The organism is Actinomadura litoris (assembly GCF_009733595.1).
Taxonomy (GTDB): Bacteria; Actinomycetota; Actinomycetes; order Streptosporangiales; family Streptosporangiaceae; genus Spirillospora; species Spirillospora litoris.
On record NZ_WOFH01000012.1, the window covers coordinates 1 to 56701 of the forward strand.

Annotated in this window: 47 protein-coding genes and 1 rRNA gene (1 of these 48 cut by a window edge); 24 read left to right on the forward strand and 24 right to left on the reverse strand. The window is 74.2% G+C overall.

Annotation, left to right across the window (positions count from 1 at the left end; translation table 11 throughout):
* A 5S ribosomal RNA gene (gene rrf / locus GNZ18_RS29375) occupies window positions 1-101 on the forward strand; the annotation flags it as partial.
* Window positions 102-168: 67 nt separating this feature from the next.
* On the opposite strand, the gene GNZ18_RS29380 is transcribed toward rrf, so the two are convergent.
* From GNZ18_RS29380 to GNZ18_RS29395, 4 genes are all read right to left on the reverse strand, one after another.
* Window positions 169-1821 (reverse strand): DNA repair helicase XPB, encoded by a 1653-nt coding sequence (locus GNZ18_RS29380; RefSeq protein WP_214620266.1) that lies wholly within the window; start codon window positions 1819-1821, stop codon window positions 169-171.
* Between the two features lie 149 nt (window positions 1822-1970).
* The gene (locus GNZ18_RS29385; RefSeq protein ID WP_156219899.1) at window positions 1971-2414 is read right to left on the reverse strand and encodes a DUF4190 domain-containing protein; all 444 of its coding nucleotides are present in this window, start codon (window positions 2412-2414) and stop codon (window positions 1971-1973) included.
* 148 nt (window positions 2415-2562) lie between these two features.
* Window positions 2563-4953 (reverse strand): helicase-associated domain-containing protein, encoded by a 2391-nt coding sequence (locus GNZ18_RS29390; RefSeq protein WP_156219900.1) that lies wholly within the window; start codon window positions 4951-4953, stop codon window positions 2563-2565.
* A 148-nt stretch (window positions 4954-5101) separates the two neighbouring features.
* Window positions 5102-5719, reverse strand: coding sequence for a TetR/AcrR family transcriptional regulator (locus tag GNZ18_RS29395; protein ID WP_156219901.1), 618 nt, complete (start codon window positions 5717-5719; stop codon window positions 5102-5104).
* Window positions 5720-5886: 167 nt separating this feature from the next.
* Between GNZ18_RS29395 and GNZ18_RS29400 the strand changes: the two genes are divergently transcribed.
* Window positions 5887-6375, forward strand: coding sequence for a GNAT family N-acetyltransferase (locus GNZ18_RS29400; protein WP_156219902.1), 489 nt, complete (start codon window positions 5887-5889; stop codon window positions 6373-6375).
* Window positions 6376-6447: 72 nt separating this feature from the next.
* Here the strand turns inward: GNZ18_RS29400 and GNZ18_RS29405 are convergent, their stop codons facing one another.
* Entirely contained in the window at window positions 6448-7059 is a 612-nt protein-coding gene (locus GNZ18_RS29405; protein WP_156219903.1) for a hypothetical protein, read from the reverse strand.
* A gap of 337 nt (window positions 7060-7396) precedes the next feature.
* Here GNZ18_RS29405 and GNZ18_RS29410 point away from each other — a divergent pair, with 337 nt between their 5' ends.
* Together GNZ18_RS29410 and GNZ18_RS29415 are read left to right on the forward strand one after the other, a co-directional pair.
* A complete protein-coding gene (locus GNZ18_RS29410) occupies window positions 7397-8053 on the forward strand; it encodes an HAD family hydrolase (protein WP_308166406.1) in 657 nt (218 codons plus the stop codon).
* Between the two features lie 87 nt (window positions 8054-8140).
* Window positions 8141-8536 (forward strand): cold-shock protein, encoded by a 396-nt coding sequence (locus tag GNZ18_RS29415; RefSeq protein WP_214620263.1) that lies wholly within the window; start codon window positions 8141-8143, stop codon window positions 8534-8536.
* A 15-nt stretch (window positions 8537-8551) separates the two neighbouring features.
* On the opposite strand, the gene GNZ18_RS29420 is transcribed toward GNZ18_RS29415, so the two are convergent.
* Complete coding sequence (locus tag GNZ18_RS29420) at window positions 8552-10000, reverse strand: MFS transporter (protein ID WP_156219905.1); 1449 nt, start codon at window positions 9998-10000, stop codon at window positions 8552-8554.
* 238 nt (window positions 10001-10238) lie between these two features.
* On the opposite strand from GNZ18_RS29420, the gene GNZ18_RS29425 reads away from it, so the two are divergent.
* A complete protein-coding gene (locus tag GNZ18_RS29425) occupies window positions 10239-11096 on the forward strand; it encodes a DUF3027 domain-containing protein (RefSeq protein ID WP_156220132.1) in 858 nt (285 codons plus the stop codon).
* Window positions 11097-11130: 34 nt separating this feature from the next.
* Window positions 11131-14100 carry a sacsin N-terminal ATP-binding-like domain-containing protein gene (locus tag GNZ18_RS29430; protein WP_312874818.1) on the forward strand — a complete coding sequence of 990 codons (2970 nt, stop codon included), beginning with the start codon at window positions 11131-11133 and terminating at the stop codon, window positions 14098-14100.
* Here the strand turns inward: GNZ18_RS29430 and GNZ18_RS29435 are convergent.
* The gene (locus tag GNZ18_RS29435; RefSeq protein WP_156219906.1) at window positions 14097-14378 is read right to left on the reverse strand and encodes a DUF2530 domain-containing protein; all 282 of its coding nucleotides are present in this window, start codon (window positions 14376-14378) and stop codon (window positions 14097-14099) included. The genes GNZ18_RS29430 and GNZ18_RS29435 overlap by 4 nt on opposite strands.
* 5 nt (window positions 14379-14383) lie before the next feature.
* Window positions 14384-14956 carry a TetR/AcrR family transcriptional regulator gene (locus GNZ18_RS29440; RefSeq protein WP_156219907.1) on the reverse strand — a complete coding sequence of 191 codons (573 nt, stop codon included), beginning with the start codon at window positions 14954-14956 and terminating at the stop codon, window positions 14384-14386.
* A 99-nt stretch (window positions 14957-15055) separates the two neighbouring features.
* Between GNZ18_RS29440 and GNZ18_RS29445 the strand changes: the two genes are divergently transcribed.
* From GNZ18_RS29445 to thpR, 3 genes are all read left to right on the forward strand, one after another.
* Window positions 15056-15523 carry a MarR family winged helix-turn-helix transcriptional regulator gene (locus GNZ18_RS29445; RefSeq protein ID WP_156219908.1) on the forward strand — a complete coding sequence of 156 codons (468 nt, stop codon included), beginning with the start codon at window positions 15056-15058 and terminating at the stop codon, window positions 15521-15523.
* Between the two features lie 315 nt (window positions 15524-15838).
* Window positions 15839-17125: an MFS transporter gene (locus tag GNZ18_RS29450; protein ID WP_156220134.1), complete on the forward strand. Its 1287-nt coding sequence runs from the start codon at window positions 15839-15841 to the stop codon at window positions 17123-17125.
* A 115-nt stretch (window positions 17126-17240) separates the two neighbouring features.
* Window positions 17241-17807: an RNA 2',3'-cyclic phosphodiesterase gene (gene thpR / locus GNZ18_RS29455; RefSeq protein WP_156219909.1), complete on the forward strand. Its 567-nt coding sequence runs from the start codon at window positions 17241-17243 to the stop codon at window positions 17805-17807.
* Here the strand turns inward: thpR and GNZ18_RS29460 are convergent.
* The 3 genes from GNZ18_RS29460 to serC all read right to left on the reverse strand — a co-directional run bounded on the left by GNZ18_RS29460 (window position 17804) and on the right by serC (window position 22430).
* Complete coding sequence (locus GNZ18_RS29460; RefSeq protein WP_214620259.1) at window positions 17804-19918, reverse strand: hypothetical protein; 2115 nt, start codon at window positions 19916-19918, stop codon at window positions 17804-17806. The two genes, thpR and GNZ18_RS29460, sit on opposite strands and share 4 nt — an antisense overlap.
* A 71-nt stretch (window positions 19919-19989) precedes the next feature.
* On the reverse strand, window positions 19990-21057 hold the full coding sequence (locus GNZ18_RS29465) for a YjiK family protein (protein WP_246250646.1): 1068 nt from the start codon (window positions 21055-21057) through the stop codon (window positions 19990-19992).
* Between the two features lie 227 nt (window positions 21058-21284).
* Complete coding sequence (gene serC / locus GNZ18_RS29470; protein ID WP_374225495.1) at window positions 21285-22430, reverse strand: phosphoserine transaminase; 1146 nt, start codon at window positions 22428-22430, stop codon at window positions 21285-21287.
* A gap of 257 nt (window positions 22431-22687) precedes the next feature.
* Here serC and GNZ18_RS29475 point away from each other — a divergent pair, with 257 nt between their 5' ends.
* The gene (locus tag GNZ18_RS29475; protein WP_156219911.1) at window positions 22688-25576 is read left to right on the forward strand and encodes an ABC transporter substrate-binding protein; all 2889 of its coding nucleotides are present in this window, start codon (window positions 22688-22690) and stop codon (window positions 25574-25576) included.
* 163 nt (window positions 25577-25739) lie between these two features.
* Here GNZ18_RS29475 and GNZ18_RS29480 read toward each other — a convergent pair whose 3' ends face one another.
* On the reverse strand, window positions 25740-26849 hold the full coding sequence (locus GNZ18_RS29480; RefSeq protein WP_156219912.1) for a citrate synthase 2: 1110 nt from the start codon (window positions 26847-26849) through the stop codon (window positions 25740-25742).
* 136 nt (window positions 26850-26985) lie between these two features.
* Here GNZ18_RS29480 and pdxH point away from each other — a divergent pair, with 136 nt between their 5' ends.
* Window positions 26986-27711, forward strand: coding sequence for a pyridoxamine 5'-phosphate oxidase (gene pdxH, locus GNZ18_RS29485; RefSeq protein WP_156220137.1), 726 nt, complete (start codon window positions 26986-26988; stop codon window positions 27709-27711).
* Window positions 27708-29099 (forward strand): MFS transporter, encoded by a 1392-nt coding sequence (locus tag GNZ18_RS29490; protein ID WP_312874819.1) that lies wholly within the window; start codon window positions 27708-27710, stop codon window positions 29097-29099. Before pdxH ends, GNZ18_RS29490 begins: the two co-directional genes overlap by 4 nt.
* A 13-nt stretch (window positions 29100-29112) precedes the next feature.
* On the opposite strand, the gene GNZ18_RS29495 is transcribed toward GNZ18_RS29490, so the two are convergent.
* The gene (locus GNZ18_RS29495; RefSeq protein WP_156219914.1) at window positions 29113-29820 is read right to left on the reverse strand and encodes a UdgX family uracil-DNA binding protein; all 708 of its coding nucleotides are present in this window, start codon (window positions 29818-29820) and stop codon (window positions 29113-29115) included.
* Window positions 29821-29918: 98 nt separating this feature from the next.
* On the opposite strand from GNZ18_RS29495, the gene GNZ18_RS29500 reads away from it, so the two are divergent.
* The 3 genes from GNZ18_RS29500 to GNZ18_RS29510 all read left to right on the forward strand — a co-directional run bounded on the left by GNZ18_RS29500 (window position 29919) and on the right by GNZ18_RS29510 (window position 34285).
* A complete protein-coding gene (locus GNZ18_RS29500) occupies window positions 29919-30659 on the forward strand; it encodes an iron-dependent transcriptional repressor DtxR (protein WP_214620254.1) in 741 nt (246 codons plus the stop codon).
* 234 nt (window positions 30660-30893) lie between these two features.
* Window positions 30894-33287, forward strand: coding sequence for a SpoIIE family protein phosphatase (locus GNZ18_RS29505; protein ID WP_156219915.1), 2394 nt, complete (start codon window positions 30894-30896; stop codon window positions 33285-33287).
* Between the two features lie 2 nt (window positions 33288-33289).
* Window positions 33290-34285, forward strand: a complete 996-nt coding sequence (locus GNZ18_RS29510) for a zinc-dependent alcohol dehydrogenase family protein (RefSeq protein ID WP_156219916.1) — start codon at window positions 33290-33292, stop codon at window positions 34283-34285.
* Here the strand turns inward: GNZ18_RS29510 and GNZ18_RS29515 are convergent, their stop codons facing one another.
* Window positions 34286-35098, reverse strand: a complete 813-nt coding sequence (locus tag GNZ18_RS29515) for a class I SAM-dependent methyltransferase (RefSeq protein ID WP_312874820.1) — start codon at window positions 35096-35098, stop codon at window positions 34286-34288.
* Between the two features lie 218 nt (window positions 35099-35316).
* Window positions 35317-35478 (reverse strand): hypothetical protein, encoded by a 162-nt coding sequence (locus GNZ18_RS40930; RefSeq protein ID WP_173390917.1) that lies wholly within the window; start codon window positions 35476-35478, stop codon window positions 35317-35319.
* Window positions 35479-35584: 106 nt separating this feature from the next.
* Here GNZ18_RS40930 and GNZ18_RS29520 point away from each other — a divergent pair, with 106 nt between their 5' ends.
* The 3 genes from GNZ18_RS29520 (at window position 35585) to GNZ18_RS29530 (ending at window position 39317) form a co-directional block, all read left to right on the forward strand.
* Window positions 35585-35980, forward strand: coding sequence for a hypothetical protein (locus tag GNZ18_RS29520; protein WP_242891657.1), 396 nt, complete (start codon window positions 35585-35587; stop codon window positions 35978-35980).
* A 70-nt stretch (window positions 35981-36050) separates the two neighbouring features.
* A complete protein-coding gene (locus tag GNZ18_RS29525) occupies window positions 36051-38117 on the forward strand; it encodes an MFS transporter (RefSeq protein ID WP_156219917.1) in 2067 nt (688 codons plus the stop codon).
* Window positions 38118-38183: 66 nt separating this feature from the next.
* Complete coding sequence (locus tag GNZ18_RS29530) at window positions 38184-39317, forward strand: acetyl-CoA C-acetyltransferase (RefSeq protein WP_214620250.1); 1134 nt, start codon at window positions 38184-38186, stop codon at window positions 39315-39317.
* A gap of 390 nt (window positions 39318-39707) precedes the next feature.
* Here GNZ18_RS29530 and GNZ18_RS29535 read toward each other — a convergent pair whose 3' ends face one another.
* From GNZ18_RS29535 to GNZ18_RS29545, 3 genes are all read right to left on the reverse strand, one after another.
* On the reverse strand, window positions 39708-40523 hold the full coding sequence (locus tag GNZ18_RS29535) for a class I SAM-dependent methyltransferase (protein ID WP_156219918.1): 816 nt from the start codon (window positions 40521-40523) through the stop codon (window positions 39708-39710).
* Between the two features lie 106 nt (window positions 40524-40629).
* Complete coding sequence (locus GNZ18_RS29540) at window positions 40630-41496, reverse strand: lipoyl protein ligase domain-containing protein (RefSeq protein ID WP_156219919.1); 867 nt, start codon at window positions 41494-41496, stop codon at window positions 40630-40632.
* Window positions 41497-41664: 168 nt separating this feature from the next.
* Complete coding sequence (locus GNZ18_RS29545) at window positions 41665-43635, reverse strand: acyl-CoA dehydrogenase family protein (protein WP_156219920.1); 1971 nt, start codon at window positions 43633-43635, stop codon at window positions 41665-41667.
* A 216-nt stretch (window positions 43636-43851) separates the two neighbouring features.
* Between GNZ18_RS29545 and GNZ18_RS29550 the strand changes: the two genes are divergently transcribed.
* Complete coding sequence (locus GNZ18_RS29550) at window positions 43852-44571, forward strand: IclR family transcriptional regulator (RefSeq protein ID WP_308166402.1); 720 nt, start codon at window positions 43852-43854, stop codon at window positions 44569-44571.
* Between the two features lie 93 nt (window positions 44572-44664).
* Complete coding sequence (locus GNZ18_RS44100; protein WP_216651476.1) at window positions 44665-44814, forward strand: pentapeptide repeat-containing protein; 150 nt, start codon at window positions 44665-44667, stop codon at window positions 44812-44814.
* A gap of 144 nt (window positions 44815-44958) precedes the next feature.
* On the opposite strand, the gene GNZ18_RS43315 is transcribed toward GNZ18_RS44100, so the two are convergent.
* Window positions 44959-47916 (reverse strand): helix-turn-helix transcriptional regulator, encoded by a 2958-nt coding sequence (locus GNZ18_RS43315; protein ID WP_312874821.1) that lies wholly within the window; start codon window positions 47914-47916, stop codon window positions 44959-44961.
* A 42-nt stretch (window positions 47917-47958) separates the two neighbouring features.
* The gene (locus GNZ18_RS29565; RefSeq protein WP_216651477.1) at window positions 47959-49413 is read right to left on the reverse strand and encodes an MFS transporter; all 1455 of its coding nucleotides are present in this window, start codon (window positions 49411-49413) and stop codon (window positions 47959-47961) included.
* A gap of 114 nt (window positions 49414-49527) precedes the next feature.
* On the opposite strand from GNZ18_RS29565, the gene GNZ18_RS29570 reads away from it, so the two are divergent.
* Window positions 49528-50232, forward strand: coding sequence for a TetR/AcrR family transcriptional regulator C-terminal domain-containing protein (locus GNZ18_RS29570; RefSeq protein WP_156219923.1), 705 nt, complete (start codon window positions 49528-49530; stop codon window positions 50230-50232).
* Between the two features lie 149 nt (window positions 50233-50381).
* Here the strand turns inward: GNZ18_RS29570 and GNZ18_RS29575 are convergent, their stop codons facing one another.
* Genes GNZ18_RS29575 through GNZ18_RS29585 form a run of 3 tightly spaced genes read right to left on the reverse strand, consistent with a single transcriptional unit; the run spans window position 50382 to window position 52722 of the window.
* Window positions 50382-51440 (reverse strand): ABC-2 membrane transporter-related protein, encoded by a 1059-nt coding sequence (locus tag GNZ18_RS29575; RefSeq protein ID WP_156219924.1) that lies wholly within the window; start codon window positions 51438-51440, stop codon window positions 50382-50384.
* A complete protein-coding gene (locus GNZ18_RS29580; protein WP_156219925.1) occupies window positions 51437-52321 on the reverse strand; it encodes an ABC transporter ATP-binding protein in 885 nt (294 codons plus the stop codon). Before GNZ18_RS29580 ends, GNZ18_RS29575 begins: the two co-directional genes overlap by 4 nt.
* Window positions 52318-52722, reverse strand: a complete 405-nt coding sequence (locus tag GNZ18_RS29585) for a GntR family transcriptional regulator (protein ID WP_156219926.1) — start codon at window positions 52720-52722, stop codon at window positions 52318-52320. Before GNZ18_RS29585 ends, GNZ18_RS29580 begins: the two co-directional genes overlap by 4 nt.
* A 97-nt stretch (window positions 52723-52819) precedes the next feature.
* Between GNZ18_RS29585 and deoC the strand changes: the two genes are divergently transcribed.
* The 3 genes from deoC to GNZ18_RS29600 are packed head-to-tail and all read left to right on the forward strand — an operon-like array spanning window position 52820 to window position 56029.
* Window positions 52820-53749: a deoxyribose-phosphate aldolase gene (gene deoC, locus GNZ18_RS29590; RefSeq protein WP_312874822.1), complete on the forward strand. Its 930-nt coding sequence runs from the start codon at window positions 52820-52822 to the stop codon at window positions 53747-53749.
* A gap of 2 nt (window positions 53750-53751) precedes the next feature.
* Complete coding sequence (locus tag GNZ18_RS29595) at window positions 53752-55182, forward strand: aldehyde dehydrogenase family protein (RefSeq protein WP_156219927.1); 1431 nt, start codon at window positions 53752-53754, stop codon at window positions 55180-55182.
* The gene (locus tag GNZ18_RS29600; RefSeq protein WP_156219928.1) at window positions 55175-56029 is read left to right on the forward strand and encodes an aldehyde dehydrogenase family protein; all 855 of its coding nucleotides are present in this window, start codon (window positions 55175-55177) and stop codon (window positions 56027-56029) included. Before GNZ18_RS29595 ends, GNZ18_RS29600 begins: the two co-directional genes overlap by 8 nt.
* Here GNZ18_RS29600 and GNZ18_RS29605 read toward each other — a convergent pair.
* Window positions 55998-56701 carry the 3' portion of a hypothetical protein gene (locus GNZ18_RS29605; RefSeq protein ID WP_156219929.1) on the reverse strand. 337 nt of this gene lie beyond the right edge of the window, so only the last 704 of its 1041 coding nucleotides appear in the window; the start codon falls outside the window, past its right edge — the gene reads right to left on this strand; it ends in the stop codon at window positions 55998-56000. The genes GNZ18_RS29600 and GNZ18_RS29605 overlap by 32 nt on opposite strands.

Genomic DNA, 56701 nt, shown 5'->3' on the forward strand with positions numbered 1-56701 from the left:
AGAGGGAAACACCCGGTCCCATCCCGAACCCGGAAGTTAAGCCTCTCAGCGCCGATGGTACTGCATGGGGGACTGTGTGGGAGAGTAGGACGCCGCCGGACTCATTGTTGGAAAGGGCCCCGCCTCACGGCGGGGCCCTTTCTCATTTCTGCGGTATTCGCGTGCGGCTCAGATCTCGTCGCCCGACAGCACGGTGTTCGCGTCCACGATCCGGTACGCGTAGCCCTGTTCGGCGAGGAAGCGCTGCCGGTGGGCGGCGTAGTCCTGGTCCAGGGTGTCGCGGGCCACGACGGCGTAGAACCGCGCTCCCTGGCCGGACGCCTTGGGCCGCAGCAGCCGTCCGAGGCGCTGGGCCTCCTCCTGGCGGGAGCCGTAGGCCCCCGACACCTGGACGGCGACCGTCGCCTCGGGAAGGTCGATGGAGAAGTTCGCGACCTTCGAGACCACCAGGACGCTGAGCTCGCCGGAGCGGAAGGCGTCGAAGAGCCGTTCGCGTTCGCGGACGCGGGTCTCGCCCTTGATGACGGGGGCGTCCAGCAGCGCGCCGAGTTCGTCGAGCTGGTCGATGTACTGGCCGATGACGAGGGTCTGCTCGCCGCGGTGCCGGTCGACGAGGGCCTGGACGAGCTTGGTCTTGGTGTCGGTGGTCGCGCAGAAGCGGTAGCGCTCCTCGGGCTCGGCGGTCGCGTAGGCGAGGCGCTCGGAGTCGGTGAGGGTGACGCGGACCTCGACGCAGTCGGCCGGCGCGATCCAGCCCTGCGTCTCCATGTCCTTCCAGGGCGCGTCGTAGCGCTTGGGGCCGATGAGGGAGAAGACGTCGCCCTCGCGCCCGTCCTCGCGGACGAGGGTGGCGGTGAGGCCGAGGCGGCGGCGGGCCTGGAGGTCGGCGGTCATCCGGAAGATGGGGGCGGGCAGGAGGTGGACCTCGTCGTAGACGACCAGGCCCCAGTCGCGGGCGTCGAAGAGTTCGAGGTGGGCGTAGGCGCCCTTCCGGCGCGTGGTCATGATCTGGTAGGTGGCGATCGTGACCGGGCGGATCTCCTTCTTCGTGCCGGTGTACTCGCCGATCTCGTCCTCGGTGAGGGAGGTGCGGCGGAGGAGCTCCTGCTTCCACTGGTGGGCGGAGACGGTGTTGGTGACGAGGATCAGCGTGGTGGCCTGGGCGCGGGCCATGGCGGTGGCGCCGACGATGGTCTTGCCGGCGCCGCAGGGCAGGACGACGACGCCGGAGCCGCCGTGCCAGAACGCGTCGGCGGCGTCGCGCTGGTAGGAGCGCAGCTCCCAGCCGTCCTCGGCGAGGGAGATCGGGTGGGCCTCGCCGTCGACGTATCCGGCGAGGTCCTCGGCGGGCCAGCCGAGCTTGAGCAGGGCCTGCTTGAGGGCGCCGCGCTCGCTCGGGTGGACGGCGACGGCGTCCGCCCCGATCCGGTCGCCGATCATGCCCTTGATCTTCTTGGCGCGCAGCACCTCCTCCAGGACGGCGCGGTCGGAGGAGGACAGCACGAGCCCGGACGTCGGGTGCTTCTCCAGCCGCAGCCGCCCGTACCGGGCCATGGTGTCGGCGACGTCCACGAGGAGGGCGTGCGGGACGGGGTAGCGGGAGAAGCGCAGCAGGGTGTCGACGACCTGTTCGGCGTCGTGTCCTGCGGCTCGGGCGTTCCAGAGGGCGAGCGGCGTCACGCGGTAGGTGTGGACGTGTTCGGGCGCCCGTTCGAGTTCGGCGAACGGCGCGATTTCCTTGCGGCACGCGTCGGCCTGCTCGTGGTCGACCTCAAGCAGGAGGGTTTTGTCGGACTGGACGATGAGCGGACCGTCGGACACGTGGAAGCAGCCCCCCGTCAGGGATCGGTGGTGGATACCCGCCGCTGCACGCTACCCGAGGCGTGCCGGCGCGGCGGCCTCTTCGTCAACCGCCGCCGCCCGGCGAATCTTCCCGGGCGCCCCGCCCGACCTGCGTGTTCGGCCGGGTGTCAGACGCCGGTGGTGGAGCCGTAGTCGGGTTCGGCGCTGGCGATGAGGAGGATGTAGAGGATCACACCGATGATCCCCAGGACGATGGACGCGGCGAACAGGATCCAGCTCCACATCGTCAGTCTGCGGGCCGACTCGGGGTCGGTCTGGACGCGCCCCATCGCGACCGCGGCGAGGACGACGCCGGGGATCGCGAGGACGTTGCAGCAGGTCACGACCCCGATGATGTTGCAGATCAGCGCCGCGATGGTGGAGCCGCTGCTGCTCGGCGCGTGGGGGACGCCGGGTGGTCCGTAGCCGGGCTGTCCGTAACCGTAGCCGTATCCGGGCGGGGGCTGGCCGTAGGGGTTGCCGGACGCCCCGTATCCGCCGGCGTCCCAGCCGGCAGTCCCGCCGTAGGGGTCCTCCCAGCCAGGCGGCGGATTCCCTCCGTAGCCGCTCACAGGCGGCCTCCCCTCATTGCGCGATCGTCGGCCGATGCCGAGTCGAGGGTGGCACGTTACCGGTCCGGTACGTCACCCCGTTTGACACTCCGGGTGCTTCGCCGGTTCCATCCGGCCGAAGCCGGCCGTGCCCCGCATATCCGGGGCGTCAGGCGGCGGGGTCGTCGTCCAGTTCGGAGACGCCGGTGATGCGGTGCAGCGCGAACCGGTGCACGGCGGCGCGGGTGGCGTCGAAGCCGGTGAGGAAGCCGCCCTCGACGCGGACGGGTTCCACGATGCGGCTGGACGCCTGGCCCTGCTGGTCGAGGTAGCCGATCCAGACGCGGCCGCCGCGTTCGACGGCGGCGCGGAGCCGCTCGATGGTCGCGATCGCGGGGGAGCGCGGCGGGTCGCCGGCGGGCGTTTCCGCGCGGAGCCTGGCCTGTTCGGCGCCGTGCCGGGACGCCTCGTCGCCCGCGCGCAGCGCCCGCACGGCCGCGGAGATCATCGTGTCGTCCGCGGTCTCGCCCGGACGGACCCGGACGATCTCGGCGGTGGGCGGCGGCTCGGAGCGCTGCGCGTCCGGCCGGGTCACGATCACGCCGCCGCCGGGGGACTCGGCGACCGGCGCGAGACCCATCGCGCGGAAGCCGTCGAGCAGGTCGGCGCGGTGCAGGCTCGACGCGAGGACGGTGGGCGCGAGCCGGTGCAGGCGCAGCGGGTCGGAGCGGCGGTCGGCGAGGATCTCGTCGAGCGTGGCGGAGGAGTCGGTCCTGACGTAGGACGCGAGGGTCCCGACACGCAGGTGCCCGTGGCGGCGGGCGACGTCGTCGATCAGGTAGGTGAGCGGCTGCGGCAGCGGCGTCGCGGAGTGCCGGGCGAGCAGGTCGGTGACGTCCGCGGCGGTGCGGCCCGCGTCCAGCGCCCGCCGGAGCGACTCGGGCGTGAACCGGTAGACGGTCGCGCCGCCGGTGGACTCCACGTCGGCGGCGAGCGCCAGCTCCCGCGACAGCTCGGTGACCAGCGGGCCGGGCGCGATCGCGGTCAGGTCGGCCTGGATGACGATCTTGTCGATGGGCGCGGGGAGGTATTTCTCCAGGACGGGTTCGGGGTCGTCGCCGGCGAGCAGGTCGCGGGCGAAGGGGGCCAGCTCGCCGAACCCGGTGAGGCCGAGCACGGCGGCCTCGCGCAGCGTCCAGCCGAGCAGCCGGTCCCTGGCGGGGCCGCCCCGGCGGGGGCGCAGCCACGCCACCCGGGCGCGCAGCGTGTCGGCGTCGACGGCCACGCCCGGGCCCGCTCCGGCGAGCACCTCCAGGGTCGTCCGGCGGACGGCGGGAGCGCTGCCGCGCACCATCGCCTCGCTCAGCGCGTTGATCAGCCGGTCGCGGTCGTCGCGCTCCCCGGCGAGCCCGGCGGCGCGGTCGGACTTCAGCCAGCCGCGCGCCAGCTCGGTCCAGCGGCCGGGGGTGTCGCGCATCAGCCACAGGTCGTAGGCGGGGGTCGGCAGCCACTCGCCGTCCAGGTCGCCGCTGCGGGTGAGCAGGCCCGCCGCGTAGGCGACCTCGGCGAGCAGCGCGGCCTTCCACTCCGGGACGTCCAGCAGCGTCGCGGCGGCGCGCAGGTCGCGGACGGCGAGGCCGCCGCTGCGCAGCACGGGCGGCGGGTCGAGGCCCCACCGCTCCAGCAGCTCCTCGATGAGCCGGACGGCGTTGAACGCCTCCCCCGCGGCGGCCCGCACCACCATGTCCTCGCGGCGCGGCGCGGGCTGCGCTCCGCCCGCGCCCGAGGTCAGCGGCGGCGGGGTGGCGGACACGTCCTGGAAGAGGCGTCCGCCGCGCAGGTGGAGGGCGATCTCGCGGGGGAGGGTGACCGTGCGGTCGTCCTCGGCGGCGAGCAGGCCGCGCGCGAGCAGCGCCTCGATCGGGGTGGTGGCGGTGCCGATCCGGACGGGACGGCGCGCGTCGGCGACGCGTCCGACGGGCGGCCCCCACATGAGCTGTTCGAGGGCGGCGCGGGCGTCCGGGCCGGCGTCCTCGATCAGGGGGCCGGGGTCGTCCAGCAGTTCGGCGAGGCGGCGCAGCAGCCGGCCGGAGTCGGCGAAGCCGCGCGGCGCCTCGCCCTCCAGGTCGGTGACCAGCGCGCCGAGCCGCTCGGCCGAATAGCCCGCGAAGACCTCCTGGACGGGCGGCCCGAGCCCCGCCGGATGCGGCAGGCCCTGCCGGAGGCCCGGGGCGGTGGCCGGGCGGTCCTCGCCCCACACCAGCCCGAACCGGCGGAGCGTGCCGAGCGCCGCCTCGACCTCGCCGGAGGTGGCCTCCAGCGCGGCGGCGAGCGCGTCCGGCTCCACGGGCGGCGGCAGGACGAGCAGCGCCTCCAGCAGCGCGAGGTTGAAGCGGTCGAGCCGGTCGAGCGCCCGGGAGATCGCGGCGGGCGTGGCGGCGCGGGCGGCGAGCGCGGTCAGGTCGGCGGGGACGGGCGCGAGGAGTTCCGGGCGCGCGGACAGCAGCGCGCGAAGGTCGTCGTCCCCTCGCGCGCGCAGCCAGTCCGCGTAGGTCTCCATGCGTTCCCCAACCTTAGGTGCCGTGCGGCCCGTGCCGTGCGCCGCGCGTCACCGCGCATCCGACACCGGGCCCCATCAGCGTAGGAGCACGAACGTGCTGGGTGTTACGCGCGTCCGTCCGCCGGTCGGGGGAAACGCCGGGCGGGGGTCAGGACGCGGGCGTGCGCGCCGCGGTCACCAGCCCGAGCCCGAGCCGCGCCCAGCTCCGCACGAACCGCTGCTCGTCGACGCGCGCCGGCGGCTCGTACATCGACTCGGTCGCCAGCCAGTAGTTGACGACCGCGCCGCCGAGGACGGCCGCGACCGCGGGCCAGTCCTCGTCGGCGCCGAGAAGTTCCGGCTGGGCGGACAGCCAGGCCGCGATGCCGTCGTAGAGCGGGTTGACGATGCCCTCGCGCATCTCCGCGACGAGGTTCGGGAACTGGTCGAGGTCGCGGAACAGCACCCGGATCAGGTCCTGCTCCTCGCGCATCTTCGCCAGCCCGGCCTGGCACGTCATCCGCAGCCGGGTCTCCAGCGGGCGGTCGGCGAAGGCGGTCGCGTGCGCGAGCGCGTCGCCGACCTGCCGCCGCGTCCGCTCGATGTGCTCGCGGACGGCGGCGGTGAGCACCTCCTCCTTGGACCGGAAGTGCCGGTAGAGGCCGCCCGCGCCCGGGGAGAGCCCCGCGGCGGCCTCGATCTCGGCGACCGAGGTGGCCGCGTAGCCCCGGTCGGCGAACAGCCGCAGCGACTCGACCACGATCCGCTCGCGGGTAGACGTCGTCATGGTGATGAATTCCTCCGCGAGAACAGTAAGGCATCGCCGACCTGCGAGTCCCTGCCCGCCGCCCGGCGCGCCCGAATCGGTGATCTGTCTCGCTCCGGGCCTGGGGCGACTAGAGTTCTGTGCTCTGCGCCCCGTAGCCGAAGGGGCGTCGCCGGAAGGGTCGACGGATGTTCGTTTCTCCACGGAAGGCGGGCCCCGGGGTCTTCCTCCCCGAGGAGTTCGTGGTCCCCACGCTCGTCGCCGGGGCACGCTTCCAGATCCGCCCGATCACGGTGTCGGACGTGGTCAAGGACTACGGCGCGGTGATCGGCAGCCTCGGACGGCTGGCCGGGCGGTTCGGCCCCGAGTGGGGCTGGCCCGGCGATGAGTTCACCTTCGAGCAGGCGCTCATCGACGTCGCCTGGCTGCAGAAGGAAGGCCAGCTCAGGCGGTCCTTCAGCTACGTCGTGATCACACCGGACGGGGAGCGCCAGCTCGGCCGGATCCACGTCGCCCCCTCCGACACCCCCGACGCCGACGCGGTCGTCGTGTTCTGGGTCCGCGCCGACGAGGAGAACTCCGCGCTGGAGAAGGAGCTCGACGTGTTCGTCCGCGAATGGGTCACGACGGCATGGCCCTTCGAGACCGTCCGTTTCCCGGGACGCGAAGGCGACTGACCGGCGGCGGCCAGGTGAGGGTTTCCTGACCTTCCGGTAGGGGGTGTCCGTTTCGGCGCTCCCGGTGGCGGGTCAGCGGAGGCGGCGGAGGGCGCCGACGGCGGCCCGGCCGGCGAGCAGGTAGACCAGGCCGGCGAGCCCGTAGTTGACCGCGATCTCCGCCTTGGCGTTCGAGGGCTGGAAGACGTCCTTGAACTCCCAGGCCAGGCCGTGCGCGCGGGCCCCGGCCCAGCGGACGATCTCGTTGCCGGGGTTGGCCTCGAACGCCGTGAACACGATGTGGGCGGCGAGGATCGCCACGACGACCGTCGTGGCGATCGAGACGGCGGCCGCGACCAGGTCCACGGCGCGCCGCCGGACGGCGGCCCCCCGGATCCTGAACCGCGCGCGCCGCGCGGACGGCTCGCGCTTGGCCGAGGGTTCGCGCCCGGCGGAGGGTTCGCGTCCGGCGGAGGGTTCGCGTCCGGCGGAGGGTTCGCGTCCGGCGGAGGGTTCGCGTCCGGCCGGCGGCTCGCGCTCGGCGGACGGCGCGGTCTCGGCGGGCGAGGGGCGGCCGAGCGGCGGCCGGGGGCCGACGGAGGTCGCCCGCGCGGCGGGCGCCGTGCCCGGTTCGGGCGCCGGTTCGGGGCCGGGCACCGGATCGGTGGCGGGCGCCGGTTCGGGGGCGGGTCGGGGTTCGGTCATGGGGCTCTCCTGGACGGGGCCGGTCGGGCCGCCCTTGGGTCTCCGGTGGGGTGTTCCAGCCCTCTGTTTTCCCTGGTCAGGCGGTTTGTGCGGGGGAGGTCGGGTATATCGGCCATACGGGTGGCCGTCCTCGCCGATCGGGCAGGCCAGTTCCGGTCGGCGGGAAAAACGGCGGCGCCTGCGTGAGAAGGTCCCCGCGCTCTCCTACTCGGATCCCGTCGCATCGCCACTACCGGGAGGGCGCGGGTCCTCGCGTTCGGGCCCCTCCGGCCCGCCCCGGCGCCTTCGGCGCGGGTGCGCGGCTTTTCCATCATGACCGACCTTTACCCTGTGTGGCGTGCCGGAACTGTCCTCTTCGCGAATCCGCCCGTCCGTGCCGACCGGCGGCGTGCCCGCCGTCGGCTTCGACCTCGACCTGACGCTGGCCGACACCCGCGCGGGGATCAGCGCGGTGTACGCGGCGCTCGCCGCCGAGACCGGCGTCGCCATCGACACCGCGCAGGTCGTCCGGCGGATCGGGCCGCCGCTGGAGGTGGAGCTCGCGTACTGGTTCCCGCCCGGCGACGTCCCGGCGATGGCGGCACGGTACCGGGCGATGTACGCCGATGTGGCCGTTCCGGCGACCGTGGTCATGCCGGGCGCGGTCGCGGCGCTGGAGGCGGTCCGGGCGCGCGGCGGGCGGATCGTCGTGGTGTCCGGGAAGAACCAGGCCGACACCGAGCGGACCGTCCGCTACCTCGGGCTGGAGGTGGACGCCGTGGTCGGCGGCCTGTTCGGCGCCGACAAGGGGGTCGCGCTCCGCGAGCACGGCGCCCGCGCCTACATCGGCGACCACACGGGTGACGTGGACGCCGCGCGGGCGGCGTCGGCGGTGTCGGTCGCGGTCGCGACCGGCTCGTTCGACTCCGCCGCCCTGAGCGCCTACGGGGCCGACGTCGTCCTGCCGGACCTGCGCCCCTTCCCCGGCTGGCTGGACGGCTTCCGGCTCGGCTGATCCACCGGCGGATATTCGTGTTCACCGGGTCGTGGCGAGGCACTAATCTTGGGGCCAATTCATGACGATTACCAGACGAGGTCTCCGGTGCCGACTGGCAAGGTCAAGTGGTACGACCCCGACAAGGGTTTCGGCTTCCTCACCCGCGACGACGGCGGTGAGGTCTTCGTGCACTCCTCGGCCCTGCCGGGCGGGGTGACGACGCTCAAGCCCGGCCAGCGCATCGAGTTCGGGGTGGTCGAGGGGCGGCGCGGGCAGCAGGCGCTGTCGGTGCGGGTCCTGGACACCCTGCCGTCGGTCGAGAAGACCATCGCCAAGCAGCGCCGCAAGAAACCCGACGAGATGGTCCTGATCACCGAGGACCTGATCAAGCTGCTGGACGGGATCTCCACCACCTACCGGCGGGGCAAGCACCCGGCCCCGGCCGAGGCGAAGAAGATCGCGACGGTGCTCCGCGCGGTCGCCGACGACCTGCACCCCTGACCCCGGGGTCCGCGCTCAGGTGCGGACCTCCGGGGGATGCGCGCCGTCGAGCGGGGGGTGCCCCTGGTGGTGCTCCCGGCGGCGGCGGCCGTCGGCGCGGCGCGAGACCAGCAGCGCGAACGCCAGCGCGAGGGCGGCGGCGACGACGGCCATCGCGACCCGGCCGTCCGCGATGATCGACATGCCGAGGCCGAGCATGCCGCCGATCACCCAGGCGAGCTGGTGCAGGGTCTCGGAGACCGCGAACGTGGACGAGCGCATCTCCTCGCCGATCTCGCGCTGGACGACCGCGTCCATCGACAGCTTGCCGAGGACCTGGCCGAGACCGGCCGCCAGCGCCACCGCGAGCGCCGCCCACAGCCCGAAGAACGCGGCGGAGACGGCGGTGACCACGGTGACGGCGCCGAGCGTCGCCGAGACGATCAGCCGGGGCGCGCGGGCCTTCATGTAGGCGCCGAGCGCCGTCCCGGCGAGGCCGCCCGCGCCCGCGAACGCCGCCAGCATCCCCAGCGCGAGGTTGTGGGAGACGGGGTCGAACCGCTCCTGGCGCAGCAGGAACGCCAGGTAGAGGATCAGGAAGCCGGAGAACGCGCGCAGCACGGAGTTCGCCAGCATCGCCTCGACGACCGCCGGGCCGAGGCGCGGGAACACCCGCCACTGCGGTTTGTCCTCGTCGGCGGCGGGGCGCCCGCCCGGGGCCTCCCCGCCCGGACGGCCGGACGCCGACTCCGCCGCCAGCTCGCTCTCGGGGGTGTCGACGTGGCCCGGCAGCCGCATCGTGAACACGACGCCGAGCAGGAACACCAGCGTCGCGATGCGCAGCGTCCAGTCGGCCCCGGCGAACGCGGTGATCCCGGCGGCGATCGGCGCGGTGACGGTCGCGGCGATCAGCCCGGTGAACGAGGCGCGCGCGTTGGCGGTCACGAGCGTGATCTGGTCGGGCAGGACGCGGGGCGTCACCGCCGCCCGCAGCACCCCGAACGCCTTGGACAGCACCAGCACGCCGAACGCGGCGGGCAGGAACGTGACCTCGTCGCTGTGCAGGACGGCGCCCGCCATCGCCCAGCACAGCAGGCCCCGGATGACGAACGAGCTGGCGATCGCGTACCGGCGGACGTGCCGCGTCCGGTCGAGAGCCGGTCCGATCAGCGGCGCCACGAGGGCGAACGGCGCCATCGTCACCAGCAGGTAGAGGGCGACCTGGCCGCGCGCCTGGTGGACGTCCAGCCCGAAGAACAGGGACCCGGCGAGCGCGACCGCCACCAGCGCGTCGCCGGCGGAGTTCACCGCCGCCGCCTCGACCAGGCTGCCGAGGCCGCTGCGCCCGGCGCCGTGCGCGTGGGTGACGCGGCGGGTGAGGCCGCCCGTCCGCAGCGCGGCCGAGCGCACGCCGCGCAGTGCCCGCGCCGCGCCGCCGGCACCGGCGCGCGCCGACCGCCCGATCGGGTGGGACCGGTCTCCCATTGCGGCTTGATCTCCCCAGGTGCTCGTGCGCGGGCCCGCTGCCCGCGGTCTTCGTCGAGGTGGGCCGTCGGAGTGGCTCAACTGAGGGTACGTTCCCTTCTTCGCGCCCGGCTCACCTCCGCAGGATCGGGCGCTGCGAACCTTTCGGGTGGTGCTTACGGAGGCCGTTCGGGCCGGTCACGGACCGTGTCGTGCCCGGCCACGTCCCGGGATGCGCGAGAATTGACGTGTGAGCCCACTGCGCCAGACCAGCCCCGCGCGATCCGCCGCCGCGCGCACCGCCGCCGGGCCCGCCCGCCGTGCCCGGACCCCTGCCGTCGACGCCGCCTGCGCCGAGGCCGTGGACCTCGCCCGCGAGGCCGCCGAGGAGACCTCCCATCCGGCGCCGGTCGGGGAGCATCTCGGCCTGCGCCCCGAGGGCGACCGCGTGGTCACGCACTACTTCGAGGCGCTCGACCCGGCCTACGCGGGATGGCGCTGGGCGGTCACCGTGACCCGCGCGTCCCGCGCGAAGAACGTGACCGTGAGCGAGTGCGTGCTGCTGCCCGGCGACGACGCGCTGCTCGCGCCGCCGTGGGTGCCGTGGCTGGAGCGGCTGCGGCCGGGCGACCTCGGCCCCGGTGACCTGCTGCCGACCGCGCCGGACGATGTCCGGCTCGTCCCCGGGTACACCGAGGTCGACGACGCGGTCGAGCGGGAGGCGGCCTGGGAGCTGGGCCTCGGCCGCGTGCGGGTGCTCTCGCGCGAGGGCCGCGACGAGGCCGCCGCGCGCTGGTACGACGGCGTCGCCGGCCCCCGCGCCTCGATCGCCGCCTCCGCGCCCGCGCAGTGCTCCACCTGCGGGTTCTTCGTGGCGCTGGCCGGTGAGCTGCGGCAGGTCTTCGGCGTGTGCGCCAACGAGTACGCCCCCGACGACGGCCGCGTGGTTTCGGCCGACCACGGCTGCGGCGCCCACTCCGAGGCGGTGTCGATCCCGGCCGCCTCCGAGCACGGCCCCCCGATCATCGACGAGCTGGGCTACGACGTCGTCCCGGCGGGCGCCCCGGCGGCCGAGGAGGCCGAACTCCAGGACGAGGAGGCCCTCGGCCACAGCTGAGTCTGTGGCTTTCACGGGGGTGAGGGAGAGGCCGGTGGGCGAGGTTCCGGATCCGTTCGGCGCGCGGGGACTGCGGGAGCGGGTGCTGCGGGCCTGGGCGGAGTCGCCCGCGCGGTTCCGCGAGGACGCCAACACCGAGGAGGACCACGCCCTCGGCGGCTACCGCGACCGCGTCGTGGTGGAGCTGGCCCAGAACGCCGCCGACGCCGCCGCGCGCGCGTCGGTGCCCGGGCGGCTGCGGCTGACGCTGCGCGGCGGGGTGCTGGAGGCGGCGAACGCCGGGGCGCCGCTGGACGCGGCGGGCGTCGAGGCGCTGTCGACGCTCCGCGCGTCCGCCAAGCGGGGCGAGGCGGGCGCGGTCGGCCGGTTCGGCGTCGGGTTCGCGGCCGTCGTGGCGGTCACCGACAATCCCCTGATCACCTCCGCCGGGGGCGGGGTGGAGTGGTCGGCGGAGCGGGCGCGGGAGCTGGTGGCCGGGGTCCCGTCGCTGGCGGCGGAGCTCGGGCGGCGGTCCGGGCACGTGCCGCTGCTGCGGTTGCCGTTCGCGCTGACCGGGTCCCCGCAGATCCCCGAGGGATTCGACACCGTCGTCCGGCTGCTGTTGCGGGCGGAGGCCGTGGACGGGGTGCGGCGGCAGTTGGAGCAGGTCGGTCCCGCGCTGATGCTGGCCCTGCCCGCGCTGGAGCGCGTGGAGGTCGACGCCGACGGGGACGTCCGGACGGTCACCGCCGAGCACGGCCCCCGGGGCACCGTCACTATCGACGGCGCCGTCTGGCATACGGCCGAGGCGCACGGGGCCGTTTCGCCGGAGCTTCTCGCTGACCGTCCCACGGAGGAGCGGGCCCGGGGCGTATGGCAGGTGCGGTGGGCCCTCCCCGAGGGAGGTCTGCCCCAGGGGACGCCCGCGGTGGTGCATGCGCCGACGCCCAGTGACGAACGCCTCGACCTGCCCGCGCTCCTCATAGCGTCGTTCCCGCTCGCCCCCGACCGGCGCCATGTCGCGCCCGGTGGGCTGACCGACTTCCTCGTGGACCGTGCGGCGGAGACCTACGAGCGGCTCATGGAGGGGCGCGCGGCGACGCCGCGCCTGCTGGAGCTCGTCCCCACGCCGATCGGGGCGGGGGAGCTGGACGGGCGGATCAGGCGGGCCGTCCTCGGGCGGCTGCCCGACGCGCCGCTGCTGCCGCACCGCGCGCGGGGCCGCGACATGGTCGCGGTGGACGCGCCGTCCCCGTTCGTGGAGCTGCTGTCGGAGGACGGCGTGCTCGCCGGACTGCTGCCGCCGGAGTGGCCCGCGCGGAGCCCGGCGCTGGCGGCGCTCGGCGTCCGGCGGGTCGAGTTGGCGGACGTCGTCGACGAGCTGGCCGCTGTGGAGCGCGAACCGGCGTGGTGGCGCCGGGTGTACGAGGCGCTCGCCGGGGCCGCCACGGACGCTCTGGGGGCCCTCCCGGTGCCGCTGGCGACCGCGAAGGGCGACGCGGCGGCGGGGCGGACGGTCCGCGGCCCGCGCGGGCTGCTGATCGCCGACGGGGTCGACCCGGCGGGCCTGGGCGCGCTGGGCCTGCGGTTCGTCCACCCCGAGGCCGTCCATCCGCTGCTGCCGAGGCTCGGCGCGGTCGAGGCGGGGCCCCGCGCCGTGCTGGCCGATCCGGCGGTGCGGGCGGCCGTGGAGGACTCGCTCGACGCCGAGGATCCCGACGCGGTCGCCGAGGCGGTGCTGGGGCTCGTCGGCGCCGCGCGCCTGGACCCGGGTGAGGAGCCCTGGCTCTCCGCCCTCGCGCTCCCGGCCGAGGACGGCGAGCACGACCCCGCGGGGGAGCTGCTGCTCCCGGAGAGCCCGCTGCGCGCCCTCATGGCCGGCGACGCGCCGTTCGGCGTCGTGGACGGCGCGACCCTGGAGCGCTGGGGCACCGAGACGCTCGTCGCGGTGGGCGTCCTGGACGGGTTCGCCCTGGCGCGCGAGGAGGACGTGAACCTGCCGGGCCTGGCCGACGAGGCCGAGACCCTGCACCTCGACGACGAGGACCGGTGGGCCGAGGACGTGCTCGCCCGCATCGGCCCGCAGGACCTGCCGCCGGTCGTCCCGGAGTTCCAGGCCGTCCGCGACCTGGAGCTGGTCGAGGACTGGCCCGCCGCCCTGCGCCTCCTGGCGCGGCCGCCGTGGCGGGCGGCGATCGTCGAGCCCGCGCATGCGATGTCCTACGACGGGCGCCGCGTCTCCGTCCCGTCCTATACGGCGTGGTGGCTGAGCCGCCACCCCGTCCTGGACGGGCGCAGGCCGGGCCGGTACCGCCTCCCGGGGGACGACGACGCGCTCGCGGGGCTGTACGACGCCGCGCCGGAGGGACTGGACGAGCGGCTGCTCCTGGCGTTGGGCGTCCGCACGTCCCTGCTGGATCTGCTGGACGAACCCGGGGGCGCGCAGGAGCTTCTCGACAGGCTCTCCGATCCCGAGCGGCACGTCGGCCGCGCCCAGTTGGGCGGCCTCTGGACCGCCCTGGCCGACGCGCCAGAGGTCACCGTGGAACCGCCGGGCCGCGTCCGCGCCGTGGTCGGCGACGAGGTCGTGGTCGCGGACGCCCTGGACACGTTCGTGCTGGACCGGCCCGACGTCCTGCCGCTGCTGACCGGATCGCCCCTGGTCATCGCCGCGCACGGACGCGACGCCAGGCTCGCCGACCTCCTGGACCTGCCCCCGGCGAGCGCCGAGGTCGCGGGCGACGTCGGGTCGGCGGGGGAGGAGCGGGACGTGCCGCCGGAGGTCCTCGCCGTCCTGCCGGACGCGCCGCCGGTGTACGTGGCGCACGAACGCCTCGTCGTGGACGGTGTGGACGTCCCCTGGTGGACGGCGGACGGCGGCGTGCACGCGAGCGGCCTGGCCGGGCTCGCCCGCGCCCTCGCCTGGACGAGCGGCGCCTGGGAGGACCGCCTGCTGGCCGAGGCCGTCCTGCGCGACCCCGCGGCCCTGCCCGTCCTGCTGGCCGAGGCCGAGCTGGAGCCCTAGCCGGCCTTCGTCCCGCGTTCGGCGTCGGTCCCGCGTTCGGCGGCGGCCCGTTCCTCCTGCCGGGCGCGGCCCGCCTGGAGGCGGGGGGTGTACCACATGCCGAACAGGCCGATCGCGATCCCGGCGACGCACACCCACAGCCACCAGCGGTCGCCGGACGGCAGCCGGACGATCAGCAGCACGACCAGCGCCACCGCCCAGGCGGCGGTGCCCGCGGCGGCGATGCGGACGTCGTTGGTCCGCATCGGCGGCGGGTCCGGGAGGCGCGGTCGGGTCATGGGGATCAGGTTACGCGGGCGGTGCGGTGGGGGAGCCCTCCGGTGACCATGGTGATGAGCAGTTCGTAGCTCGCCTCCAGGTCCTCGGGCAGGCCGAATCCGCCCGCCGCCTCAAGGACGGCGAAACCGTGCACGGACGAGCGCAGGCACCGGGCCGCGTGGACGAGCGCGGACCCCTCCAGGTCGTAACCGCGCAGGACGGCGAGGATGACGCCCAGGAGCCGCTCCCCGGCGGCGTCCACCTTCCCCAGGGGCTCGGCGGACTGCTCCATGGAGGCGTAGCGGCCCGGGTGCTCCACGACGTAGGAGCGGTAGGCGCGCATCACGGCGCGTACGGCGTCGTCTCCGGAGCGTCCCAGGGCGGCCTCGCCGAGACGTTCCGTAAGCTCTTCCATCACCCGGACCGTCATCAGAAGTCGCAACTCGGCCAGGTTACGGACATGCTTATAGAGGGAGGGCGTCGCGACCCCGGCCCTCCCCGCCACCGCGGCCAGCGTGAGGGCACCGGGGCCCTCGGCGTCCACGATGGCGATGGCGGCGTCCACGACCGCGTCCGGTGACAGACCTGCGCGCGGCAATCCAACCTCCTTAATAGCGATAGCTATAAAGCTAATAAAGTTAGCCTGAACTGTCAAGGATGCTGGAGGGGCGAGCATGGACCTTGGAGAGCGATGACGATGACCACGCCGACGACCGGCGGACCCGCGGCGTCCGTCCCCGGGCTGGCCGAGCAGCTGCGCATCTCGATCGCGCGGCTGTCCCGGCGGCTGCGCACGCTGCGCTCCGCGCCGGGGGACCACGTCCCCGGCCCGCTGTCGCTCACCCAGTTCGCCGCGCTCGCCGCGATCGAGCGGCACGGCTCGATGACCCCGCGCGAGCTGGCCGACCACGAGAAGGTCCAGCCGCCCTCGATGACCCGCGTCATCGCGTTCCTGGAGGAGCGCGGGCTCGTGGTGCGCAGCCCGCACCCGACCGACGGCCGCCAGGCCGTGCTGAGCGCGACCGAGGCCGGCGCGACCCTGCTGCGCGAGGAGCGGCGCCGCAAGGAGGCGTGGCTGTCGCGGCGGCTCGGCGAGCTGACCGAGGTCGAGCGCGAGATCCTCCGCCAGGCCGCCCCGATCATCGACAAGCTCAGCAGGTCCTGACATGTCATACATGTCTCTCTTGCCGGAATAGCCGTGCCGTGATTATCGTTAGCCTTGATAATGACTTTGGCTAACGATGATCCAGGGAGCACGACCGGGGCCGCCGCGGGCGGCCCCGGAGGCGTCACGCTCCGAAGCCGGGCTCCCGGCGTGACGCCGGGAACGCTCCAACGGATCGACACCGGGCCCGTTCCCCCACAAGAACCCCCCGCCCCCGATCACGAGACCGAGCCTTCCACCGCCGAGCCTTCCGCCGCCGAGCTTCCCGCCACCGAGGCTTCCACCGCCGAGCCGTCGGCGGCCGAGACCGGAGGCATGTTCCGGTCCCTCAGCAACCGCAACTACCGGCTGTTCAGCGCCGGGCAGGTCGTCTCCAACACCGGCACCTGGATGCAGCGCGTCGCGCAGGACTGGCTCGTCCTCGACCTCGCGCACGGCAGCGGCACCGCGCTCGGCATCACCACCGGCCTCCAGTTCCTGCCGATGCTGCTGTTCGGCCTGTGGGGCGGGGTGATCGCCGACCGCTACTCCAAGCGCCGCGTGCTGATGCTCACGCAGGTGTCGATGGGCGCGCTCGCGCTCGTCCTCGGCGTCCTCGCGGTCACCGGCAGCGCGCAGGTCTGGCACGTCTACGTGCTGGCGTTCGGGCTCGGCGTCGCGACCGTCGTCGACAACCCGACCCGGCAGGCGTTCGTGGTCGAGATGGTCGGCCGCCGCGACCTGCCCAACGCGATCGCGCTCAACAGCGCCAGCTTCAACGGCGCGCGGCTGCTCGGCCCGGCGGTCGCCGGGGTGCTGATCGCGCTGCTCGGCACCGGGCCGGTGTTCCTGCTGAACGCGGCCTCGTTCGGCGCCGTCCTGTTCGGCCTCTACGCCATGCGGACCGACGAGCTGCGCGCCGCCGCCCCCGTGAAGCGCGCCAAGGGCCAGCTCCGCGAGGGCCTGCGCTACGTGCGCGGCCGCCGCGACCTGATGCTCGTGCTGGTCCTCGTCGGGTTCATCGCCACGTTCGGCATGAACTTCCCGACGACGACGGCGCTGGTCGCCAAGCAGACCTTCCACAGCGACGCGTCCTCGTTCGGGCTCGCCTCCAGCATGCTCGCCCTGGGCGCGCTGACCGGCGCGCTGCTGGCGGCGCGCCGCGCGTCCCAGCCCCGGATGCGGCTGCTGGTCGGCTCGGCGCTGGTCTTCAGCGTGCTGGAGGTCGTGACCGGGCTGATGCCGACGTTCTGGTCGTTCCTGCTGCTGCTCGTGCCGACCGGCATCGCGATGATGACGATCACCACGGCGGCCAACTCGACGATCCAGCTCAGCGTCGCGCCGGAGATGCGCGGCCGCGTCATGGGCCTGTACATGTTCGTGTTCCTCGGGACGAACCCGCTGGGCGCGCCGGCCGTCGGCTGGATGGCCGAGGAGTTCGGGGCGCGCGCGAGCATCGTCCTCGGCGGCATGGTGGGCGTCGCCACCGCGCTCGTCGTCGGGCTCTTCGCCGCGCCGCGCGGGTCGATCCGCCCGGCGCTCGCACGGGTGCGCCTGGCCCGCCCCCGGACGGAGCGAAGGACGGAGGCGGCGGCCGAGGCGGGCACGGTGTCCGAGGGGTGACCGCACCCGCCCCACCCGCCCCACCCGCCCCGCCCGCCCGCGTGGCGCCGCCCGTCCGCGTGACAACGGGGCCCGTCGGCTGAAAGGCTGTTCGGGTGGCTCACCGGACGCTCCCATGAGGCTTTTCGTGGCGCTCGTACCGCCACCGGACGTCCTCGACGAGCTTGAGGAGGCGGTCCGTCCCCACCTGGGCGACATCCCCGAGCTGAGGTGGATCCGCCGCGAGCTGGTCCACGTGACGCTGGCGTTCCTCGGCGACGTCGACGACCGCACATTGGACCGCCTGCTGCCCAGACTGGAACGTGCCGTAGGGCGCCACGAGCGGCTGTCGCTGTCGCTCGCGGGCGCGGGCGCGTTCCCGGGGAGCGGCACGCACGCCCGCGTCCTGTGGACGGGCCTCTACGGCGACCGGCGCGCCCTCGCCCGGCTCGCCGCCTCCACCGCCGCCGCCGGACGCCGCGCCGGGACGCCGCCCGACAAGCACCGCTCGTTCCGCCCGCACGTCACGCTGGCCCGCTCGCGCCGGCCCGTGGACGTGCGGCCGCTCATGGAGTCGCTGTCGGCCTTCGCGTCCGGGGCGTGGACGGCCGACGCCGTCCACCTCGTCCGCAGCCACCTGCCCGGCAAGCAGTACAGCCAGGTGACCTACGAGACCCTCAAGACCTGGTCGCTGCGGACCTAGAGCTCGGGAGGCGGCGGCGCGGGGCGGTCCTCGTCCGGCGGGCCCCAGGGGACGCCGTAGCGCTCGCAGGCGCGGCGCAGCTCGTCCAGGTCGGGCGGGAACGTCACCTGCCGCAGCACCCGCCCGGAGGGGTTCCACACCACCAGCCGGGGCATCCGCTCGGCCGCCTCGTCGATGCCGACGCCGCCGATGCGGTCGCGGCCGAGGTCCCACTCCACCCGGCCGCGCCGGGTGACGACGGCCAGCCCGGCCGACGACACCCGCAGCTGCGACCGGTTCCGGTCGTAGAGCCAGTAGCCCGCGAGGCCGACCAGCAGCCCCACCGGCACCGACCAGCTCGCGGTCGCGCTGAACCCGCCCAGCTCGGGACCGAGCCAGGCGGCGCCGATCAGCGCGACCGCCTCGCACAGCAGGACGCTCATCCCGTAGGTCCCGGCGCGGGACTTGCGGGTCGCGTCCAGTAGCGTGCCCGGCGCGGTCACCGGTCCGGGCGGCGCGGGGATCGCGATCGCGAACTCGTCGGTCGTCCGCGCGTCGGCGGGCAGCCCGCCGCCCTCGCCCCCGGACGGCAGCGCCGCCGTCGCCCCGGCGACCTCGCTCTCCGGCGCCGGGACGGCGAACGGCGACACCGCCGAGTGGAACGCGGCGCTCAGGTAGGCGTCGTACTCGGCGTCGTTGACCGGCAGGCCCGCCCGCCGCGCCGACTCCCGCAGGTCGGTCCGCGAGATCCGCAGCGCCGACAGCGGCGCCGCGAAGAACTCGTCGCCGTCGGAGTCGTAGAGCCGCACCCAGGCGTGCCCGCCGATCGTCAGCAGCTCGATGCCGCCGATGCGGTCCTCGGGCATCCGCAGGACGACGTCGCCCGCCGCGTCCGCCCAGCCGAGCCCGCCGCCCTCGACGACGAGCCGCCCGCCGGGCACCTGCGCGAAGATCTCCGGCAGCCCGTCGAGCCCGTACTCGGGACGGCGCGGAGGCCGCGCCCCCGGCGTGACCACCCGGTAGCCGTGGTCGTCGAGGGCGTGCGCGAGCTGAAAGCCGTCCAGGCCGTGGGCCGGCAGCCGCGCGAGCAGTTCGAGGCGGTGCCCGAACACCAGCGCGGCGAGGTCGGCGCGGCGCGGCTCGCCGGTCAGCGGGTCGAGCCGCAGCCCGGGGCCGACCACGACGGCCGCGACGGCGGCCGACGGCAGCTCCACGACCTCGCGGCGGCCCGGACGGCCCCGCACGACCAGCCGGTCGACGGTGATCCTCCAGCGGACCGGCGCGGCCCGCAGCAGCCGCCGCCGGGCGCCCAGGACCCCCGCGATCGCGGCCAGCGCCCAGCACGCCGCCGCGAGCCGCGCCCCGAACCCGGCCGCGCCCTCCACCGCGATCCGCGCGACCATGAACGCGCCCAGCAGCCCCGCCAGCGATCCGAGCACGGCGATCCGGCGCCTGCTCGGCGGCGCGGCCGCGGCGTCGAGCCGCAGCCCGGTCGCCCCTGGCGCGTCGGTGCCGGGGACCGCCGGACGCGGCGGCTCGTGCGCGGCGGCCAGCAGCGCGGCCTCCTGGTCCAGCAGGCGCTTCTCGGCGGCGTGGTCGCGCGGCAGCGGCCCGCCGGGCGGGATGTCGCCCGCGAGGCCGCCCGCGCGCAGCGCCTCGTCCAGCGCCGGGTCGAGCAGGTCGGACGCCTCCCCGTCCAGGACGTGCATCGGGATGCCGATCCGCCGGGCGGTCACGAACACCGTGAGCGGCTCCAGCCCCATCGTGGTCAGCCCGCCGACCGCCGTGCGCCCGAACCGGTGGAACACGGTCAGCACGCCGTCGCCGGTGGTGATCGCCAGCCCGTCGATCCGGGACCGCTCGTAGCCGATCATGCTCAGCCCGCCGGGGCCGATCCGCTCCAGCCCGTCCGCCGACAGCCGCCAGTACGGGCGGGGGCGGCGCCGCCGCGCCTCGGGCGCCGCGCCCAGCAGCCACGGGATCGCCGCGACGGCGCCGATCAGCGCCGCCCACAGCCACACCGGGCGGATCGGCAGCAGCGCGAGCGCCACCGCCAGCAGGGCGAACGGTCCGGCCGCGACGGGACGCCACCGCCCGCCGGGACCCGCGAGGCCCACCAGCTCATGCTCCACAGTCCGCATCCTCACATGTGTCCCGGCGGGACCGTCCCCTCCTCCGGTGATCCGTCGTCCCCGTCATCGGCTCATCGGCCTTCGCGGTGCTTGCGCAACAGGCCGTAGCAGACGGCCCCGGCGATGGCGAGCGCGAGGAACAGCCCGACCCGGACGTCGCGGGGGTCCTTGTGGCCCTCGTCGGCGTTGGAGTCCCCGGACCTGCCGTTGTTGCCGGGCTTGCCGCCCGGAGACGCCTGCGGATTCGCCTTGTCCGGCACCGCCACCTGGAACACCGGCTGGTTCCGCCCCTCGGACCCGGCGAGGAAGGACCGCCCGTCGGGCGTGTAGGTGATCGACTCGCCCTGCCCCTGGAACGGGATCGACACCGACCCGAGCGACTTCCCGGGCCTGCCGCCGGCGTCGACGGAGTACATCCGCGCGCCGAAGTAGGTGCGGATGACGCAGGTCCGGCCGTCGGGGGAGAACGCGCCGTCGGTCGCCATCGCGGGCGCGCCCCCGACCTTGCGCATGATGTTGTCGCCGCCGGTCCGCAACCGGGCCGGGCCCTCGTAGAGCTTGCCGGAGAACAGCTTGCTCGCGATGTAGACCCGGTTCGTCCTCGGGTTGATCATCATGGTCTCGGCGTTGCGGGGGCCGTCGGCGTACTTGATCCGGAACCGCGTCGCCCGGATGCTCTGCGTGCGCATCCGCTCGGGCTCGGGGATCCGGTAGAGCGTCACGTACGGCCACGCTCCGCCGAGGTTGTCGCCGATGTCGGCCACGTAGATCGCGGGACGGCCCCGGTCGTCCTTGCCGAGGGCCATGGCCTCCCAGTCGCGCGCCCCCGCCCCGGCCAGCGTCAGGACTGCGCGGACCCGCCCGTCCGGGCCGAGCGCGTAGACCCTCGGGACGCCGCCGGAGTCGTTGTGGGTGTAGACGATGCCCGGATGCCGGGCGCTGGCCGCCAGCCCGCTGGACTCGGTGATCCGCGGGTCGGCGATCGTGAAGGCGACCTTGGGCCGTGCCGCGGCCGAGGTTGCCGTCGAGGCCGCCGAGGCCGTTTGGGGGAGGGCCGCGGCGCCGCACAGAAGGGCGGTCGCGGCGGCGGCTCGGGCCGTGCGGACGGCCCCCGCCCGCCGGGTCGGACGCACTGCCATGTCCCGCCCTTCCCCCGGTTCCGCGCCCACCTTGATCATATGTGCCCCGCGCCGCCGGGGGACGCCCGGAACGGCCCGGGGGTCACCTCAGCAACGCGCCGACGACCACGGCCAGGACGAGCGCGGTCAGCACGGTGGGAAGCAGCCATTGGGGCGCGCGGTTCACGGCATCGAGCTTATTCGGCCCGCCGCGCGCCCCGAACCGCGCGCCCCCTCGCGGGTGCGCGCTAGAGGCGCTCGACCACGTAGTCGACGCAGGCCGTGAGCGCCTCGACGTCGGCCGGGTCGATCGCCGGGAACATGCCGATGCGCAGCTGGTTGCGGCCGAGCTTGCGGTAGGGCTCGGTGTCGACGATGCCGTTGGCGCGCAGCACCTTGGCGACGGCCGCCGCGTCCACCGCGTCGGCGAAGTCGATCGTGCCGACGACCCGCGAGCGCTGCGCCGGGTCGGCGACGAACGGCGAGGTGTAGGACGTCTTCTCGGCCCAGGTGTAGAGCCGCTGGGACGACTCGGCCGTGCGGGCCGTCGTCCAGTCGAGGCCGCCCTGCCCGTTCATCCACTCGATCTGGTCGGCGAGCAGCAGCAGCGTCGCCACGGCCGGGGTGTTGTAGGTCTGGTCCTTGGCGGAGTTGTCCACGACCGTCTTCAGGTTGAGGAACTCCGGGACGTACCGGTCGGACGAGGCGATCTCGTCGATCCGCTCCAGCGCGGCGGGCGAGGCGAGCGCCACCCACAGCCCGCCGTCGGCGGCGAAGCTCTTCTGCGGCGCGAAGTAGTAGACGTCGGTCTCGGTGACGTCCACCGGCAGGCCGCCCGCCCCGGACGTCGCGTCGACCAGCACCAGCCCGTCGCGGGCGGTGGTGCCCGCCGGCCGCCTGATCGGCATCGCGACGCCGGTCGAGGTCTCGTTGTGGGTGAGGGCGTAGACGTCCACGTCCTCCTCGGCGGACGCCTCCGGGTGCGTGCCGGGCTCGCTGGAGATGACGGTCGGCGACCCGAGCCACGGCGCGCCCGTGGTGACCTTCGCGAACTTGCTGGAGAACTCACCGAAGGTGAGGTGCTGCGACCGCTGCCGGACGAGCCCGAACGCGGCCGCGTCCCAGAACGCGGTGGTGCCGCCGTTGCTGAGCAGGACCTCGTACCCCTCGGGGAGGGAGAAGAGCTGGGCCAGGCCCTCGCGGACGCGGCCGACCACGGACTTCACCGGCTTCTGCCGGTGCGAGGTGCCCATGTAGGTCGAGCCGGACGCGGCGAGCGCGGCGAGCTGCTCGGGCCGGACCTTGGACGGTCCGCAGCCGAAGCGCCCGTCGGCGGGCTTGGTGTCGGCGGGAATGACAATGGCTGGATTCGCGCTGTCGGTCACTCGCAGCAGGCTACTTGACCTGCCCTGAAGATCGCGGGCCGGGTCACATGCCGAGACGCCCCGGCAGAGGGCCCGAAACGCGCGTCGTCCACGGTGCCGGTGATGGCGGAGTGGCCGATTTTCCGCGTCCGGAGCGGCGATCTCGGAAAGTTTCGATCCATTTCTCGCTGTGACGCATCCAACACCCAAGAGGGTCAGGAAGGTGCGACCCCGAAGTGACAGAGGAGAGCCCCGGGGGGACGGCGAGCGAAGGCGAGGCGTGACGCATGGCGGGCGACAGGATCCTGGGCGAGGATCGACTGCGCGGAGTGCTCGACCTGTTCGAACGGCTCAGGGAGCGGCCGCCCCGGCGGCACGGCGACCGGCTGAGACCCCTGCTCCTGCTCCTCGGGCCCAAGGCCGGCACCTCGCCCGTGGCGAAGATGTTCGGGACGCGGTGCAAGAACGAGAAGGCCCCCTACTCGCACATCGCCGAGGAGCATCCGCCCGCCGACGTGCCCGGCGTCCTGCGCCAGGCGAAGCGGGAGCTGTCGCAGCCGGGCGGCCACCGGCCGGGCGAGCCGGCGCTGCGGTTCCCGCTGCTGGACATGGCGCTGTGGCTGAACGACCTGCGCGACATCCGGCTCGCCGGGGACGAGCACCGGCCGCCGAGCGGCGCCACCGCCGCCGAACGCGAGAACCACCAGCTCGTCCGCAAGGTCACGCACCCGCCGATCGTCGACGACGAGAACGCGCGCCGCCGCGAGCTGAACCGGGTCATCCGCCGCCGGGGCAGGGACCTGCTGGGCGACCTGGAGACGGGGCCGCGCGGACGGCCCGCCACCTTCCTCGGGTTCCTGGAGCAGATCGCGCCGATCGGCGTCGCGATCGTGGCGCTGGTCAGCGCCGGGACCGCCGCGACCCTCGACCTGGCCTACGCCGTCCTCGCGGCCGTCGTCGGGCTCGTGTTCGTGACCCTGCAGATCGTCGCGCGGACGCGCGGCTGGTACGGGGTGCGCCGGTTCGGGTGGTTCCTGCGCCAGCCCTACCTCGCCGACGATCCGCCCGGCTTCCTCGGCTTCGCGCTCGGCGTCTTCGACCCGCGCCCGGTCGAGGACGCCGAGCACCGGGAGAAGCTCGACCTGCTGCTGATCGCCGCGTTCCTGGAGGACCTGCGCCGCAACTACCACCGGGACGTGCGGCGCGCCGCGTGGGCGCGGGTCCGCTACCCGGTGCTGATCTTCGAGCACCTCCCGCCGGGGCACGCCGGGGTGCGGTTCCTGGAACTGCTGGCACGGGTCCGCCGCGACGGCCGGGACCGGCGCGGCCGGCCCGCCGTCGACCCGCTGGTCGTCACCGCCGGGGCGGACCCGGCCGAGCCCGCCGACCCGTCCGACCCGTCCGGGGGCCGGCTCGTCGACCGGATCGCGGCGGCGTTCCGCCTCGACCTGGGCGGCGACGACCCCGCCGACGCCCCGGGCGCGCGGGAGCTGTGGGACCGCCACCGCGAGGAGGAGGCCCGTGTCAACGCGCTCGGCGCCCGCCGGGTGCTGCGCGTCGACGTCACCCGCGACTCGGGCGTGAACCTGCCCCCGGTGCGCCCGGCGCGGCGCCGCCCCCGGTTCGCCCATCCCGCGCTGCCGTGGATCGCGATGGTCGCGATCGCGGCGTCGTCGGTCACGGTCGTCAGTGTGGTCGCCGTCCGGTACTGCTCGGCGTTCCAGATCAGGCGCACCTCGTCCGGCGAGTGCATCGGGATCACCGACGGCGGGTTCAAGTTCGGCGAGGTCAGCGAGGGCGAGAACAACGACAACCGGCTCTCGCCCGTGCTCGCGCGGCTGGAGCGGCAGAACCGCGCGGTCGCGCGGTCGGGCAAGCCGCACGCGACGATCGTCTACCTCGGCCCGGTCACCGCCGACCCCGCGATCAAGAACCGGCAGCTCGACCTGCTCGCCGGGGCGCAGGGCGAACTGCTCGGCCTCACGATGGCGCAGGCCGAGTTCAACAACGCCAGCCCGTACCTGCGGCTGCGCGTGCTCGTCGCGAACGCGGGCGCGCGGTTCCAGCACGCCAGGCAGGTCGCCGAGCAGGTCCGCGACCTCGCGCTGAGGGACCGCTCGATCGTCGCCGTCGTCGGGTTCGAGCAGAGCAGGGTGGAGACGCAGGACGCGATCAAGGTGCTGTCGAAGGCGACGCTGCCCATGGTCGGCACCGCCAACAGCTACAACGAGACCGGCCGGCTCGACCGCGGCGCGGGCTTCTCCCCGTACTACTTCCGGCTGGCCCCGCCCAACACGCGGCTCGCCGAGCACGCCGCCTACTGGGCCCGCACCGGACGCGTCGGCGGCAGGCCCGCCAGGACCGTGGACGTCATCTCCAGCGCCGACCCCCACGACCTCTACAGCAGGGACCTCGCCGAGTCCTTCACCCGCGCCTTCACCCGCGCGCCCGGCGGCGGGAAGGTCCTCGCCCGCCGGTACGAGAACCCCGGCGACCTCGACCGGACCGTCCACGAGCTGTGCGAGCACCCGCCCGACCTGTTCTACTACGCGGGCCGCTCGGACGAGTTCCGCTCCTTCGCCAACGTCCTCCAGCACACCTGCCCGAGCGGGCAGGCCGTCCTCGCCGACGACGAGATCGCCAAGTACGTCGCCGACAACGCCCCCGAGCTCGGACGCGTCGCCACGTTCCGGCTCTACTACATGCCGCTCGCGGCCCACGAGGCGTGGACGGACACCTGGGTCGGCGACCGCCGGAACGTGTTCTTCAACAGCTACCCCGGCGCCGTCGCGTCGATGTTCGGCGCGGCCCCCTCCCGCGACCGGACGCCGTCGGAGGTGCGGGCCGCCGTCAGCTACGACGCCGCCTCGATGATCGCCTACCTGGCGAACCAGGTCTTCACCGAGCAGGCCGCCGCGCCCACGGCGGGCGGCGTCTTCGCGGCGCTGGACGACCCGGGGAAGGGCCCGCTGTGGCAGGGGGCGAGCGGCGTCCTCCAGTTCACCGGGCGCGCCCAGGGCCACCAGGTGACCGGCAAGCCCGTCCTGCTCGCGACCGTCCGCCCGGACGGGGCGGTCGAGGTCACGGAGGTGTGCGGGCGGCTCGTCGCCTCCGGCCAGAAGAGCGGCCACTGCCCGCCCGCCGCCACCGCGCCCCCGCCCGCGTCTCCGTCGTGACGCGGGGTGCCGCCGGACGGTCTGAACCGTCCGGCGGCACCTCTCGGCGATCGTGTGCGAAGCCGGGTTAGAGCGGAGCGAGAACCTGATCGCGGAGCGAGCCGTCAGGCGGGTGCGGAGCGATGCCGGCGTTCGTCGCGGCCTCCCGTTGGAGGAGGGCGTTCTACGCCCGATGCCGGGGGAGCTTCGATGAACCGGCCACCTCGTCGATGGAGCGGGAGCCGGGGCCGGTGTAGCGGGCGCTCGGGCGGACGAGGCGCCCGGTGCGCTTCTGCTCCAGGATGTGCGCGGCCCACCCGGCGGTGCGGCCGCAGGTGAACATGGCGGGCATCATCGCGGTCGGGACCTCGGCGAAGTCGAGGATCACCGCCGCCCAGAACTCGACGTTGGTCTCGATCGGACGGTCCGGACGGCGCTCGCGCAGCTCGGCGAGCGCGGCGTCCTCCAGCGCCTTGGCGGCCTCGAAGCGCGGCGCGTTCAGCTCCTTGGCGGTGCGCCGCAGCACGCGGGCGCGCGGGTCCTCGGCGCGGTAGACGCGGTGGCCGAAGCCCATCAGCCGGTCGCCGGAGTCGAGGATGTCGGTGACGACCTTGCGGGCGTCGCCGATCTGCTCGACCCGCTCGATCATCGGCAGCACGCGGGCGGGGGCGCCGCCGTGCAGGGGGCCCGACATGGCGCCGATCGCGCCGGAGACGCTGGCCGCGACGTCCGCGCCGGTGGAGGCGATGACCCGGGCGGTGAAGGTGGAGGCGTTCAGGCCGTGCTCGGCGGCCGAGACCCAGTACGCGTCGATGGCCTGGACGTGCTTGGGGTCAGGCTCACCGCGCCAGCGGACCATGAACCGCTCGGTGATCGTCGATGCCGCGTCGATCCGCTCCTGCGGGACCATCGGGACGCCGATGCCGCGCGCCGACTGCGCGACGAACGACAGCGCGGTCGCCGAGACGCGGGCGAGGTCGGCGCGGGCCTGCTCGTCGGAGATGTCGAGGAGGGGGCGCATCCCGTAGGCGGGAGCGAGGGTCGGGAGCGCGCTCTGCACGTCCACGCGGACGTCGCCGGAGGTGACCGGGAGGACGTGGGGGTCGGCCGGGGCCAGGCCCGGGTCGAAGCTGTCGTCCACGAGGAGGCCCCACGCGTCACCGAAGGAGGCCCGGCCGACGAGCTCCTCGATGTCGACGCCCCGGTACCGGAGGGCGCCGCCCTCCTTGTCCGGTTCGGCGATCTCGGTCTCGAAGGCCACGACCCCCTCAAGGCCGGGTTTGAAGTCGGACATGTCGTCCTGCCTTTCGTCCCCATAGTGATAAGGCGGTGCCGTGCCATTGAACCGCGTCCGGCTTACCGTGCAGTACCCAGGTCCGTGTGAGATGCACAATGCCGAGGTGAGAGGCTCAGACGCTGTGAGTTCCCCGATGCCCGACCCCGCGCGGCTCCGCAGGTCCTACGAGGGCGGTGAGCTGGCGGAGGACGCGCTGCCCCCCGATCCGCTGGCGCTGTTCGCCGCGTGGTTCGCCGACGTGCACGCCTCCGGCCTGGCCGAACCCAACGCGATGGTGCTCGCGACGGCCTCGGCCGACGGGGTGCCGAGCGCCCGGACCGTCCTGCTGAAGGGGTACGGGCCGCGGGGTTTCCGGTTCTTCACCAACCTCACCTCCGACAAGGGCCGCGAACTCGCGGAGAACCCCCGCGCGGCGCTCGTGTTCCCGTGGCATCCGATGTACCGGCAGGTGCGCGTCTCCGGGGTCGTCCTGGAATTGTCGCGGGACGAATCGGCCGCCTATTTCCGGACGCGCCCTTATGGCTCGCGGATCGGGGCGTGGGCCAGCGAGCACCAGTCGGCGGTGATCGCGGACCGGGACGTCCTGGAGCGCCGCTACGCGGAACTGGCCGAGCGCTGGCCCGAGACGGCGGACGGCGAGGACGACGTCCCGCTGCCCGGCTTCTGGGGCGGCTACCGCGTCGTCCCCGAGACGGTCGAGTTCTGGCAGGGGCGCCGCGACCGGCTCCACGACCGCATCCGCTACCGGCGCACCGCGACCGGCGCGACCGGCGGGACCGAGGAGACCGGGGAGACCGGGGAGACCGGGACGGCCCCGGACGCCTCCGGCGAATGGGAGATTGCCAGACTGTCTCCGTGACATCGGAACAGCAGCCACCCCCCACCGACACTCCTGACGGCGAAGGTCCCGAGGACGACATCCCCACGGACGGCGTCCCCACGGACGACGTGCCCCAGGACGACGTGCCGGAGGACTACGTGCCCGAGGACGGGGAGCGTTCCATCGGGCGGCGCGGCGGGATGCTCCGCCGCGTGGCCATCGACACGCGCCCGCTGAAGCACGACGCCTACCGGCGGCTCTGGCTCGGGCAGGGCGTGTCGTTCATCGGGTTCCAGGTCACCGCGGTCGCCGTGCCCGTCCAGGTGTACGACATGACCGGCTCCTCGTTCTGGGTCGGCATGATCGGGCTGGTCAACCTCGTCCCGCTGATCGTGTTCGGGCTGTGGGGCGGCGCCGTCGCCGACCACATGGACCGGCGGAAGCTGCTGCTCGTCTCCTCCTGCGTCACGTGGTCCTCGACGCTGGTGCTGCTCGTCCAGGCGCTGATCGGCGCGGAGAGCCTCGCGCTGATCATGGCGGTGGTGGCGCTGCAGGCGGTCGGGTTCGCGGTGTCCTCGCCGACCCGCAGCGCGATCATCCCCCGGCTGGTGGACGAGCCGCTCGTCCCGGCCGCCAACACGCTGAACTTCACCGCCGCCACCGTCGGCGGGCTGACCGGGCCGCTGTTCGCCGGGGTGGTGCTCGCCCACGGCGGCTACGCCGTCGCCTACGGGCTCGACGCCGCCCTGTTCAGCGTCGGCCTGTACGCGGCGGTGCGGCTGCCCGCGATCCCGCCGCTCGGCGACATCGCCGGGTCGCCCGGCCTGCGCTCGGTGCTGGACGGGCTGCGCTACCTGGCCACCCAGCCGGTGCTGATGATGTCGTTCGTCGTGGACATCATCGCGATGGGCGTCGCGATGCCGCGCGCGCTGTTCCCCGAGCTGGCCGAGACCCGGTTCGGTGGCGGCGACGCGGTCGGGTGGCTGTTCGCCTCGATCGCGATCGGCGCGGTGGTCGGCGGGCTGATCTCCGGCTGGATCGGGCGGGTGCACCGGCAGGGCATCGCGCTCGTGGTCTCGATCGTCGTCTGGGGGCTCGCGGTCGCCGCCGCCGGGCTCGCCCACCAGCTGTGGCTGGCCGTCGCGCTGCTGGCCGTCGGCGGCGGCGCCGACCTCGTCTCGGCCGTGTTCCGGCAGACGATGCTCCTCACCTACGCGCCGGACGAGATGCGCGGCCGCCTCCAGGGCGTGTTCACCGTCGTCGTCGCGGGCGGGCCGAGGCTCGGCGACATGCGGGCGGGCGCGACCGCCAGCGTCGCGGGGGCCACCGCGTCCTGGGTGGGGGGCGGGCTCGCCTGCGCCGTCCTCGTGGTCGTGGCCGGGTTCGCCGTCCCCGCCCTCCTTCGCTACGACACCCGGACCACCTGACCCGGCAGCACGATCACCGGAGGGCGCGGGCGGCGATCCCGAGGTCCTCGACCAGGCCCCGGTAGGCCCCGCCGCGGTCCTCGGCGCGCAGCACGGCGGACGGGTGGATCGTGGCCAGCAGCCGGGCGCCCGGCCCCTCCGGCGGCGCGTCCGACAGCTCCTTTCCGGCGGCGGGCGTGCCGAGCTCCTCCAGGTCGGGGCAGGCGAGCAGGCGGCCGCGCAGCCGGGTGACGCGGAAGGACGAGCCGAGCAGCGCCCGGCCCGCCGTCGCGCCGAGGACGACCACCACGTCCGGCTCCAGGATCCGCAGCTCCGCCAGCAGCCACGGGCGGCACGCGCGCATCTCGCCCGCGTTCGGCGGCTCGTGGATCCGCCGCCTGCCGCCGCCCTCCTGGTGCTTGAACTTGAAGTGCTTCACGGCGTTGGTGACGTACACGTCGCCGCGCTCGATCCCCGCCTCCGCCAGCGCCCGGTCCAGGAGGCGGCCCGCGGGGCCGACGAACGGCGCGCCCTCGCGGTCCTCCCGGTCGCCGGGCTGCTCGCCGACGAGCACGGCCCGCGCGCCCGGGGAGCCTTCCCCGAACACCGTTCGGGTGGCGTCGCGGTAGAGATCGCAGCCCCGGCACCCGTCCGCCGCGCTCCGCAGGGCGCCGAGGTCGAGGCGGCTCTCCGGGTCGTCCGGCAGGAAGGGCTCGGCGGTCCGGGAAGATTCGGCGTTCATCTCGCGTTTCCCTGTACCCGTCGTGCGGAGGTTATCCATCGAACCCGCGGGCGAGGGGGCCGAGCAAGTAGACTTCTGCCATAAGACTGGAGGGAGCTGTGACCTCACACGGCCTGATCGATACCACGGAGATGTACCTCCGGACGGTTTTCGAGCTCGAAGAGGAGGGAATCATCCCCCTTCGCGCGCGTATCGCCGAGCGGCTCTCGCAGAGCGGCCCGACGGTGAGCCAGACGGTCGCGCGCATGGAGCGCGACGGGCTCCTGCGGGTCGAGGGGGACCGGCACCTTGAGCTGACCGACAACGGCCGGGGGCTCGCGACCCGCGTGATGCGCAAGCACCGCCTCGCCGAATGCCTGCTGGTGAACGTGATCGGGCTGCCCTGGGAGGACGTCCACATCGAGGCGTGCCGCTGGGAGCACGTCATGTCGGAGGAGGTCGAGCGCAGGCTGGTCGCGCTGCTGGACCACCCGACCACCTGCCCGCACGGCAACCCGATCCCCGGCATGGACGAGCTGGGCGGGCCCGGTGAAGGGACCTCGGACGGGCACGGCCACGTGAACGGCGACGGAGCGTCCGGGGGCGCCCCGCTCGCGGTGATGACGGCGGTGGCGAGCCCGGCCGGCACGAGCGCGGTGATCAGGCGGATCAGCGAGCAGGTGCAGAGCGACAGCGACCTGATGCTTAAACTCAAGCAGATAGGGATACAACCGGGACGAGAGGTGACTCTTCGGGCGACGGATGACGGGGTGCGGGTGACCTGTGACGACGAGGCCGACAGTCCGGACACCGAACTGCCGCGCGACATCGCCGAGCACGTGTTCGTCAGCAGGCGCTGACGCTCGGCGCGTGCGTCCCCCCGTCCCCGCTCAGCCGGTCTATACCGAAGATCTCCTTGCGATCGCGCCTTTCGGGCGTATCCCGGCGGCGGGTTCGTCGTTCAATACGACGGAAGAGGTACGCGCGGTATCGGCGCCGCGACGTCCGGCCCTGCGGGCGCCGGACGCCGGCGGGCGGCCGCGGGAACGTGAGGCGCGCACCGGCGGGGCCGTGACTGGGACCGGGATGGGGAGATGAACCGTTGGGGGGAAGCCTCGTTCGAGGCGCATCTGCCACCCGAGACCGTCCTCAACCAGATGGAGATGGCGGTCATCGTCTGCGACCGCTTCAGCAACGTCATCTACGGCAACGCGTTCGCGCGGCAGCTGTTCGGCTTCGGCGGGGACGAGGTCATCGGCCACTCCATCCTGTCGCTCGGCATCGCCGAGGAGGACCACGAGCAGGCCACCGAGCTGGCCAGGCACGTCCTCAAGGGCGGCGTCTGGGAGGGCACGTTCTGCAACCTGCGCGGTGACGGCACGACCGTGTACACGCGGGCGCACGCCGTCCCGCTGCGGCACCCCTCCGGCGCGGTCGACGGGGTCGTGATCTTCGCGCGCGAGGCGCTCCGCTCCAACCAGCGCGACCAGGAGCGCTACGGCCTGATGGAGCGCATCGGCGAGCGGCTCGCCGGGTCGCTGGAGCTGGAGAGCACGCTGCGCAGCGTCGCCGACACGCTCGTCCCGCAGTTCGCCGACCACTGCTTCATCGACCTGTTCAGCGGCGACCGGCTGATGCGGCGGGTGTCGCGGCACGCGGGCGGCTGGGAGCCGCCGCCGGGCACCTGGGCCGAGGTCGGCGAGCCCGTCTCCTACCCGTCCGGCCACTTCAGCGCCAAGGCGATGACGCGCCGCGACGCCGTCCTGGTCGAGGACATGGTCCAGTACCGCTACACCGCGCCGAGTGAGCCGTCCCGGCGGCTGGCCGAGGCGATGGGCATCACCTCGGCGATCTCCGCGCCACTGCTGGTGCGCGGCGAGCTGCTCGGCGTGATGAGCCTGGCGCTGTCGAACCTGTCCAAGCGCCCCGACCCGCACTACGACGCCTTCGACCGCGACCTGCTCGGCGCGATCGCCAGCCGGGTCGCGCTCGCCGTCGACAACGCGCTGCTGTTCGAGGAGGAGCGCGAGACCGCGCTCGCCTTCCAGAAGCACCTGCTGCCCGGCGACCGGCCGCCCCGGCTGGACGGCCTCCAGATCGCCTGGCGGTACGAGCCCGCCCGGCCGCTGGAGGCGCACGGGCACGGCATCCAGACCCAGGTCGGCGGCGACTGGTACGACGTCATCCCGCTGTCGGCCGGGCGCGTCGGCCTCGTCATCGGCGACGTGGAGGGCCGCGGCGCCCGCGCCGCGGCCGTGATGGGCCAGCTCCGCGCCGCGCTGCGCGCCTTCGCCCAGGACGACAAGCCGCCCGCCGACATCCTGCGCAAGCTGGACGAGTGGGTCCGCACGATGACCCGGCCCGAGCGGATGCGCTCCGGCTGGAACAGCGACGACCTCGTCCGCCCGCCGCTGGTGTCGTGCACCTACTTCGTCTACGACGCGTGGTCGCGGGTGCTGGAGTTCGCCAACGCCGGGCACGACCCGCCGCTGCTGATCGTCGACGGCCAGGTCGGCGAGCTGTCGTTCGAGAGCGAGGGCGCCATGCTCGGCGTCCGCGCGCCGGGCATGGGCGGCGAGATCCTCTACAACGAGGAGACCTCGGAGCTGAAGCCGGGCTCGACGCTCGTGCTGTACACCGACGGGCTCATCGACCGGCGCCCGAAGGGCGACGGCGACGACGGCGAGTACTACACCCGCGAGGAGTCCCGCGAGCTGGTCCGCTCGGCCGTGGCCGAGGTGGCGCGCGGCGGGGTCGAGGCCATCGCCAACGCCGCCTACGAGGCCGTGCCGGGCGACATCGACGACGACGTCGCGATCGTGGTGATCCGCACCGCGGGCGACGAGCTGGCCGTGCAGGAGCGCACGTTCTCCGCCGAGCCGATCATGGTGTCGGAGGCGCGCCGGATGGCCGCCGACGCGTTCGCGTCCTGGGGCATGCTGGACGAGCAGGCCGAGCTGGCCTGCCTGCTGGTGTCGGAGGTCGTCACCAACGTCGTCCTGCACGCCACCGCGACGCCGCAGCCGCGCCGGGAGATGGTCGTCCCGGTGCCCGCGGGCCAGCCCGGACGCGGCGGCGAGCCGCTGGGAGCGCCGCCGCCCGTGCAGTTCAACGCCGAGCAGTTCAATACGGAGCAGTTCAACACGGAGCAGTTCAACGCCGACCAGTTCGACGAGCGGTTCGGCCGGTTCGGGGGCGACCAGTTCGGGCCCGGCGCGTTCGACGAGGACGACTGGGACCTCGGCGCCGACCTCGGCCGCCGCGAGCCGCCCACCAAGGAGTTCCGGCTGCGGCTGCGGCGCGGCGCCGACGCGATCTGGGTCGAGGTGTTCGACTCCGACATGCGGCTGCCGCGCATCCGCAGCGCGGGCGAGACCGACGAGGGCGGCCGCGGCCTCTACCTGGTCGACCAGCTCGCGACCCGCTGGGGCGCCCGGCCGACCGCGAGCGGCAAGGCCGTCTGGTTCGAGCTGCCGCTCACCCCGTAGCGATGCGCGCCTGGGCGGTGGCGTCCCCGGCCCCGATCGCGTCGGGGCCGCTGCGCCGCGCCGACCGCGACGTGCCCGCGCCCGGTCCGGGCGAGCTGCTGGTGCGCGTGCTCGCGTGCGGCGTGTGCCGGACCGACCTGCACGTCGCGGAGGGCGACCTGCCCGTCCACCTGCCGGGCGTGACCCCGGGCCACGAGATCGTCGGGGCCGTGGTCGCCGCCGGTCCCGGCGCCGCGCACGCGGTGGGGGAGCGTGTGGGGGTGGCCTGGCTCCGAGGGACATGCGGCGCCTGCCGCTTCTGCCGCCGCGGCGCCGAGAACCTCTGCCCCGGCTCGGTCTACACCGGCTGGGACGCGCACGGCGGCTACGCGGAGTTCGCGCTCGCGGTCGACGCCTACGCCTACCGGCTGCCGGAGGGGCTGGACGACGTCCGCGCCGCGCCGCTGCTGTGCGCGGGCATCATCGGCTACCGCGCGCTGCGCCGGGCCGCGCCGCCGCCCGGCGGCCGCCTCGGCATCTGGGGCTTCGGCGGGTCCGCGCACCTCGCCGCGCAGATCGCCCTCGCCGAGGGCGCCGAGGTGCACGTGTTCACGCGCGGCGCCGCCGCGCGCGAGCTGGCCCGCGACCTCGGCGCCTCGTTCGCGGGCGACTCCTTCGACACCGGCCCGGCCCCGCTGGACGCGGCGATCATCTTCGCGCCCGCGGGCGCCCTTGTTCCCGCCGCCCTGGAGCGGCTGGAGCGCGGCGGCACGCTCGCGATCGCCGGGATCCACCTGAGCGACGTCCCGTCCCTGGACTACCAGCGGCACCTGTTCCAGGAGCGGCAGGTGCGGTCGGTGACGTCCAACACCCGCGCGGACGGCGAGGAGTTCCTCGCGCTCGCCTCCCGCCTCGACGTGGCGGTCACCACCCGCCCCTACCCGCTGGACGAGGCGGACCGCGCCCTCGCCGACCTCGCCGCCGACCGGTTCACCGGGGCGGCCGTGCTCGTCCCCTGATCAGGGGATCGGCTCGGCGGCGACGTGCGCCCAGGACTGGGTGAACCACAGCTCGCCGCCGATGATCCGCGGCTTGGCGCCGGTGCGGGGGCCGCCGTCGACCTCGGCGGTGAGCGCCTCGCGGATGCGGTCGGCGGCCGCGCCGTCGCGCGCGCCGTCCAGCCACGGCTCGACGGGACGCTCGACGGTGAACACGTCCAGCCTTCGGATGCTGCCGCCAGCCGAGGTGACCATCTCGGTCAGCCGGGCGATGGACGGGGTGCCCGGGTGGTCGGGGTCGCGCAGCCGCTCGATGCGGTCCCGGTCGGGCCCGGCCAGGTTCCCCCGGACGAGGTCGGCGATCACCAGCCGCCCGGCCGGGGCGCACACCCGCAGCAGCTCGCGCAGCACGTCCTGCGGGTCGCCCAGGTTGTAGAGCGAGAACCGGGCCGTCACGAGGGAGAAGGCGTTGTCCCGGTAGGGGAGTGCGGCGGCGTCGGCGCGGACCCGCGTGCCGTCGGGGCCCCCGGCGATTGTGGGACGTTCCACCGGCGCGGGCGTGGGCGGCGGGTCGCCGTCGGCGATGCGGACCGGTCCAGTCCCGAACGTCACCGTGGCCATCCGGTTCCCGCGCCCCTCCGAGGAGGCGGGGAGCGCCTCCACGGCGGTCACGTGCCGGACGCGGGGGCGCAGCGCCGCCGGCATCGGCCCGTGCCCGCGCGCGACGTCCAGGCAGACGTCGCCGGGCCTCGGCTCGACGAACTCCAGCAGCCGGCGCAGATGCGGGGCGATCGCGCCGCCGGACTCCTGGATCGCGGTGGCCGGATGCGGCACGGGTGCTCTCCCTCGGCTCGGGCCGGCTGCGCCGGACGGGGTGTGGCGGGACCGCCCGGCGGCACGTCCGCTGGTCCGCGGGGGCGCGGACGCCGGGAGTGGGGCGGACGGGCGTACAGCCGGTTTCGCCAGTTATGACTCCCGATGGAGGCCGGAAGTTCGCCGCGTACCGTCGCCGAATGCGCACTCCACCCGTGCCGCGGCGCGGAACGCGCCGCTCAGCCGCCCATGTCGTGCCCGTACCAGGCTCCGACGGACAGCAGGAACACCGTGATCACCGCGACGCGGGTCGGCATGGGAACGCGGATCTTCACCGCGACCCAGCGCACGCAGAACGTGGCGAGCAGGGCTATGACGCCGAGGCTCAGGATGCCTTCCATGGCCACCTTCGTTCCGGAGGGACAGCCGCCTCCTAGAACCATAGACGTGTAAGCCGGGGGTTACCCGGGCCCCGGGAGACGCGCCCCTGCCGATAATCTCGGCGGTGTGGCAGAGACGAAGGAAACAGAGGGCCGTGACCGCATCGAGGGCCTCATGGTCAACCTGGCGACCGCGCGCGTCACCCTCGGGGTCGCGGCGCTGGCGGCGCCGGGGCTGACCGCCAAGGTCCTGGGGCTGGGCGCGAGCGACCCGGGCCGCGACTACCTGGCCCGCATGTTCGGCGCCCGGGAGATCGCGCTCGGCGCGGGCTACCTGCTCAGCGACCGCTCCGGGCGCCGGATGTGGACGCGGGTCGGCTGCGCGGTCGACACCGTCGACATCATGAGCGGGCTGCGCACCCGTCCCGGCCTGCCGCTGTGGTCGACCGCCGCCGGCACCGGGATCGCCGCCGTCGCCGCCACGCTCGGCGCCGCCAAGATCGCGAAGGACCTCTTCGGCTGACCCTCCCGGTGCGGCGGTGATCTCCGGTCGAGGGCGGGTAGGGGTGTCCTTGCGTCGGAGGGGGTCGCTCATGACGGCGGGGACGGTGCCACGGGACGGGCGCGCCATGCCGCGCGGGCGGGACCTGTACGTCATCCTCGGCGCGCTCATGCTGGCCATGCTGCTCGCCGCGCTGGACCAGACGATCGTCTCGACCGCGCTGCCCACGATCGTCAGCGACCTCGGCGGCCTCAACCACCTGTCGTGGGTCGTCACCGCCTACCTGCTGGCCTCGACGGCCTCCACGCCGCTGTGGGGCAAGCTCGGCGACCAGTACGGGCGCAAGCGGCTGTTCCAGACGTCCATCGTCATCTTCCTGGCCGGGTCGGCGCTGTGCGGGCTCGCGCAGGACATGACGGAGCTGATCGGGTTCCGGGCGCTGCAGGGCCTCGGCGGCGGCGGGCTGATGGTGCTCGTCGTCGCGATCGTCGGGGACGTGGTGCCGCCCCGCGAGCGGGGCCGCTACCAGGGCATGTTCGGGGCCGTGTTCGGCGTCGCGAGCGTGTGCGGGCCGCTGCTCGGCGGCTGGTTCGTCGACAACCTGTCGTGGCGCTGGGTGTTCTACATCAACCTGCCGATCGGCGTCGTCGCGCTGCTGGTGATCGCGGCCGTGCTGCACGCGGGCGGGGAGCGGCGGCGGCACCGCATCGACTACCTCGGCACGCTGCTGATCGTCGGCTGGTCGGTCGGGCTGGTGCTGATGACGACCTGGGGCGGCACCCGCTACGGCTGGACGTCGGCGCCGATCATCGCGCTGGGCGCCGGGTCGGTCGCGCTGATCGGGGTGTGGCTGCTGGTCGAGCGGCGCGCGGCCGAGCCGGTGATGCCGCCGCGGCTGCTCACCGAACCGGTGTTCGCGCTGGGGTCGGCGATCAGCTTCGCGGTGGGGTTCGCGATGTTCGGCGCGCTGACGTTCCTGCCGATCTTCCTCCAGGTCGTGCACGGGGTGTCGCCGACGCTGTCGGGCGTCCACCTGCTGCCGATGATGCTCGGCATGCTGTGCAGCTCGATCGGGTCCGGGCAGCTGATCAGCAAGTTCGGCCGGTACAAGGCGTTCCCGGTCGCGGGGACGCCGATCATCGCGGTGGCGCTCTACCTGTGCTCCCGGCTGGACGAGGACTCCTCGACGCTGTCGATGAGCCTGCGGTTCGCGCTGCTCGGGTTCGGGCTCGGGCTGGTGCTCCAGGTACTGGTCATCGCCGTGCAGAACGCGGTGTCGTACGAGGACCTCGGGGCCGCGACGTCGGGGGTGACGTTCTTCCGGCAGATCGGCGGCTCGTTCGGTGTCGCGGTGTTCGGGTCGGTGTTCAGCAGCCGGCTCGCGGGCCATGTCGAGGACCTCGCCAGGGACCGGATGCTCCCGCCGGGCTTCGACCCCGCCGCCGTCCAGGGGAACCCCAAGCTGCTGGACCGCTACCCCGCCCCGGTGAAGGACGGCGTGCTGCACGCCTACGCGCAGTCGATCGACTCGGTGTTCCTGTGGGCGGTCCCGGTCGCGGCGGCCGCGTTCGTGCTGACCCTGTTCCTTCGCGAGGTGCCGCTGCGGGCGACCTCGCAGACGCGCGACTACGGCGAGGGGTTCGGGGCGGCGCCGACCGTCCGCTCGTCCCGGCACGAGATCGAGCGCGCGCTGAGCGAGTTGATGCGCGGCGACGCGCGGGCGCTGGAGGTCTACAACCGGCTGGGGCGGCTCGCGGGCGTCGACCTGCCCGCCGGGAGCATGTGGGCGCTGTGCCGCATCGCCAAGGACGGCACGGTCGCCGGGCCCGACCTCGCCGAGCGCGCCGGGGTCCCGGTCGAGCACGGCCGCCCCTACGTCGACCGGACCGTCGAGGCGGGCTACGTCGAGCGGCGCGACGGCGTCCTCGCGATCACCCCGACCGGGCTGGCCGCCGCCGAGCGCCTGTTCGCCGCGCGCCGCGACGGGCTGGCCCGGCTGCTGGACGGCTGGTCGCCCGAGGAGCACCCCGAGCTGTCGGAGGTGCTGTCCGACCTCGCGCAGGCGAGCCTCGGCGACGACGCCGACGGGCGCGAGATCCACGCCGTGCCTCCCGGCGGCCCGCCGCGCCGCCCTCCCGGGGCGACCGGCGCGAGGTAACCTCGTAGCGACTCACCGAATCTCACTCGGTTTCGGGGCGAACCCCGATCCCGCTTTGGAGGCGTAGTGGCCGAGGCGTACATCGTCGGCGCGGTCCGGACTCCCGTCGGCACGAGGAAGGGCGCGCTGAAGGACGTCCACCCCGCCGACCTCGGGGCCCATGTGCTCAAAGAGCTCGTCGACCGCACCGGCGCCGACCCGTCCGCGGTCGAGGACGTGATCATGGGCTGCGTCATGCAGGTCGGCCCGCAGACCCTCGACATCGCGCGGACGGCGTGGCTGTCGGCGGGCCTGCCCGAGAGCGTGCCCGGCGTCACCATCGACCGGCAGTGCGGGTCCTCGCAGCAGGCGATCCACTTCGCCGCGCAGGGCGTCCTGTCGGGCACGCAGGACCTCGTGGTCGCGGCGGGCGTCGAGCAGATGGCCAAGGTGCCGATGGGCGCGAGCATCGTCCAGGGGCTCGACTTCCCCTACGGCGAGGGCTGGGCCGAGCGGTACGGCATGCAGGAGATCTCCCAGTTCCGCGGCGCCGAGATGATGGCCGACAAGTGGGGCCTCACCCGCGAGGACCTGGAGGAGTTCGCGCTGGAGAGCCACCGGCGCGCCGGCCGGGCCATCGAGGCGGGGTACTTCGACCGGGAGATCGCGCCCGTCGCCGGGCTGACCAAGGACGAGGGCGCCCGCCCCGACACCAGCCTGGAGAAGATGGCGGCGCTCAAGCCGCTGCGCGAGGGCGGCGCGATCACCGCGGCGGCGGCCTCGCAGATCTCCATCGGCGCGTCCGCGCTGATGATCGCCTCCGAGGACGCCGTCCGGCGGCACAACCTCACGCCGCGGGCGCGCGTCCACACGCTGGCGGTGTGCGGGTCCGACCCGGTCTACATGCTGACCGGCCCGATCCCGGCGACCGAGCGGGCCCTCGACCGCGCCGGGCTGAAGATCGGCGACATCGACGTGTTCGAGGTCAACGAGGCGTTCGCGCCCGTCCCGCTCGCCTGGGCCGCCGACACCGGGGCCCCGCTCGCGCGGACCAACCCCAACGGCGGTGCCATCGCGCTCGGCCACCCGCTCGGCGCGACCGGCGGCGTGCTGATGACCAAGCTGCTCCACGAGCTGGAGCGCACCGGCGGCCGCTACGGCCTCCAGACGATGTGCGAGGGCGGCGGCCAGGCGAACGCGACGATCATCGAGAGGCTCTGACCGCCGGCACCCTCCGGGTGGGGGCCCGACGGCGAGGGCCTCCCCTCCCGGGCCCTCGCCACCGGACCGTCGGACCACACGGGAACTTCAGTGGCTGGCCCTCGGGGTCACGGTCCGCGGAAGCAGACGGTGCTTCTCCGCCGGGAGAGGCGGCTCGTGACCCGTCCGACCACTGACCAGTCTCCTGGTCGGACGGCCCGCACGCAGCACGGGACGTCATGAATCGGTATACCTAGAACGTCCATCGGACGGATTCCGTCCTGGAACCTGCGTATTGGTCCCGGAACCCTCGCCCCGGCAAGGCAAAAGGGCGGACCACCCGAGGTGGTCCGCCCCTGTGCGGAGTCACGGCCACGCCGATCGCGGGGTGCGGCGTGCCGAGCGGAACGGCTAGCGCGGGACGCGCGCCACGCAGAACACCGTCTGCCCGAACGGCGGGCGGACGAGCCGCTCGATGCCGCGCGTCAGCGGCACGACGGTCCGGTCGTAGATCTTGACGAGCTTCGGGTCGGGGTAGCCCGCGCCGCCGCGGCGGACCGCGAACCACCAGGCGATGCCGCCGAGGAAGTTGATCGGCTTGAGCACCTCGGGGACGAGGCCGGCGGCGCGGACCGTGGCCTCCAGCGTCTGCGGGGTGTAGCGGGTCACGTGCCCGACCTTGCGGTCGAAGTCGCCGTAGAGCTGCATGTAGCCGGGGACCCAGATGACGATCCGGCCGCCGGGAAGCGTCACGGCCGCGAGGTCGCGCAGGGCCTGGGCGTCGTCCTTGATGTGCTCCAGGACGTTCATCATCACGACGGTGTCGACCTTCTGGCGGATCTTCACATCCGCCGGGAGCTCCAGGTCGATGACCTCGACGTCGTCGTCGCCGTCGTAGCGCTTGCGCAGCTCGCCGACGCAGTAGGGGTCGTTGTCGCTGACGACCAGGTAGTCGAGCCGTCCCGCGAACTGCTCGGAGAAGTGGCCGAGACCCGACCCGATCTCCAGCAGGGAGCGTCCGACGTGCGGCGCGACCGTCTCGTACTCGTACTTGCGGTAGTTGCGGGCCTCGTCCCCGCCGAGGTGGTTCTCCAGGGCGCCATCCCCCGCGGCGGGCTGGACGACGTCGCCGCCGCCCGCGCTCTTGGCCGGTCGGGTCTTAGGCTTACTGCCGAGGAGGTTGAGGAGGGTAGCTGCGATGGACTTGTTCTGAGCTGGTGGCTGCATTACTTCCCGCTCGCTTGGCTGCGTTGGGTGTTTCGCTTCTTGTATCGCCGGATCGAGGGACCAGATCCCCGCGAATGGTCCGATCTCGGGCGCAAGGTCGGACAGTCTACCCATCCGTACGGGCAGCCGACGCCGAGTGTTCGCCCTCGCCCGCGGCCCGCGAACCGGACATGCTCGCGCCGTCCCCCGGTGCGCCGGTGAGATGCCAGGCGAGGTCACCGTAGCGCACCGCATGGAGATGGTCACGGACCGAACTCTCCAGCGCGTCCGGACGGCGGGTCCGCGCGGCCCCGAACGCGTCCACGACGGCGCCGAGGACCGCCGCGCGGACCGCGTCCATCGTCATCGCCGGGCCGAAATCGGCCAGTGTCGGCCGCCCGGCCGCGTCCCCGGCCGCGTCTCCGGCCGGGCAGGCGCCGCCGGGCCCGACCTGGACGGCGACATGCACCAGGCAGGCGGTCCTGGTGAGCAGCCGCGCCGCCTGGACGGCGCGCCCCGCCCGCAGCGGGCCGCGCGGGACGCCGAGGCCCTCGACCGCCGCGAACACCAGCTCCTCCAGCGGGACGCGCCGCCCCGGCCGCTGGACGAGCGTGAACGCGAGCGTGCCGGGGCCGAAGCACACCGCCCCGCCGCCGGTGGCGCGCCGCACGACCTCGACGCCGTCGCGCGCGCAGGCCGCCAGGTCGGCGGCCCGCGCGACGTCCTGGAACCGGCCGACCATGACGCTGGGGGAGCACTGCCACACCCGCAGGACGGGCAGCCCCGCGACGGCGCCGCCGAGGGCCGAGTGCGCGGGACGGGGCCGGGCGGAGGCGAAGCGCCCGGCGACCGGGCGGCCGGAGGGGGACCGGCGGACGAGCGTCCGCGGCCCGTGCCCGACGGCGGAGCGGTACGCGGCGGCACGGGCGAGGGCCTCGTCGAGGGCGAGGTTGCGTGCGGGATCGCGTGTGTCGTCGAGAATGACGCTGAGCATCGCCCCGCCGCTCCTTCCGCCTGACATCCGGGTACCGCCGGACATCCGGAAAGCGCAGCGCACCGCCCGATCCGGGAACGGGCGGTGCGCTGTGCTCGGCCACCGGAGGAAAGCTATCCCCTTTGCGCGCCGATTGCATGCGGATAGTTTCCGATTGGCGACGAGGAGTTACTCAATGGTGCGGTGAACGGTCTCTACGTCGCTCGGACCGGGGTCGGACGGCGCGATCCAGGGCCCGGGAATGGACGGGTCGAGAACGCCCTCCTCCACCCAGGCGAAGTCCCCGGCGAGGACGGCGCGCGCCAGCTTCACGTCCATCGTGTCGGTGTTGCGCCACAGCCCGTCGAACAGTTCCTCGACGCGGATACGCGACTGCCGGCAGAACGCGTCCGCGAGCAGGGTCGCGGACGGGCCCGGCGTGAGCCCGGACATGGCGCCGGTGAGCGGCCCGTCGGCGGAGGTGTCGGCCCGCGCGCGGACGCACACGGCGCTCATCGCATACAGCTCGGCGCCGATGTCGACCATCCGGCCGAGGAAGCCCTGCCGGTATTCGAGGCCGCCCTGCCAGCGTCCGGCCGCATAGAAGATCGACCTCGCCAGCTTGCGGGACGCGCGCTCGACGTAGCGCAGGTGCCGCGCCAGCGGCCCGAACTCGCCGTAGGCGTTCGGGCGCTGCCCGGCGCCGGTGACCAGCGTCGGCAGCCAGCGCGCGTAGAAGCCGCCCGCGCGGGCCGCCGCCCGCGCCTTCCGCCCGGCGGACGCGCCGGGGTCGATGATGTCGCCGGCCACCGACAGGTGCGCGTCCACCGCCTCGCGGGCGATCAGCAGGTGCATGATCTCGGTGGAGCCCTCGAAGATCCGGTTGATCCGCAGGTCGCGCAGCACCTGCTCGGCGGGCACGCCGCGCTCGCCCCGCGCCGCGAGCGACTCGGCGGTCTCATAGCCGCGCCCGCCGCGCAGCTGCACCAGCTCGTCGGCGACCCGGCAGGCCATCTCCGAGGACCACAGCTTCGCCAGCGCCGCCTCGATCCGGATGTCGGCGCGCTCGTCGTCGGCGAGCAGGGCGGACAGGTCGAGCACGGCCTCCAGCGCGTACGCGGTCGCGGCGATGAACGCGACCTTCCGCGACACCGCCTCGTGCTCGCCGACCGGCCGTCCCCACTGGACGCGCTCGCGCGACCACTCCCGCGCGATCCGCGCGGCCCACTTGGCCGCCGCCGCGCAGCCCGCGGGCAGCGACAGCCGCCCGGTGTTGAGCGTGGTGAGCGCGATCCTCAGCCCGGCGCCCTCCGCGCCGATCAGGTTCTCCGCCGGGACGCGGACGTCGTGGAACCGCGTGACCCCGTTCTCGATCCCGCGCAGCCCCATGAACGCGTTGCGGTGCTCGACCGTGACGCCCTCGGCGGCCATGTCGACGATGAACGCGGAGATGCCGCCGGGGTGCCCGGCCGACCTCGGGACCCGCGCCATCACGACGACGAGGTCGGCGACGACGCCGTTGGTCGTCCACAGCTTCACGCCGTTGAGCACGTAGGAGCCGTCGCCGTCCGGGACGGCGGTGGCGCGCAGCCGCGCCGGGTCCGAGCCGACGTCGGGCTCGGTCAGCAGGAACGCGCTGATCTCGTGCACGCAGCGCGGCAGCCAGGCGTCCTGCTGCGCCTGCGTGCCGAACAGCCGCACCGGCTGCGGGACGCCGATGGACTGGTGCGCCGACAGCAGCGCGCCGAGCGCCGGGCTGACCGAGCCGACGACCATCAGCGCGCGGCCGTAGTGGTACTGCCCGAGCCCGAGCCCGCCGTAGCGTTCCGGGATCTTCATGCCGAGCGCGCCGAGCGAGCGCAGGCCGCGGACCACCTCGTCGGGGATCCGCGACTCCCGCTCGATCAGCGCCGGGTCGATCTTCGTCGCGCAGAACGCGGTCAGCCGCGCGAGGAACTCCTCGCCGCGCCGCCGCGCCTCGTCCGTCGGGCGCGGATGCGGATGAACGAGATCGAGACGGAAATCGCCCAGGAAAAGCTGTTTTCCGAAACTGGGCAGTCGCCACCGCGTTTCGCGGGCCTCTTCGGCGACCTTCCGCGCGGTCCGCTCGTCCACGTGGTCGGGGGCGTGTTTGTCGGGGGCGTGGCTCGGCTTGCTCATGCCGGCTCCTTCGCGAAAGCGTCGTCCCGCCGTCTTCCCTCCCCGCCGAAGTTACTCTCCGGTCGAGCGAGGTCACGGTCCCGCGGCCGGACCGGCGTGTCTGTGAGATTCTCCGCGTCCACCGGGCCGGTGTCGGCAAATCCCTTGACCGGCCCGCGCGGGAGGGGTTCGCTGTGCGTAATGGAAGAGACACGCAGACCCACTCTTATCGCCTCTGTGCAGCGTGCTCTGCGTCTCATGGAGGCGGTCGCCTCGCACCCGAGCGGCGCTCCCGCCAAGCAGCTCGCCCGCGAGACCGACCTCCCCCTCGCCACGACCTACCACCTGCTGCGCACCCTCGCCCACGAGGGCTACGCGACCCGCCTGTCGGACGGCGTGTGGGTGCTCGGCCACCGCGTCCAGACGCTGCACGGCCGGACCCGGATGCAGCAGCTGCTCACCGCCGTCCGCCCGTCCCTCGCGGGCCTGCGCGACGAGCTGGGCGCCGCCGCCTACTTCGGCCTGCACGTGGACGGCGAGATCCGGCTGGTCGACGTCGCCGACGGCCCGCGCGCCCCGCGCGTGGACCTGTGGGTCGGCTTCGAGGACGCCGCGCACGCCACCGCGATCGGCAAGTGCGTGCTGGCCCAGCTCGACGACGGGCAGCGCCGCGACTACCTGTCCCGGCACCCGCTCGTCGACCTCACCCCGCACACGGTCACCGAGCCGCGCCGGCTGCTGCGCGGGCTCAGCGGCCCCGCCGGCCTGTCGCTGGACCGCGAGGAGTACGCGCTCGGCACCTCGTGCGCCGCCGTCGCGGTCGCCGACGGCAACGGCATGATCGGCGCGCTCGCGGTCTCCTGCCGCCCGCGCCGGCTGCCGCGGATCGAGTCCTCGGCCCACCGGCTGCGCGCGACCGCCGCCAAGATCCAGCGCACCCTGACCCTCACCCCCTGACCCGCAATCCGCACAAGAGACCACGCTGATTGGTGCCGCGCTGATTGGTGCCGCGCTGAGAAGTGCCCGCGCTGGGAGGTGCCGCGCCGAGAAGTGCCCGCGCTGGGGGGTGCCGCGCTGGGAGGTGCCGCGCTGGAGGGTGCCGCGCCCAGAGGTGCCGCGCTGAGAGGTGCCGCGCTGAGAGGTGCCGCGCTGAGAGGTGCCGCGCTGAGAGGTGCCGCGCTGAGAAGTGCCGCGCAGTGACTTCAGCCGTCACGCGGGCGCGTTAGCTGACCGGTGGGGGCGAAGCCGGAGGCGAGCCCCCACCGGGAAGATCGCGAAGCGATGCCGCGCCCGCCAAGGCGCGGTCAAGGCACGAGCCGCCAGGCGAGTGTCTTGGGCCGTGACTTAATGAACACAGCCGCCAGGCGAGCCCCCTTGGGCCGAGGCTTCAGTCAACACAGCCGCCGTCGCGAAGAGCCGCTGCCGGTGCGCGGTCGCGGCGGCCTCGCCCCGGTTGGCGACGCCCAGCTTGCCGAGGATGTTGGAGACGTGGACGCTGGCCGTCTTCACCGAGATGAACAGCGCCTCGGCGATGTCGCGGTTGCTGCGGCCCTCCGACACCAGGCGCAGCACCTCGTACTCGCGGGGCGTCAGGCCGAGCGGCGCGGTGGCCTCGGCGCCCGCCCGGCGCGGGGCGCGGACGCGGCGGCGCAGCTCGTCGATCCGGGAGCCGAGCGGGGCCGCGCCGAGTCCGGCGGCGAGCCCGGTGGCCGTCTGGAGCCGGACGGCGGCGCCGTCGTGGTCGCCGCCCGCCAGCGCGGCCTCGGCGGCGGCGGTCAGCGCCTCGGCCCGGGGGTAGGGGTTGCCGAGCCTCTCCCACGCGGCGGCGGCCGCGTCCCACGCGGCCAGGTCGAGGACGCCGCGCCCGCGCGCGGCCTCGGCGACGAACGTGAGGCGCATGGCCTCCAGCAGCGGGCCGCCGGTGTGCAGCGTGGCGGTGCGCCCGACGATCGCCTCCAGATCGGCGGCCGCGGCGTCGCCGAGTTCGCCGCAGGCCCGCGCGCCGAGGCTGAGCACCGGCCACGCGTAGCGGGCGTCGTCGGGCAGCCCCGCCTGGTCGACGACCTGGCGGGCCGCGGCGATCACGGCGTCGTGCCGGCCCTCGGCGAGGGCCATCCGCGCCTCCAGCCGGAGCGTCGCGAAGTAGTCCTGCGTCTTCAGCCACTTCATCTTGAGGTTCATGACCTCGCGGGCGCCCGCGAGCCGGTTGCGGGCGGTGTCGAGGTCGCCGCGCGCGAGCGCGATCTCCCCGTGCAGGACGAGCAGCGAGGTGCGGATCGTGATGGCCGGGTCCTGCTCGATCGCGTGCCCGAGGACGGCGAGGGCCTCGTCCCAGCGGCCGAGGGACACCAGCGGCTCGGCCTGGTTGATGCACAGGAACGTGCCCTGGGTGCGGCTGACCCCGTACTCGCGGGCCTGCTCCTTGCCGCGCCTGGCGACGCCCTCGGCCTCCTCGTGGCGGCCCGCGCCCTCCAGGTAGTGGGATTTGATCACCGCGTAGCGCAGCGCGACCCGGTGGTTGCCGCTGCGCAGCGCCGCCTCCTCGACCTCGTGGATCTGGATCGGGTCGTTGCCGTAGTCGATGTCGGCGCAGAACAGCGTCATCAGCGCCTCGGCCTCGGTGACCACGTCGTTCATCTCGCGGGCGATCGCGAGGGACTCCTCGGCGGCCGCGCGGGCCTGGCCGATGTCGGTGGTGAGCCGGACGTAGGTCGCGAGCGTGGACAGCACCCGGGCGCGCAGCGCGGTCGGCGGCGCGCCGTCCAGCGCCGTCACCGCGGTGCGGAGGTCCTCGACGAAGCCGGGCCGCGCGAGCTGGTAGCGCATGCGGGCCCGCCACTCCAGCATGGACGCGGCGCGGACGCCGATGCCCTCGGCCTCCTCGATCTCGCGGAGCGCGGCGGTGGCGAGCTTGACGCCCCGGTCGTACTCGCCGGCCTGGTCGGCGGCGGAGGTGGCGTCCTCCAGCACCTTGACGTGGTCGGCGCCGATCCGCGTCGCGGCGTCGGGGACGCGGTCCCACAGTTCGAGGACGCGGGAGAGCATCGTGAGGCACTCGGCGTAGGCGAGGGCCTTGCGGGCGTCGGCGGCGGCGCGCCAGGAGGCGACCAGCGCCCAGGTGGCGTCGTGCGCGGCGAGCCAGTGGTGGCTCAGCTCGACCCAGAGCCGCCCGGACGGGACGAGCCCCGGGTCGTTCTCCAGCGCCTGCGCGTACCGGGTGTGCAGGCGCGTGTACTCGCCGGGCAGCAGGTCGTCGTGCACGGCCTCGCGGATCAGCGCGTGCCGGAAGGCGTAGCCGTCGCCGTCGACGACCAGCACGTTCGCGGCGACGGCGGGGCGCAGCACCCGGGTCAGCGCGGTGTCGTCGAGCCCGGACACGGCGGCCAGCAGCGCGTGCTCGATGCGGGTGCCGCCGCCGCTGGCGTCGCGCAGGACGTCCTGCGTCTCCTCGGGGAGCCGCTGGACGCCCGCGAGCAGCAGGTCGCGCAGGGACTCGGGCAGCTCGCAGGCGAGCGTGCCGTCGTCGTCCAGCAGCGCCTCGACGAACAGCGGGTTCCCCTCGCTGCGCGCGGCGATCCGCTCGACGAGGCCGGGCGCCGGGGCGCTGCCGAGGGCGTCGGCGACGAGCGCGCCGACGTCGGTGCGCGACAGGCGGGTGAGGTCGAGGCGGCGGACGCGGTCGGTGCGCTCCAGCGCGCCCAGCAGCGGCCGGAGCGGATGCGTGCGGTGCAGCTCGTCGGTGCGGTAGGTCACCACGATCAGCAGCGGCACCGCGCCCATGTTGCGGACGAGGAAGGCGAGCAGGTCGCGGGTGGAGCGGTCGGCCCAGTGCGCGTCCTCGATCACGAGCACGACCGGGCCGCGCTCGGCCAGCCGCTCCAGCAGGACCAGCACGACCTCGAACAGGCGGGCCCGCTCCTCACCGGAGGCGGCGTCGCTCTCGGGCTCGCCGAACTCGGGCAGCAGCCGGGCGAGGCCGCCGGTGTCGCCGCGCGGGACGAGCCCGGCGACGCCGTCGATGCCGATGTCGCGGACCAGGCCGCGCAGCACGGTGGTGAACGGCGCGAACGGCAGGCCGTCGGAGCCGAGCTCCAGGCAGCCGCCGATCAGCAGCCGGGCGCGCGGCCCCGCGCCGGCGGGCTCGTGCAGCCGGGCGGCGAACTCGCGGATCAACCGGGTCTTGCCCAGGCCGGCCTCGCCGCCGAGCAGGACGGCGCCCGGGGCGGCGGCGAGGGCGCCCTCCAGCTCGGCCAGCTCGGCCGACCTGCCGACCAGCACCGGACCCATCGCACGTACGTTCACGTCACAAGCATGCCAAACGGATCCGACATTCCCACCCGGGTTTCACTCCGTGAGACGTTCCCGGCGGCCCCACGGGACGACCAGCGCCGCGGTCAGGCACGCGGCGACCACGAGAATGCCGAAACCGATGGTCAGCGCGGTGGTGTAGCCGTGCACGGTGGCGGCCTTCGCGGTGTGCCCGCCCGAGGCCAGGTAGGACGCGGTCGCGGTGGCGGCGATCGTGTTCAGCAGGGCGGTGCCGAGCGCGGCGCCGAGCTGCTGGGAGGCGTGGTAGGCGGCCGACGCGGCCCCGATGTCGTGCCATCTCATGCCCGCCGTGGCGAGGCTCGCGGTCGGCGGCATGACGCAGCCGAGGCCGAGGCCGGTGAGCACCAGCGCCGGGACGAGGTAGGCCGGCAGGACGTGGCCGCTGTGCTCGGTCAGGCGGGTCAGGACGAGCATCCCGGCGGCCGCGGCGACCAGGCCCGGCACGATCAGCAGGCCGGGGGCGACGCGTCCGAGCAGCCGTCCGGCGATGAGCGTCGAGCCGACCAGCGCGGCGGCGGCGTTGATGATCAGCACGAGCCCCGCCTGGACCGGTGAGTACCCGAGGACGCCCTGGGTGTAGTAGCTCATGAACAGGTAGAACCCGAACATCGCCAGGAACATCAGCGTGATCGACACGAACGCCCCGGCGCGGGCGCGGTGCAGCAGCACCCGCATCGGCAGCAGCGGGTGGGACGCGCGGACCTCGACCGCCGTGAACGCCACCAGCAGCACGACGCCGCAGTTCAGCAGCGTGATGACCTTGACCGATCCCCAGCCGTGCGGCTCGGCCTCGTTGAAGGCGTAGACGACGCAGGCGAAGCCGGCGGCGCTGAGCAGGGCGCCGGGCACGTCCAGCCGCCCCTCGCGGAGGGGCCGGTCGCGGGGCACGAACACGGTGCCGAGGACGGCCAGCAGCGCCATCGGGACGTTGATGAACAGGCACCAGCGCCAGTCGGCGTACTCGGTCAGCAGCCCGCCCGCGATCAGCCCGACCGCCGACCCGGCCGCGCCGACGGCGGCGAACACCCCGAACGCCCGGCCGCGCTCGCCCGGCTCGGTGAACGTCGTCGTCAGCAGCGACAGCCCGGCGGGCGCGAGCGCGGCGGCGAACACCCCCTGCGCGGCGCGGGCGCCGAACAGCAGGCCCGGCTCGGTGGCGGCCCCGCCGAGCGCGGACGCGGCGGCGAAGCCCACGAGCCCGGCGACGAACGTCCGCCGGTGGCCGAGCGCGCCGCTGACCCGGCCGCCGATCAGCAGCAGCCCGCCGAAGGCCAGCGCGTAGGCGGTGACGGCCCACTGCCGGCTCGCGTCGGACATGCCGAGCGACTCCTGCGCCGAGGGCAGCGCGATGTTCACGATCGTCCCGTCCAGGACGACGAGGAGCTGGGCCGCGCTCACCGCCGCCAGCGTCCACCACCGCCGTCCGGCCACCGGCTCCCCGGTGCCGGGCTCCACCGTCTCGGTCTCCACGGCCATCTCCTCGTCTAACGTCGTTTGAGACTCCCTAACAGTGTTAGGGACGGCGAACACGGTACTACACTCGCCGTGCCGGTCCGGGCGCTGAATGTGGAGAGAAGGGGCGCGATGAGCGAGCCGAAGGACGGGGTACGGAGCGTCTGGCTGCGCCCGCGCCGCACGCGGAAGGGCGAGCCGCCGCTGACGCTCGCCCGCATCGTCGAGGCGGCCGTCGCGCTGCTGGACGAGGAGGGCATCGACCGGCTCACCATGCGCCGCCTCGCCGAGCGGCTGGCGGTCGTCGCGCCCTCGCTGTACTGGCACGTCGACACCAAGGACGACGTGATCGACCTGGCCGTGGACGCGATCTTCGGCGAGGTTCCGCCCGGGACCGCGCCCGGCGGGGGGTGGCGGGAGGACGTCGCGTCCGTCCTGGCCGCCTGGCGGGCCGCGCTGCTGCGGCACCCGTGGGCCGCCGCCGTCCCGGCCCGGCAGCGGCCGACGATCGGCCCCAACTTCCTCGCCTGGATGGAGATCCTCCAGTCGACGCTGGCCCGCGCCGGGTTCTCCGGGAAGGGACTCGCGGCGGCGACCTGGGCGCTCTACAACCACGTGATGGGCTCCGCGTCCACCGAGGCCGCCCTGCGGATCACCGACGCGGAGCGCGACCTCGGCCAGCGGCAGCTCCGCGCGGACGGCCGGTACCCGACGCTCGCCGCCAACGGCTACCTGTACGACGACGACTGGGACGGCAGCTTCAGCACCGGCCTCGACTACCTCCTGGACGGCCTCCAGGCCCAGCTGGCCGCGACTCAGGGCAGCGGCCCCCGGTAGACCGCCCCCGCCGGGTGGGAGCGCCGGGGGCGCGCGTGCCCAGGCGCCCGCGACGTCCGGCTCCCGGCACGCGCTGAGCGCGGAGGACGCGGCCCCCGAGGCGCGTCCTCCGCACATACGGCTCTTCTCCGTCCCGGCCGGGGGCCGGGTCAGGAGATGCGGCGGCGGACCCAGTAGAAGCAGAACCCGGAGAGCCCCAGGGCGAGGAGGGCGAACAGGCCGGTCTCCGCCCACTGGAGGGGCCAGAACCGGTCTCCGGGCTGGTAGGTCACGTGCTGCCGGTAGCCGAGCCGGGCGATCTCGGCGTAGCACTTCTCGGCCGGGCCGCGACCGGAACCGTCGACGGACTCCTTCCCGTCGGGCACGGTCGTCGGCGGCGGGGGCGCGCAGGCGCCCGCGGCGAGGCTGACGGGCAGGCTCTTCACCTTCCGCCCGGACGCGTCGACCGTGTAGTCGGACAGCACCCAGGCGCCCGGCTCGTCCACCCTCGCCCGCACGGTCAGGGTCGTCTCGGCCAGGGAGATGCCCTGCATGTTCTCGGGGGTGATCGTGACCGTCCTCTCCACGGGCGTGATGAGGTTCGGCCTGACGTACTGCGGGACGGCGAGCTGGAGCCCGGCGAAGACGGCGAGCGTGACCGCCATCGCGGGCAGCGTCCGGCGGATCAGGACCCCGGCGGTGACGCCGAGCGCGAACGCGAACGCCGCGTAGCCGATCGGCGCGATGCCGCGCGCGTCGAACATCACCGGCGACAGCCGCGGGAACCGGTCGGCGCCGGCCTTGTCCAGCGGGTCCGACCACCAGGTCGCGATGGCGACCGCGAGCCCGGCGGCGGCCATCGAGGCCAGCCCGATGACACCGAGCTTGACGGCCAGCCAGCGGCTCCGGGACACGCTCTGGTTCCAGGCGAGCCGGTGCGTGCCCGCCTCGATCTCCCGGGTGATGAGCGGCGCCCCCCAGAAGGCCCCGATCAGGCCGGGGAGGCCGACCACCACCGTGACCAGCCCGGTGAACCAGCTCTGGTGGTCGTCGAAGAACTGGAGCTTGAAGCGCTCGCAGCCGCCGGTCGCGGTGCAGGACGCGATGCCGTCGGCGTAGTCGTCGACCAGGTCGATGCGGGTGAGCGCCAGGAGGGCGGTGACGGCGACGAGGGTGGCGAGCGCCACCGTGGCCTGGAGCCGGAACTGCCGCAGCGTGAGCCAGATCATCGGAGCGCCTCCAGGGCCGGACGGTCCTCGGTCTTCGGGGTCATGTACGCGAGCACGAGGTCCTCCAGGCCGACCTCGCCGACCGTCCAGGCGGGGTCGTGGATCGGTCCGTCGGTCCGCACGACGAACGTGCTCTGCCGGTCGGTGTGGCTGGCCGAGACGACGTGCTGGCCGGAGGGGAGCCGCGCGGCGTCGCGGCGCGGGCCGGTGAGCCGGTGGTGGGCGGTGAGCAGGTCGTCGACGTCGCCCGCCACCCGGACGCGGGAGTCCACGACCACGACGAGGTGGTCGCAGACGCGCTCCAGGTCCGACATGAGGTGCGAGGAGAGCACGACGCTGATCGAGTGCTCCGCGACCGCCTCCATCAGCGAGGCGAGGAACTCGCGCCGCGCGAGCGGGTCGAGCGCGGCGACCGGCTCGTCCAGGATCAGCAGTTCGGGGCGCTTGGCGATGCCGAGCGTGAGCGCGAGCTGCGCCCGCTGGCCGCCCGACAGCCGTCCGGCCCGCCGCGCGGGGTCCAGGCCGAGGCGCTCGATCCGGTCGCGGGCGAGCGCCGCGTCCCAGCCCGGGTTGAGGCGGGCGCCGAGCCGCAGGTGGTCGGCGACGGTCAGGCTCGCGTAGGTCGGGGTGTCCTGCGCGACGAAGCCGACCTTGGCGAGCTGCGCGGGGCCGCTCGCGGGGCGTCCGCCGAGCACCTCGATCGTGCCCGCCGACGGCGCGAGCTGCCCGACCACCATGTTCAGCAGCGTCGTCTTGCCCGCGCCGTTCGGGCCGACGAGCCCGACGACGCGTCCGGCGGGGATGGCGAGGTCGCAGTCGCGCAGCGCCCAGCGCCGCCCGTACTTCCTGCCGAGGCCCTCGGTCCTCACGACGGCGGTCATGCTATGTCCTCCTGAGCGGCGGCCCGAAAGGTCGTCATGAACAGCGCCTCGATGCTCTCGTCGTCCAGCCCGGCGAGCCGCGCCTTGGCCAGCCAGCGCCGCAGGTCCTGCCGCAGCGGCCCGTGCGCGGCGAGCGAGCCGCCCGCGAGCGAGCGGGTCACGAACGTCCCGACCCCCGGCCGCGCCGCGACGAGCCCCTCGTGCTCCAGCTCGCGGTACGCCTTCAGCACGGTGTTGGGGTTGATCGCGAGCTGCGCCACGACGTCCTTGACCGTCGGGAGCTGGTCGCCCTCGCGCAGCAGGTCGAGCCGGAGCGCGTGCCGGACCTGCCGGACGAGCTGCATGTACGGGGAGACCCCCGAGCCGGCGTCCAGATGGAACTCGATCACCAGCACCTCCATTTAATTAGGATGCTAGTACTTTAGATGTCTAGAGTGATCGCCTGTCAAGCGAACCGGTGACTTTGTGCCGGTGGCGGACTTCGGCGATGCTGGGGTGGTGTCAACGGAGACTCTGAACGGCGTGGCCGAGCTGCGCGCGTTCCTGCGCGGGCTGCCCGGCGTCGACGAGGTCGGCGCGAGCGAGCGGGCCGCGCGGCTCGCGACGCGGTCGATCAAGACCTCGGCCAAGGCGGAGGCGATCGACCTGGCCATCTCGATGGTCGACCTGACCACCCTGGAGGGCGCCGACACGGCGGGGAAGGTCAGGGCGCTGTGCGCCAAGGCCGCGCACCCCGACCCGGCGGACGCGTCGGTGCCGCGCGTCGCGGCCGTGTGCGTCTACCCCGACATGGTGGACGTCGCGGTCCGCGCCCTGGACGGCACGGGCATCGGCGTCGCGAGCGTGGCGACGGCGTTCCCGTCCGGGCGGGCACCGCTCGCGGCCAAGCTCGCCGACACGCGCGCGGCGGTCGAGGCGGGCGCCGCCGAGATCGACATGGTCATCGACCGGGGCGCGTTCCTGTCCGGCGACCTCGGCAAGGTCTTCGACGAGATCGCGGCGGTCAAGGACGCGTGCGGCGCCGCGCACCTGAAGGTGATCCTGGAGACCGGGGAGCTGGCGACGCTCGACAACGTCCGCCGCGCCTCCTGGCTGGCGATGCGTGCGGGCGCCGACTTCATCAAGACCTCGACCGGCAAGGTCGCCCCGGCGGCGACGCTGCCGGTCACGCTGGTCATGCTGGAGGCGGTCCGCGACCACCGCGCCGCGACCGGCCGCCAGGTCGGCGTGAAACCGGCGGGCGGCATCCGGACGACCAAGGACGCCGTCAAGTACCTGGTGCTCGTGAACGAGACCGCCGGGCCCGACTGGCTGTCGCCGGAGTGGTTCCGGCTGGGCGCCTCCAGCGTGCTGAACGACCTGCTCATGCAGCGCCGCAAGCTGGCCACCGGCGCCTACCCCGGCCCCGACTACTTCACGCTGGACTGATCATGGTTTTCGAGTACGCGCCCGCGCCCGAGTCGGCCGCGATCGTCGACGTCCGCCCGTCCTACGGGCTGTTCGTCGGCGGGGAGTTCACCGACGGGCACGGCGAGCCGTTCAAGTCCGTCAACCCGGCCGACGAGACCGTGCTGGCCGAGATCGCCCGCGCCGACGAGGGCGACGTCGACCGCGCCGTCGCCGCCGCCCGCACCGCGTTCGAGCGGGTCTGGGGGCCGATGCCCGGCGCCGAGCGCGCCAAGTACCTGTACCGGATCGCGCGGATCGTGCAGGAGCGGTCGCGGGAGCTGGCCGTGCTGGAGTCGATCGACAACGGCAAGCCGATCCGGGAGTCGCGCGACGTGGACGTGCCGCTCGTCGCGGCGCACTTCTTCTACTACGCCGGATGGGCCGACAAGCTCGGCCACGCCGGGTTCGGCCCCGACCCGCGCCCGCTCGGCGTCGCGGGGCAGATCATCCCGTGGAACTTCCCGCTGCTGATGCTGGCCTGGAAGATCGCGCCCGCGCTGGCCTGCGGCAACACGGTCGTGCTCAAGCCCGCCGAGACGACCCCGCTGACCGCGCTGCTGTTCGCCGACATCTGCCGGCAGGCCGACCTGCCGCCCGGCGTCGTCAACATCGTCACCGGCGCCGGGGACACCGGCCGCGCGCTGGCCGAGCACCCGGGCGTCGACAAGGTCGCCTTCACCGGCTCCACCGACGTCGGACGGCAGATCGCCCGCTCGGCGGCGGGCACCGCCAAGCGGCTGACGCTGGAGCTGGGCGGCAAGGCCGCCAACATCGTGTTCGAGGACGCCGCGCTCGACCAGGCCGTCGAGGGCGTCGTGAACGGGATCTTCTTCAACCAGGGCCACGTGTGCTGCGCCGGGTCGCGGCTGCTCGTCCAGGAGTCGGTCGCCGAGGAGCTGCTGGAGCGGCTCAAGACGCGCATGGCCACGCTGCGCGTCGGCGACCCGCTCGACAAGAACACCGACGTCGGCGCGATCAACTCCGCCGCCCAGCTCGCCCGGATCAGGGAGCTGGCCGACGCGGGGGAGGCCGAGGGCGCGGAGCGCTGGTCGCCGCCCTGCGAGCTGCCCCCGCAGGGGTTCTGGTTCGCGCCGACGGTGTTCACCGGCGTCGCGCAGTCGCACCGGATCGCGCGCGAGGAGATCTTCGGGCCCGTCCTGTCGATGCTGACGTTCCGCACGCCCGAGGAGGCCGTCACCAAGGCCAACAACACCCCCTACGGGCTGTCGGCCGGGATCTGGACGGAGAAGGGCTCCCGCATCCTGTGGACGGCGCAGCGCCTGCGCGCCGGGGTCGTGTGGGCCAACACCTTCAACAAGTTCGACCCGGCCTCCCCGTTCGGCGGCTACAAGGAATCGGGGTTCGGCCGCGAGGGCGGACGCCACGGACTGGAGGGCTACCTCGATGCCTGACCGGCTCAGCGTCCGCAAGACCTACAAGCTCTACATCGGCGGCGCGTTCCCGCGTTCGGAGTCGGGCCGCTCGTACCCGGTGGCCGACCCCAAGGGGAACTTCGTGGCGAACGCGTCCCAGGCGTCCCGCAAGGACGTGCGGGACGCGGTCGTCGCCGCGCGCAAGGCGTTCGGCGGCTGGTCGGCGCGGACGGCCTACAACCGCGCCCAGATCCTCTACCGCGTCGCCGAGATGCTGGAGGGGCGCCGGGCCCAGTTCGTCGACGAGCTGCGCCAGGCGGGGGCGAGCAAGTCCCAGGCCGCCGCCGAGACGGACGCGGCCGTCGACCGGTGGGTCTGGTACGCGGGATGGGCCGACAAGCTCGCCGCCGTCACCGGGTCCGCCAACCCCGTCTCCGGGCCCTTCTTCAACTTCTCGACGCCGGAGCCGACGGGCGTCGTCGCGGTCCTCGCCCCCGACTCGCCGCTGCTCGGGCTCGTCTCGACGGTCGCGCCCGCGATCGTGTCCGGCAACACCGCCGTCGTGGTCGCCTCCGAGCCCGCGCCGCTCGCGGCGGTCACGCTCGCCGAGGTGCTGGCGACCTCCGACCTGCCGGGGGGCGTCGTCAACATCCTGACCGGGCGCCGCGCCGAGCTGGCGCCCTGGCTCGCGTCCCATCTGGACGTCAACGCGATCGACCTCACCGGTGTCGCCGACGACCAGGAGAAGGCGCTGCGGGAGGCGGCGGCGGAGAACCTGAAGCGCGTGCTGCGCACCGCCCCGGGCGGCTGGGACGCCGTCCCCGGAACCGAGCGCATGACCGCGTTTCTGGAGGTCAAGACGGTGTGGCATCCGATGGGGATCTGACCGGCGGTGGGACGCTGACATTGCGGCGAGTGTGTAGAGCGTCACGAAGTGTGGAATAGATCTCCCCGTAACTGATCATCACTGGGGGGAGATCAGTGCCTACCAAGACCGCATCGCGCACGACGTCGAGCCGAGGTACGGCTAGTCGTGCGAAGAGCGCATCAGCGAACAAGTCCACGGCCGCCAAGAAGCCGGCCACCAAGCGGACGGCGGCCGCGAGGTCGTCGACATCGAGGACCACCGCGCGGACGACCGCGAGCCGTTCCACGGCGCGCAAGCCGGCCGCCAGGCGGACCAGCGCCACGTCGAGTGGCACCACGAGCCGTACCACCGGCCGCACCACGAGCCGCACGTCCTCGACGGCGGCGACGCGGGTCACCAAGGCCGCGAGCCAGGCCAAGGCCGCCGCGACGCAGATGAAGTCGGTGGCGACCAAGGCGTCCACGTCGGCCAAGGCCATGACCGCCATGACCAAGGCCATGACGACCGCGACCAAGGCGATGACCGACGCCGCCAAGGCGATGGACTCGGCGGCCAAGGTCATCACGACCACGGCCAAGTCGACCACGCGGTCGGCCGGCACGAGGTCCGGCACGAGGTCCGGCACGACGGCGCGCAGGAGCGGCACGGCGGCGAAGTCGTCCACGTCCCGCAAGAGCACCTCGTCCCGGA

Coding starts and splice junctions, on each gene's coding strand:
- GNZ18_RS29445 (WP_156219908.1), top strand. CDS start 15,056: ATGACCACGCCGACGACCGGCGGACCCGCGGCGTCCGTCCCCGGGCTG.
- thpR (WP_156219909.1), top strand. CDS start 17,241: ATGAGGCTTTTCGTGGCGCTCGTACCGCCACCGGACGTCCTCGACGAG.
- GNZ18_RS29420 (WP_156219905.1), bottom strand. CDS start 10,000: ATGGGAGACCGGTCCCACCCGATCGGGCGGTCGGCGCGCGCCGGTGCC.
- GNZ18_RS29510 (WP_156219916.1), top strand. CDS start 33,290: ATGCGCGCCTGGGCGGTGGCGTCCCCGGCCCCGATCGCGTCGGGGCCG.
- pdxH (WP_156220137.1), top strand. CDS start 26,986: ATGCCCGACCCCGCGCGGCTCCGCAGGTCCTACGAGGGCGGTGAGCTG.
- GNZ18_RS29395 (WP_156219901.1), bottom strand. CDS start 5,719: ATGACGACGTCTACCCGCGAGCGGATCGTGGTCGAGTCGCTGCGGCTG.
- GNZ18_RS29595 (WP_156219927.1), top strand. CDS start 53,752: ATGGTTTTCGAGTACGCGCCCGCGCCCGAGTCGGCCGCGATCGTCGAC.
- GNZ18_RS29400 (WP_156219902.1), top strand. CDS start 5,887: ATGTTCGTTTCTCCACGGAAGGCGGGCCCCGGGGTCTTCCTCCCCGAG.
- GNZ18_RS29405 (WP_156219903.1), bottom strand. CDS start 7,059: ATGACCGAACCCCGACCCGCCCCCGAACCGGCGCCCGCCACCGATCCG.
- GNZ18_RS29535 (WP_156219918.1), bottom strand. CDS start 40,523: ATGCAGCCACCAGCTCAGAACAAGTCCATCGCAGCTACCCTCCTCAAC.
- GNZ18_RS29585 (WP_156219926.1), bottom strand. CDS start 52,722: ATGGAGGTGCTGGTGATCGAGTTCCATCTGGACGCCGGCTCGGGGGTC.
- GNZ18_RS29525 (WP_156219917.1), top strand. CDS start 36,051: ATGACGGCGGGGACGGTGCCACGGGACGGGCGCGCCATGCCGCGCGGG.
- GNZ18_RS40930 (WP_173390917.1), bottom strand. CDS start 35,478: ATGGAAGGCATCCTGAGCCTCGGCGTCATAGCCCTGCTCGCCACGTTC.
- GNZ18_RS29390 (WP_156219900.1), bottom strand. CDS start 4,953: ATGGAGACCTACGCGGACTGGCTGCGCGCGCGAGGGGACGACGACCTT.
- GNZ18_RS29465 (WP_246250646.1), bottom strand. CDS start 21,057: ATGGCAGTGCGTCCGACCCGGCGGGCGGGGGCCGTCCGCACGGCCCGA.
- GNZ18_RS29545 (WP_156219920.1), bottom strand. CDS start 43,635: ATGAGCAAGCCGAGCCACGCCCCCGACAAACACGCCCCCGACCACGTG.
- GNZ18_RS29480 (WP_156219912.1), bottom strand. CDS start 26,849: ATGTCCGACTTCAAACCCGGCCTTGAGGGGGTCGTGGCCTTCGAGACC.
- GNZ18_RS29575 (WP_156219924.1), bottom strand. CDS start 51,440: ATGATCTGGCTCACGCTGCGGCAGTTCCGGCTCCAGGCCACGGTGGCG.
- GNZ18_RS29435 (WP_156219906.1), bottom strand. CDS start 14,378: ATGACCCGACCGCGCCTCCCGGACCCGCCGCCGATGCGGACCAACGAC.
- GNZ18_RS29570 (WP_156219923.1), top strand. CDS start 49,528: ATGAGCGAGCCGAAGGACGGGGTACGGAGCGTCTGGCTGCGCCCGCGC.
- GNZ18_RS29495 (WP_156219914.1), bottom strand. CDS start 29,820: ATGAACGCCGAATCTTCCCGGACCGCCGAGCCCTTCCTGCCGGACGAC.
- GNZ18_RS29600 (WP_156219928.1), top strand. CDS start 55,175: ATGCCTGACCGGCTCAGCGTCCGCAAGACCTACAAGCTCTACATCGGC.
- GNZ18_RS29475 (WP_156219911.1), top strand. CDS start 22,688: ATGGCGGGCGACAGGATCCTGGGCGAGGATCGACTGCGCGGAGTGCTC.
- GNZ18_RS29580 (WP_156219925.1), bottom strand. CDS start 52,321: ATGACCGCCGTCGTGAGGACCGAGGGCCTCGGCAGGAAGTACGGGCGG.
- GNZ18_RS29450 (WP_156220134.1), top strand. CDS start 15,839: ATGTTCCGGTCCCTCAGCAACCGCAACTACCGGCTGTTCAGCGCCGGG.
- GNZ18_RS29540 (WP_156219919.1), bottom strand. CDS start 41,496: ATGCTCAGCGTCATTCTCGACGACACACGCGATCCCGCACGCAACCTC.
- GNZ18_RS29505 (WP_156219915.1), top strand. CDS start 30,894: ATGAACCGTTGGGGGGAAGCCTCGTTCGAGGCGCATCTGCCACCCGAG.